This is a genomic window from Micromonospora sp. ZG13, from assembly GCF_059359355.1.
Genome location: NZ_JCADBQ010000011.1, coordinates 1 through 57,510 on the forward strand (window position 1 = coordinate 1; position 57,510 = coordinate 57,510).

Consider the following 57,510-nt stretch of genomic DNA (forward strand, 5'->3'; position numbering starts at 1 on the left):
GCGGCGTAGGCGGTGGTGACGGGGCCGGCGATGGCGCCGCCGGTGAAGGCGAGCCCGGCGGCGGTCAGGGCGGTCTTGCGCAGGATGTCGGTACGCATGATGTCGGCACCTTCCGATCGGGGGTACGCGGACACACGCCAAAGGGGGGACGGGTGCCGCGAAAGAGGAAAGGGGTCGAAACCAGAAAGGGGTGCGCCCTACGACGAGAGGGTGGGCGTGTCCCGGGGGGATGCAACGACGCGGACCCGGCCGGCATTCCGACCTCGGCCCGGCCACCGCAAGGGCTCCCGGGGGTCACGCGCTCACGATGGATACAACGACCGGGGCCCCGGACCCATGCCCACCGACCCGGTGACCCGCCCCACCCCAAACCCCCGCAGACCGGACGAGCGCGCCTGGATTCGCCACCCGCGGACCGTGCAAGACGGACGTCATCCCCCGAACCGCACACCATGCCGAAACCGAACACAGCGCCGGAACCGCACACCATCCCCGAGCCGCACGCCGCGCCGAACCGGACACCGCGCCGGGAGCCGCACAGCACCCCCGAACCGGACAGCGCGCCCGAACCGCGGGATCAGCGGGAAAGGGCCGCCGGACGTCCGGCCCCGTGCCCGCCGATGCCCGCAAACCCGCCGACGGGGAGATGGACGCCGGGCCGTTGGCTCTGGTGATCGCGCCCCCCGTCCCCGGACCGTCGCCCGCGCTGCTCGCCCGCGTCGAGGCCAGCGTGAACCGGCGCCGATCATCCCGGTGGTGGGGTCCAGCCCGCCGGAGAGGGTGGTCAACCGGCACCACGACTGCGTGATCGGCGCAGAGAGGGTGGAGGGTGCAGAGAGGGCGGCGGCCCGGTGGGAGTGCCACCGGGCCGCCGCCCTCTGCCGCTGTTTCTGCCCTACTCGTCCGCGCCGGCGGCGGCGGTGCCGCCGAGGTCGGCCGGGACGGCGTCCGGCACGGTGGCCGGCCGGTCCGCGCCCTTGAAGACGAGCTTGGACTTGTCGATGTCTTCCGGATCGCCCTCGCAGTCCACCACCACGATCTGACCCGGGGTCAGCTCATTGAAGAGGATCCGCTCGGACAGGTTGTCCTCGATGTCGCGCTGGATCGTGCGACGCAGCGGACGCGCACCGAGCACCGGGTCGAAGCCCTTCTTCGCCAGGTACTTCTTGGCGTTGTCGGTCAGCTCCAGGCCCATGTCCTTGTTCCGGAGCTGGCCCTCGATCCGCTGGATCATGATGTCGACGATCGACAGGATCTCGGTCTGACGCAGCTGGTGGAAGACGATGGTGTCGTCGATCCGGTTGAGGAACTCAGGCCGGAAGTGCTGCTTGAGCTCGTCGTTGACCTTCTGCTTCATCCGGTCGTAGTTGGACTCGGAGTCCTCCGACGCCTGGAAACCGAGCGAGACCGCCTTGGCGACGTCGCGGGTGCCCAGGTTGGTGGTCAGGATGATGACCGTGTTCTTGAAGTCCACGATCCGGCCCTGACCGTCGGTGAGCCGACCGTCCTCCAGGATCTGGAGCAGCGTGTTGAACACGTCCGGGTGGGCCTTCTCGATCTCGTCGAAGAGGACCACCGAGAACGGCCGACGCCGCACCTTCTCGGTCAGCTGGCCGCCCTCGTCGTAGCCGACGTAGCCGGGAGGGGCACCCACCAGCCGGGAGACCGTGTAGCGGTCGTGGAACTCGGACATGTCCAGCTGGATGAGGGCGTCCTCGCTGCCGAAGAGGAACTCGGCCAGCGCCTTGGAGAGCTCGGTCTTACCGACACCGGACGGGCCGGCGAAGATGAACGAGCCCGAGGGGCGCTTCGGGTCCTTCAGGCCGGCCCGGGTACGCCGGATCGCCTTCGAGACCGCCTTGACCGCGTCCTCCTGGCCGATGACGCGCTTGTGCAGCTCGTCCTCCATGCGCAGCAGGCGCGAGGTCTCCTCCTCGGTCAGCTTGTAGACCGGGATGCCGGTCCAGTTGCCGAGCACCTCGGCGATCTGCTCGTCGTCGACCTCGCTGACGACGTCCAGGTCACCGGCCTTCCACTCCTTCTCCCGCTGGGCCTTCTGCCCGAGGAGCTGCTTCTCCTTGTCGCGCAGCTGGGCGGCACGCTCGAAGTCCTGCGCGTCGATCGCGGACTCCTTGTCGCGACGCACCTGGGCGATGCGCTCGTCGAAGTCGCGCAGGTCCGGCGGCGCGGTCATCCGGCGGATCCGCATCCGGGCACCGGCCTCGTCGATGAGGTCGATCGCCTTGTCCGGCAGGAAGCGGTCGGAGATGTAACGGTCGGCCAGCGTCGCGGCGGCCACGAGAGCGGCGTCGGTGATGCTCACCCGGTGGTGCGCCTCGTAGCGGTCGCGCAGGCCCTTGAGGATCTCGATGGTGTGCGCCAGCGACGGCTCACCCACCTGGATCGGCTGGAAGCGGCGCTCGAGGGCCGCGTCCTTCTCCAGGTGCTTGCGGTATTCGTCGAGCGTGGTCGCACCGATGGTCTGCAGCTCGCCGCGGGCCAGCATCGGCTTGAGGATGCTCGCCGCGTCGATCGCGCCCTCGGCGGCACCGGCGCCGACCAGGGTGTGGATCTCGTCGATGAAGAGGATGATGTCGCCGCGGGTGCGGATCTCCTTGAGCACCTTCTTGAGGCGCTCCTCGAAGTCACCGCGGTAGCGGGAACCGGCGACCAGGGCACCGAGGTCGAGCGTGTAGAGCTGCTTGTCCTTCAGCGTCTCGGGCACCTCGCCCTTGATGATCTTCTGGGACAGCCCCTCCACCACGGCGGTCTTGCCGACACCGGGCTCACCGATCAGGACCGGGTTGTTCTTGGTACGGCGGGAGAGCACCTGCATGACCCGCTCGATTTCCTTCTCGCGCCCGATGACCGGGTCGAGCTTGCCCTCGCGGGCGGCCTGGGTCAGGTTGCGGCCGAACTGGTCCAGCACGAGGCTGGTGGACGGCGCGGCCTCGCCCGGCGCGGCGCCCGCCGCGGCCGGCTCCTTGCCCTGGTAGCCCGAGAGCAGCTGGATCACCTGCTGGCGGACCCGGTTGAGGTCGGCGCCGAGCTTGACCAGCACCTGGGCGGCGACGCCCTCACCCTCACGGATCAGCCCGAGCAGGATGTGCTCCGTGCCGATGTAGTTGTGGCCGAGCTGAAGCGCCTCGCGCAGCGACAGCTCCAGCACCTTCTTGGCCCGCGGCGTGAACGGGATGTGCCCGCTCGGCGCCTGCTGGCCCTGGCCGATGATCTCCTCGACCTGCTGTCGCACACCCTCCAGGGAGATGCCGAGGCTCTCCAGAGCCTTGGCGGCGACGCCCTCACCCTCGTGGATCAGGCCCAGCAGGATGTGTTCCGTACCGATGTAGTTGTGGTTGAGCATCCGGGCCTCTTCTTGGGCCAGGACGACAACCCGTCGCGCTCGGTCGGTGAACCGCTCGAACATGCCCTCGTGCTCCTCACGTGCCGTGCGCACTCGATCTTGATGGTCAAGAAGTCGTGGCGGGGCCGGTGCGCGGACGACCGGGACGGGCGTCCGTGCCTCCTTACTCTATCGCCGCGAACCGACTCCGCTGAGGTCGTGTGTCCCCGCCGGAGGCCGTGTACGCGCCGTTTTGCACAACCGTCCGCGCTCAGGGGGTGTTCCGGTACCCCTACCTGTACGCGCAGAGCGAAATTCGGCGCGGTCGCGGAACCCGTCATGCGGGTCGCGCCGGTGCCTGCGCGGCCCGGATCCGGACCGCGTGGGAGTCGTCCACAGGCTGTGGACAGACTCTCCACCGGCTGTGGACAACGACCGTCGGGACGGAATTCTTCCCGCTCGGCTGCCGTCGCGGACGGATACGGCGAGCCCGGCGCGGAGCCAGCCTGGCGGGCACCGCGACGCCGGCCCGGAGCCAGCCGGGCGGATACGGCGACGCCGGCCCGGAGTCGTGCTCCGGCCCGGCGTCGTGGTCGCCCGTCGAGGGTTCCGGTCAGTGACCGGCCTTCGCGTGGTACTCGTCGACGATCTCCTGGGGGATCCGACCCCGGTCGGAGATGTCCTTGCCGGCCTTCTTGGCCCAGGCGCGGATCGCCTTGTTCTGCTCCCGGTCGGCGGTGGCACCACCCCGGCCGCGCGCGGCCCGACCGCCGACGACGACGCCGCCCCTGCCCACCTTGCTGCCGTGGGCGATGTACGGGGCGAATACGTCGCGCAATTTCTCGGCGTTCGAGCTCGACAGGTCGATCTCGTACTGAACGCCGTCGAGCGCGAACTTGACCGTCTCGTCAGCGTCCCCGCCGTCCAGGTCATCGACCAGCTTATGAATGATCTGCTTGGCCACGTCCCACATTCCTTTCGAGCAGGGTGCTCCTGCAAACTGTAAGCACGATAACCCGCGCGACGCTTGCCGCGTCAATAGGATGCGGTAACGACCCGGTGGAGATGCGCGACTACTCCGGGCGAACCAGGGGGAAGAGGATGGTTTCCCGAATTCCCAGGCCCGTGAGGGCCATCAACAGCCGGTCGATTCCCATTCCCATACCCCCGGCCGGCGGCATTCCGTACTCCATCGCCCGGAGAAAGTCCTCGTCCAGCCGCATGGCCTCGTCGTCGCCGCGGGCGGCGAGCTGCGCCTGGGCCACCAGCCGCTCCCGCTGGACCACCGGGTCCACCAGCTCGGAGTACGCGGTCCCGAGCTCGAAACCGAGCACGTAGAGGTCCCACTTCTCGGCCAGTCCGGGCTCGCTGCGGTGCGCCCGGGTCAGCGGGCTGGTCTCCTCCGGGTAGTCGCGGACGAAGGTGGGCGCCGTCAGGCCCGGCACCACCAGTTCCTCGAACAGTTCCTCCGCCAGCTTGCCCGGCCCCCACTTGGGGTCGACCGCCAAACCCACCTTGTCGGCGTACTCCACGAGACGGGCGCGCTCGGTGCGTACGGTGACCTCCTCGCCGAGCGCCTCGGAAAGCACCCCGAAGAGGGTCACCGAGCGCCACTCGCCGCCCAGATCGAACTCCCGACCGTCGGCGTGCGTCACCACGGTCGACCCGCCGACGGCGATCGCCGCCTGCTGCACGAGATTTCGGGTCAGCTCGGCCATGGTGTCGTAGTCGCCGTAGGCCTCGTATGCCTCGAGCATCGCGAACTCGGGCGAGTGCGAAGAGTCGACACCTTCATTACGGAAGTTGCGGTTGATCTCGAAGACCCGGTCGACGCCGCCGACGACGGCCCGCTTGAGAAACAGTTCCGGCGCGATTCGCAGATACAGATCGGTGTTCAGTGCATTGCTGTGGGTCACGAATGGCCGGGCCGCCGCGCCACCGTGCAGCAGCTGGAGCATCGGGGTCTCGACCTCGATGAAGTCCCGGCCGTGCAGCGAGTCGCGCAGGCTGCGTACGGCCGCGGCCCGGGTGCGCACCATCTGGCGGGCCTGCGGCCGGACGATCAGGTCCACGTAGCGCTGCCGGACCCGCGCCTCCTCACTCAGCGGCTTGTGCGCCACCGGCAGCGGGCGCAGCGCCTTCGCCGTGACCGCCCACTGCTCGGCCAGCACGGACAACTCGCCGCGCCGGCTGGTGATCACCTCGCCGGTCACCCCCACGAGGTCACCGAGGTCGACCAGGCGCTTCCAGTCGTTCAGCCGGTCGGCGCCGACCCGGTCGAGGGAGAGCATGGCCTGCAACTCCGTGCCGTCGCCGTCGCGCAGCGTGGCGAAGCAGAGCTTGCCGGTGTTGCGTACGAAGATCACCCGACCGGTGACCGAGACCCGGTCGCCCGTGGCGGTGTCGGTCGGCAGCTCGGCGTACTTCTGCCGGAGGTCGGCCAGCGTGCTGGTCCGGGGAAAACCGATCGGGTACGGCTCGACGCCCTCGGCGAGCATCCGGTCCCGCTTCTCCCGGCGGACCTTCATCTGCTCGGGAAGGTCGTCGGCGGGATCGACTGGCACGGGGTTCTGCTCGGTCACGGCACGCTTCCTCAGAAGGAGATTTCGGGCGGGGTCAGGCCCCGAGCGTACTCAAGGCGCCCGGAGGGCGTTACGGGATAACCCGCCCGCATGACCGGCCCCACTCACGCCCTCCCCGGCGGCCGGGGTTCAGACGTTGCGCTCGTAGACCATCCGCAGGCCGATCAGGGTGATCATCGGCTCGTGGTGGGTGATCGTGCGGCACTCGTTGATCACGAGCGAGGCCAGCCCGCCCGTGGCGATCACGGCGCTCACCTCGCCGATCTCCTCGATCATCCGCTCGACGATCCGGTCCACCTGCCCGGCGAAACCGAAGTAGAGGCCGGACTGGAGGCACTCGACGGTGTTCTTGCCGATCACCGAGCGGGGCTTCGTCGCCTCGACCTTGCGCAGCTGGGCGGCCCGGGCGGCGAGCGCGTCGAAGCTGATCTCGATGCCCGGGGCGAAGGCGCCGCCGAGGAACTCGCCCCGGCCGCTGATCACGTCGAAGTTGGTGGTGGTGCCGAAGTCCACCACGATCGACGGCCCGCCGTAGAGGGTGTAGGCGGCCAGGGTGTTCACCACCCGGTCGGCGCCCACCTCCTTCGGGTTGTCGATGGCGAGCTGCACCCCGGTGCGCACCCCGGGCTCCACGATCACGCTCGGCAGGTCCGCGTAGTAGCGGGACAGCATGGTGCGCAGCGAGCGCAGCGCGGCCGGTACGGTGGAGCAGGCCGCGACCCCGGTGATCTCGACCGCGTCCCCGGCGAGCAGCCCGCGGAACTTCAGGCCCAGCTCGTCGGCCGTCGAGCGCGCATCGGTCTTGATCCGCCAGGAGTGCACCAGCTTGTCGCCGTCGAAGGTCGCCAGCACGGTGTTGGTGTTTCCGATGTCGATGCAGAGCAGCACGCACGCAGCCTAGACAACGGCCGGCCGCCGGTTCACCCGGTGCGCAGGTCCATGGCGATGTCGAGGATCGGCGAGGAGTGCGTCAGGGCCCCGACCGACAGGAAGTCGACGCCGGTCGCCGCGTACCGCGCCGCCACGTCGAGGGTCAGCCCGCCGGTCGCCTCCAGCTCCGCCCGGTCCCCCACCGACGCGACCACCTCGGTCAGCATCTCCGGGGTCATGTTGTCCAGCAGGAGGAAGTCCGCCCCGGCCTCGACCGCCTCCAGGGCCTCGGCGACCGTGTCGACCTCGACCTGCACCGGCACCTCCGGGAAGGTCTCCCGGACCCGGCGGAAGGCGGCCGTGATGCCGCCCGCCGCGAACTTGTGGTTGTCCTTGATCATCGCGACGTCGTGCAGGCCCATCCGCTTGTTCGTGCCGCCGCCGGCGCGTACCGCGTACTTCTCCAGGGCGCGCAGGCCCGGCGTGGTCTTGCGGGTGTCGAGCACCATCGCCTTGGTGCCGGCCAGGGCGTCCGCCCAGGCCCTGGTGTGGGTGGCCACGCCGGACATCCGGCAGAGCAGGTTGAGCGCGGTCCGCTCGGCGGTCAGCAGCAGCCGGGTCGGGCCGGCCACCGTTGCCAGCACGTCGCCGCGCGCCACCCGCGCGCCGTCGTGGGCCACCACCGACACCTCGACCGTACGGCCGGCGCCGGTCGCCTCGCCCACCAGCTCGAACACGGCCGCCGCCACGGCCAGCCCGGCCACCACGCCGTCGGCGCGGGCCACCAGGTCGGCCGTGTCGGTCTGCTCCGCCGGAATGGTGGCGACGCTGGTGACGTCGAGCAGGTCCGGCCCCAGGTCCTCGGCGAGCGCGCCCTCGATCACCCGCCGCACCTGCGCCGGGTCCAGGCCCGCGTCCCGCAGTGCCCGTTCCGTCGACTCCGTCATCGGGTCCCCTCCCACGCTTGCGTCAGCCGGCCCTGCGCCCCGACGGCGCCGACCAGGTGGCCGTGCCACCGCTCGTCGGCCGTCGGGAAGTCCTCCCGCCAGTGGCAGCCCCGGGTCTCCCGCCGGGCGTACGCGGCGGCGACCAGCGTCGACGCCACGGTGATCAGGTTCGTCGCCTCCCAGTCGGCCGTCCGGGGCCGCCCCCGGCCCTCGCCGAGCCGGCCCAGTACGGCGGCGGTCCTGGCGAGGGTGTCGGCCGAGCGGAGCACACCCGCGCCCCGGGTCATCGCCCGCTGCAGCTCCGGCGTCGCCTCGGCCGGCACCACCCAGCCCTCGCCGCCGACCCAGGCGCCCGTCGGCGCCGGTTGGGCCTGCCCGGGCAGCCCGGCCGCGATGTCCTCGGCGATCCGTCGGGAGAACACGAGCCCCTCCAGCAGCGAGTTGCTGGCCAGCCGGTTCGCGCCGTGCACACCGGTGCAGGCGACCTCGCCGCACGCGTACAGCCCGGGGATGGACGTGCGGCCGCGCAGGTCGGTGCGGACGCCGCCGGAGGCGTAGTGCGCGGCCGGGGCCACCGGGATCAGGTCGGTCGCCGGGTCGACGCCGATGGCCAGGCAGGACGCCACGATGGTCGGGAACCGCCGGGCCAGGAAGTCGCCGCCCAGGTGCCGGGCGTCGAGGAAGACGTGGTCCGCGCCGGTGGCCAGCAGGACCCGGTGGATGCCCTTGGCCACCACGTCCCGGGGCGCCAGCTCGGCCAGCTCGTGCTGCCCGAGCATGAAGCGCTTGCCGTCGCCGTCGACCAGGTGGGCGCCCTCGCCGCGCAACGCCTCGGAGACCAGCGGCTGCTGGGCGTGCCCGGCGCCCGGAAGGCCGGCACCGGCCGGGGTGATCAGCGCTGTCGGGTGGAACTGGACGAACTCCACGTCGGTCACCGCCGCGCCGGCCCGCATCGCGAGGGCCACCCCGTCGCCGGTCGACACGGCCGGGTTGGTGGTGGCCGCGTAGATCTGGCCCATCCCGCCGGTGGCCAGGACGACCGCGCGGGCCAGGATGGCGCCCACGCCGTCCTCGCTGCCCTCGCCGAGCACGTGCAGGGTGATGCCGCACGCCGCGCCGAGCCCTTCCGGGGAGTCGCCCGGGGCGCGCAGCAGGTCCAGCACCAGGGCGTGCTCGACCAGCCGGATCCAGGGGTCGCGGCGTACGGCGGCGTGCAGGGCGCGCTGCACCTCCGCCCCGGTCGCGTCGCCGCCGGCGTGCACGATCCGGTCGGCCCGGTGCCCGCCCTCCCGGGTGAGCATCAGCGAGCCGTCGGCGTTGCGGTCGAACTCCGCCCCGATCCGCATCAGCTCGCGCAGCCGGGTCGGGCCCTCCTCGACCAGCACCCGTACCGCCGCCGGGTCGCAGAGCCCGACGCCGGCGATCTCGGTGTCCGAGGCGTGCGCGGCCGGGGTGTCGTGCGGGTCGAGCACGGCGGCGATGCCGCCCTGCGCCCAACGCGTCGAGCCCTCGTCGATGTTGACCTTGGTGACCACCGTGACGTGCAGCCCCGCCTCGCGCAGGTGCAGCGCGGCGGTCAGCCCCGCCACCCCGGAACCGACCACGATCACGTCGGTGGTCTCCACCCAGCCGGGCGCGGGGGCGGCCAGCAGTCTGGGCAGCGCCGGCAGGTCGACGGTCGGAAGCTCCATGCCCACAGTCAACCCGAAGGACCCTCGCGAGGGGCGGCCGGGGCGGGACGAGTGGTACGCGCCATCGCGTCCGGACGCGCCGGCCGACGCCACGCACGGCGGCAGGCCGGCGCGGCTCGGTCTGGCGCGGCCCGGACCGGCGGGTGCTACCGCGTCCGGACCGGGAGGGCCGCCGGGCCCGCGCCCCGCAGCGAGCCGGTGACCGTACGGTCGTCGAGCCAGAGGTAGCAGCGGACGCCCCGGTCGCCGACGCGCCACCGGCCGGCCCCCGGCGGGCGGACCACGACGCCGCTGCGGAAGCGCAGGTCGGCGTCGTCGGGCACCCCCACGTAGCGGCCGAGCACGGAGCGGCAGCCGGCGTACAGCGGGGCCCAGTCGGCGGGGCGGGTCGGGTACGGGCGGTCGGGCGCCCGCCACACGCCGACGAACTCTGCGTCGTGCCGGGCGGCGCAGTCGACGGGGAGCAGCGTACGCACCGACCCGCCGTCGGCGCGGGCCCGCTGGCAGCCCAGGCGCAGCGGGGACGGCCCCCGCAGGGCGTCCCGGAGGCTGCCGGTGCGCAGCACCACGGTGGCGGCGGCCTCGACGGTGCTCACCTCGGTCAGGTCGCACCGGTACCAGCGGGCGCCGGCCGCCCAGCCCGCCCCGGACGGCACCGCCACCGCCAGTCGCAGCCGCCCCGCCCGCCAGTCGGCGCCGACGTGACCGGTCGCCCGGGTGTCGCAGTCGGCGAAGGCGCCCCGCAGCTCGGCCGAGCCGCCCGGCGGTGGGGCGGGCCGCTCGGCGGGGAAGGCGCCGACGTGCACCGTCTCGACCCGGTGCGGCGCGGCGCAGTCCACCGGCGCGTACGCGGCCAGCGTCACCACGTCGGCGAAGTCGGCGACCTGGCACACCCCGGCGGTGGGGGTGAAGGGCCCGGGGGCGGACGGGGCCGCCCAGTCGTCGACCAGGTCACCGTCCAGCCCGCCCGAGTCGGCGCACCCGGCCAGCAGCGATGCCGTGACGACGGCAGCGAGCAGGGCAATCGCACGGCGCATCGCGGCCTCCCCCAGCCACCCGCGTCTGTCGACGGGCAACCAGACTACCCAGGGATGACCTTCCGATGACAGACCGCACAGGCGACCACTTCGACGCCCCGGACGACCCTAGGGATCACGAAGGGAACGACCGGGCGCGGCGCGGACGACAGGGAGGAAGCGGTCCGCTCAGACGGCGGCGGCGAAGGGGTTGGGCACCGGGGCGCCGGCGGTGCCGGGGGCGGCGGTGGTCGGGTCGGTGTTCAGCTCGACGACCCGGTTGTCGGCGTCCACGTGCACGACCCGCGGCCGGTACGACCGGGCCTCGGCGTCGTCCATCTGCCCGTACGAGATGAGGATCACCAGGTCCCCCGGGTGCACCAGGTGGGCGGCGGCACCGTTGATGCCGATCACGCCGCTGCCCCGCTCGCCCGGGATCACGTACGTCTCCAGCCGCGCCCCGTTGGTGATGTCCACGATCGCCACCTGCTCGCCGGGGATCAGGTCGGCGGCGTCGAGCAGGTCCTCGTCGACCGTCACCGAGCCGACGTAGTGCAGGTCGGCCTGGGTCACCGTGGCGCGGTGGATCTTCGACTTGAGCATGGTGCGCAGCATCGGGGTGCCTTTCGCGGGATGGTGGCGGGGTCGGGTTCAGGAACGCGGGGCGAGCCGGATCGCCGCGTTGTCGATCAGCCGGGTGGCACCCACCCAGGCGGCGACGAGCAGTCGCGCCGGCCCGGAGACCGGCCCCGGCTCCAGGTCCGGGTCGGTGAGCACCAGGTAGTCGAGGCGCGCGCCGGGCGTACCGGTGCCGAAGGCCGCGTGCGCGGCGGCGAGCACCGCCCCCGCGTCGGCGCCCTCGTCGGCCGCCGCGGCCCCGGCGCGCAGCGCCGCCGACAGGCTCAGCGCGGCCTCCCGCTCGGCCGGGGAGAGGTAGCGGTTGCGGCTGGACAGGGCCAGCCCGTCCGGCTCCCGCACGGTGGGTACGCCGACCACCTCGACCGGCACGTCGAGGTCCCGGGCCATCCGCCGCACCAGGGTCAGCTGCTGGTAGTCCTTCTCGCCGAAGAACGTCAGGTCGGGGCGGGTGAGCTGGAGCAGCTTCAGCACCACGGTGAGCACCCCGTGGAAGAACCCGGGGCGGCTCTGCCCCTCCAGGTCCTCGCCGAGCGGGCCGGGGTTGACCCGCACCCGGGGCTGCCCGTCCGGGTACATGTCGGCCACCGAGGGGGCGAAGACCACGTCCGCGCCCGCCCGCCGGCAGATCTCCAGATCGGCGTCGAGGGTGCGCGGGTAGCGGTCGAAGTCCTCGTTCGGGCCGAACTGCAACGGGTTGACGAAGATCGTGACGATCACGTGGTCGGCCCGCTCCCGGGCCGCCCGCAGCAGCGTCTCGTGCCCGGAGTGCAGCGCGCCCATGGTCATCACGACGCCGACGGTGCCCTTCAGCCCGTCCCGCGCCGCCGCCAGCTCGGCGCGGCCGTGCACCAGTTCCGTCACGTGATCCCCTCCGTCCACCGTCGGCCCGGTCACGCCGCCACCTGCCGTCGGTCGCCGGCGAGCACGCCGAGCAGCGACTCCGCGTCGACCGGCCGCAGCCGGCCCGCCGCGATGGCCCGGTCGGCCGTACGCCGGGCCAGCGCCAGGTAGGGCGCGACCGACTCGGGGGCGGTCGCGGCGAGCCGGGCCAGGTGCCGCTCGACCGTGCCGGCGTCGCCCCGGGACACCGGCCCGGTCAGCGCGTCGTCGCCGAGGCGCAGCGCGTTCTCCAGGGCGGCCCGCAGCAGCGGGGCGAGCACCTTCTCCGGCTGGGTCACCCCGGCGTCGCGCAGCCGGTCGGCGGCCTCGTTGACCAGGGTCACCAGGTGGTTGGCACCGTGCGCCAGCGCCGCGTGGTAGAGCGGCCGGTCCGCCTCGCCGACCCACTCCGGCACCCCGCCGAGGTCGGCGACCAGCCGGGCGGCCAGGGGGCGCAGCTCCGCCGGGGCGGTCACCCCGTACGAGATGCCGGCCAGCCGGGCGAGGTCGTCCGGCGTACCGGTGAAGGTCATCGCGGGGTGCAGGGCCAGCGGGCGGGCCCCCGCCTCGGCGGCGGGGGCGAGCACGGCAAGCCCGTGCGCGCCGGAGGTGTGCGCGACCACCTGGCCGGGGCGCAGCGCGCCGGAGCCGGCAAGCGCGGCGACCACCCCGGCGAGCGCGTCGTCGGGCACGGCGAGCAGCAGCAGGTCGGTGGCCGCCCGCGCCACGGCGTCGGCGGACCGGCGGGGCACGCCGGGAAGCAGCAGCGCCGCCCGGGCCCGGGAGGCGCCGGAGCCGGCCGTGGCGGCGACGACCCGGTGGCCGGCGGCGGCGAGGGCGGCGCCCAGCACGGCACCGACGCGGCCGGAGCCGACGACGCCGACGGTGAGGAAACGGGGGATGGCGGCCGGCGGAACGGCGGCCCCGTGGGGGGCGGCCGGGCGCGGGCGCAGGGGTGCGCTCATGGCGACGATCCAGTCCTCGAGAAGGGGTACCGGTCGATCGCAAGTATGCGCCGGGGCCACGGAACCGGGACAAGGATGTGTGAAAACGTTCACCGACGGCACCGGCGGCCCGAGGGACGACGGACCGGCCCCGACCGGCTGCGTAGGGTCGGCCCGGTACCGCACGCCGCGTGGGAAGGAACCGATGTCGATCCGCTGGCGGGACGCGATGCAACGGGCGCTCTACGGGCCGGGCGGCTTCTTCGTCTCCGGGTCGGGGCCCGCCGATCACTTCCGCACCAGCGCGCACGCGTCGCCGGCGTTCGCCGCCGCCCTGCTGCGACTCGTCGAGCAGGTCGACGCCGCCCTCGGCCACCCCCGCGTCCTGCACGTCGTCGACGTGGGGGCCGGCCGGGGCGAGCTGCTGCGCGCGCTCTCCGCCGCGCTGGGGGTTGCCGGGGAGCCCGCCCGCTCCGGGCGGTCAGGCTTGATCCCTCCGCGGACGGGCTCCCCGGCAACCCCGACTCCTCCGGCCGCCGCCCGGCCCTCGGCCTCGTCCGGCCCGTCGTCCGCCGGTCCCGCGCCCTCCGCGTCGGTTCCGCTCGCCTTCCGGGTACGCCTCACCGCGGTCGAGAAGGCTCCCCGACCGGTCGACCTGCCCGACGGGATCGACTGGCTTGACGAGATCCCCGCCGGGATAACCGGGCTGCTGGTGGCCACCGAGTGGCTGGACAACGTGCCGCTCGACGTCGCGGTGCACACCGCCGAAGGTTGGCGCTACCTGCTGGTCGACCCGGCCACCGGCGAGGAGACCGTCGGTGACCCGGTCGACCCCGCCGACGCGGACTGGCTGGCCCGATGGTGGCCGGTGCCAGCGGCCGGAATCGACGGGACCGGCTCGACCGGGTCGGAACCCCCTACGGCAGTGCGGGCCGAGATCGGCCGGACCCGCGACGACGCCTGGGCCGAGGCGGTACGGAGGGTCGACCGGGGGCTGGCGTTGGCCGTGGACTACGGGCACCTGCGCGACGGCCGGCCCGTGGACGGGACGCTGACCGGGTACCGGGGCGGGCGGCAGGTGCCGCCGGTGCCGGACGGATCCTGCGACGTCACCGCGCACGTCGCCATGGACTCGGTCGCCTCCGCCGGCGCCCGGGTCGCGCGGTGCGCGTACGACCTGGGGTCGCAGCGGGAGGCGCTGCGGGCGCTCGGGGCCGACGGCGGGCGACCGCCGCTGAGCCTGGCCGTCGGCGACCCGGCCGGGTACGTGCGGGCGCTCGCCGCCGCGTCGGCGGTGACCGAACTGACCGACCCGGCCGGGTTGGGCGGGCACTGGTGGCTGCGGCAACCGGTCGGCGTCGACCCCGCGCGGTTCATGGCACGATGACGGACATGACCACGGACGCCGGCGACCTCCGCGAACTGACCGTCGGCACCGGGGCCGGCGGGGAGCAGCTCGGCACCGACATGGTGCTCAACATCGGGCCGCAGCACCCCTCCACGCACGGCGTGCTCCGGCTCAAGCTGGTGCTCGACGGCGAGCGGGTGGTGGCCTGCGAGCCGATCGTCGGCTACATGCACCGGGGCGCGGAGAAGCTGTTCGAGGTCCGCGACTACCGGCAGATCATTGTGCTGGCCAACCGGCACGACTGGCTCTCGGCGTTCTCCAACGAGCTGGGCGTCGTGCTCGCCGTCGAGCGGCTGATGGGCATGGAGGTGCCGGAGCGGGCCACCTGGCTGCGGATGGCGCTGGCCGAGCTGAACCGGGTGCTCAACCACCTGATGTTCCTCGGCTCCTACCCGCTGGAGATCGGCGCGATCACGCCGATGTTCTACGCGTTCCGCGAGCGGGAGACCATCCAGGCGGTCATGGAGGAGGTCTCCGGCGGCCGGATCCACTACATGTTCAACCGGGTGGGCGGGCTCAAGGAGGAGGTGCCGTCCGGCTGGACGGGCCGGGCCCGGGCCGCCATCGCCGAGGTCCGCCGGCGGATGCCCGACCTGGACAACCTCATCCGACGCAACGACATCTTCCTGGCCCGCACCGTCGGCGTCGGGGTGCTCTCGGCGGCCGACGCCGCCGCGTTCGGCGCGTCCGGGCCCGTCGCCCGGGCCTCCGGCCTCGATTTCGACCTGCGCCGCGACGAGCCCTACCTGGCCTACGACCAGCTCGACGTGCCGGTGGTGACGAAGACCGCCGGGGACTGCCACGCCCGCTTCGAGGTGCTGCTCGACCAGGTGTACGCCTCGCTCGACCTCGCCGAGCAGTGCCTGGACCGGGTGGACCGGCTCACCGGGCCGGTCAACACCCGGCTGCCGAAGGTGCTCAAGGCCCCCGAGGGGCACACCTACGCCTGGACGGAGAACCCGCTCGGCATCAACGGCTACTACCTGGTCTCCCGGGGCGAGAAGACGCCGTGGCGACTCAAGCTGCGCACCGCGTCGTACGCGAACGTGCAGGCGCTGGCCACCCTGCTCCCCGGCTGCCTGGTGCCGGACCTGATCGCCATCCTCGGCTCGATGTTCTTCGTGGTCGGCGACATCGACAAGTGACCCGCCCGGCACCGCCCCGGGGACGCGGGCGGGCCGGCCGGGCATGCCTTCCCCGCCCGATGTCGAGGACGAGTCAGCGCCAGCGGTCGGTGGGGCGGGCACCGCCCCCACGGGGCTCGTCGTCCTGCGGCGGATAGCCGTAGTGCTCCTCCAGCCGCCGGCCGTACCGCTCCGGCTCGGGCTCCGCCCGGCGGGGGCGGTACGCCTCGGGCTGGCGGGCGTCGTGCCGCGCCTCGGGCTGGTGTGCCCGCTGGCGGGGCGGGCGCCACTCGTCGGGCACCGGCACCCCGCCGGCCGGCAGGGCGGGGGCGTCGTCCGTCTCCGACCAGCCGCCGCGCCATCCGTCGTCGCCCCGCTCCGGCCCCCGGCGCGGCTCGTCCCGGCGGACCGCCGCCCAGCGGTCCGCGACCCGGTACTCGGTGCCGCTGGCGTCGGCGTGCACCTCGGCGCGCCGCTCCCCGACCCGCAGTTCCCGACCCCGCTCGTCGTCCCGCACGGCGGCCCACCGGTCCCCGGCGCTCAGTTGCGACCACTGCTCCCCGCCCGCCTCGTCGGGCGGGTACGCCCGGCCGCGCCCGGGCGGTCCGGCCGGCGCTCCCCAGCCCGGTCCGGCGGATGCCGGCGCGTCCCACTGCTGCCCGCGCCCGTCGTGCCGACCCGGCCGCTCCCGGTCGGCACGGCCGGCGGACCGCTCCCGTGCACCGGGTGCGGCGGACCAGTCCCGGTCGTCGCCCTGGGCCGACCACTCCCCGCCGCCGGGCTGATCCGGCCGGCTCCGGTCGTCCGGGACGGATCCGGGGCCCGGCCGCAGGCCGTCGTCGTCCCGGCGCGGCCGGTCGCCGCGGCGGGACCGGTCGTCGCCCTCGGCGTGCCCGTGACCGGCCCAGGAACGATCGTCCTGCTCGCCCGGCCACGGCCGCTCCTCCGGCCCCGGCGACCAGCGCCCCGCGTACCCGGCGCCCCGGTCGGGGGGCACGGACGCGGAGCCGTCGACGATGGTGTGCCGGGTGGTGACGTGCACGGTCTCGGTGTGCCGCACCACGCCGAGCGGGCGGGCCCCTGGCTGGCTGCCCGGCTCCGCCGGCCGGGTCGCCCCGTACACCCCGGCCGTGCCGCCGGCCGCCGGCCGGTCCGCGTACCCGCCGGTGGGCGTCGGGGTCTCCTGGCCGTACCCGCCAGCCGGGGCGGCGGCCGCCCGCTCGGTGCCGTAGCCGCCGGCCGGCGCGGAACGCTCGGCGCGCGGAGCGGGCTGCGGCCTGCGGGCGGGTTCCTCGTCGTCCCGGTCGGCGCGTCCCCGACGGGGCGCCACGTCGTCCTGGTCCGGCACCCGCCCCCGGCCGAAGCCCGCGTCGTCGACAGTTGCCCGCGCCCGGCCGGCGCCCGCGTCGTCGGCCGCCCGGGCGCGGCCTGCGCCGGTCGGGGCGGCGACGCCGGCCAGCGCGGCGCTGCTGGCGTCCAGCCGCCGGCGCAGCGCGGCGACCTCCTCCTGGGCCCGCTGGGCGTCGTCGAGCGCCTGGTTGCCGCGCTGGGCGGCGGCCACGATCTCCCCGCGCAGCTCACGGCGGAGCTGCTCGATCTCGTCGAGCAACTCCTCGGTCCGGGCCGGGCCCGCGCCGTCGGCGCGCAGCGCGATCGCCAGGCCGATCAGGACGACGGACATGATGGCGAGCACGGCGGCGAACCGCAGCGGACCGTTGCCGTCGGCGACGAGCAGGATCAACGCCGCCACCGGCGCAAGGGCGACACCGACCCAGAAGAGGATGGTGAGCAGCGACGGGCTGCGCTTGTCGGCGGGGGCGACCGGGGCTGGCATGGGTCCGCAGCCTACCGAGGGTCGTGCCGCCCCGGAAAGGGTGAACGGGGCATCCGGCATCTTCACCGCCGAACGCCACGCCGGCCACCGGCGGCGTGGCGCCGCCGGTGGCCGGGCCGGAATCAGCCGACGGCCAGTGCGCCGTCCGAGGAGAACACCAGGCCCACGCTCGCGGCCCCCGTCTTCAGCGCGTTCTTGGTCTGCGGGCCGCCCTGGTCCAGCGAGCTGAACGAGCCGGCCTTGAAGTCGTAGACCTGGACGAGCCCCGCCTGGCACTTCGGCCGCTGCGGGCACTCCGGCGGGCCGGCCAGCACCGTGGCCTGGCCCGAGCACTTGGCGGCCAGCTCGGAGAGGGTGCGGACGCCGTACTTGTCGGCGAACGACTTGGTCACGGCGAAGGCGTTCTGGTCCTGGGCCGCGGCCGGCGTGCCGAAGACGAGGCCGGCCTTGTCGCCGGCCGCCTTGAGCGCCGCGACGGTCTTCTCCAGCTCCGGCGAGGACACCGGCGGGGCGTCCTTGCCGTTGGCCTTGGTGTTGAGGAACTCGGCCATGGTCGCCGCGTACTCGGGGACGACCTGGATCTCGCCCTTCTCCAGGGCCGGCTCGTAGAGCTCGCGGTTGCCGATCTGCTGCACCTTGGCGTCGTAGCCGGCGGCGGTCAGGGCGATCTTGTAGAGCTCGGCCAGGATCTGGTTCTCGGTGAAGTTGGCCGCGCCGATCACGATCTGACCGCCGGGCCCCTTGGCGATGCCCGTGGTGACGCCGTTGGCCGCCGCGAACTCCTCGGCCGCCTTCTGCGCCGTCTTGCGGTCGACGTCGACGGCCTTGTTGAGCTGGATCAGCTTCGGCGTGTCGAGCGCGGCCGAGACCTTGTCCAGCGCCGCGAGCAACTGCGGGTTGGCCGCGTCGGCGTTGACCGCCGGGATGACGTTGTCGGTGTTCTGGAGCTTCTTGTCGTCGTCGAGCACGACAAGCTGGTCACCGGCCACGGGCGCGCAGCCGGCGCCGGAGGCCGCCTGCTCAGGGGCGTCCGTGCCGGAGGAGCCGGCGTCGCCGCAGCCGGTCAGCATCCCCGCCGCGGCGAGGGCTCCCACCGCACCGACGGCCAGGCGTGTACGTGCGCGCATCCAGTGCCCGCCTTCCGTGTCCCGGCGCGGCCCTGCCGGGCCGGCCGCGTGTCCGACGGGCGATCTCGTCCGGCCGCCCGCTGTCTGCCACGGGCGGCCGCTGTGCGACCGCCCGGTTTCCCACCCCAACATCTTCCACGCGGGACCGACAACCCGAGGCGTAGTTCGTCACCGGATCGTCACCGGAGGTGAACCGGATTCGCCGTCGCGCGCCCACTCGGGCTCGGCGTCGGGGTGGGCGGAGAAGCTCAGCCGCCGGCCACCGCCTGCGCCGCCCGGCGGCGCGCCCGACGGCGGTCCGCCCGCAGCGGGCGCGGCGTGACCAGCCGCTCGACCAGGGCCAGTACCAGTTCCAGCAGCATGGCGAGCCCGGCCACCAGCACGCCGCCGGCGATGATCTGTCCGCCGCCGGCCGCGATGTCCAGCCCGAAGCCCGCCCGGATGATCTGGCCCAGGCCGCCGCCGTTGACGAAGGACGCCAGCGCAGCGGTCGCCACCACCTGCACCGCCGCCGTGCGCAACCCGGCCGCCAGGTAGGGCACCGCCAGCGGCAGCTCGACCCGGCGCAGCAACTGCCAGCCGGAGAAGCCCATCCCGCGCGCCGCGTCCCGGGCCTCCGGATCGGCCTGCCGCACGCCCGTGTACGCGTTGGCCAGCAGCGGCGGCACCGCGAACACGGCCAGCGCGACCACCACCGACGGCCGGCCGAAGCCGAGGAAGGTCAGCGGCAGGATGGTGAGCAGGGCGAGCGTGGGCACGGCCAGCGACACGTTGGACACCAGCACCACCAGGCCGCCGCCCCGGCCGGTGTGCCCGAGCCAGAGCCCGATCGGCCAGGCGACCAGGCAGCCGAGGGCCACCGCCGCCGCCGACATCGACAGGTGCTCGCCGAGCCGGTCCAGGATGCCGCCCGGGTTCGTCCAGTTGAGCGGATCGTTCAGCCAGACCAACGCCGCCTCGACCGGGTTCACCGGACCCGCCTTCCGTCATTCGCGACTGCGGGACTCCGCTGCGCTGCGTTCCTCGCGCTCACCGGGCCCGCCTTTCGACTGCGGAACTCCGCTTCGCTGCGTTCCTCGCGCTCACCGGGCCCGCTTCAGCCAGGGGGTCAGCAGCCGGCCCGCACCCGCCAGGATCAGGTCGAGCACCAGGGCGAGCAGGACGCAGAGCAGCGTCCCCGTCATGATCTGCGCCTTGTAGAAGTTGTTCTGGAAGCCGGCGAAGATGAGCTGCCCGAGACCGCCGCGCCCGATCACCACGCCCACGGTCACCAGGGCCACCGTGGAGACGGTGGCCAGCCGCAGCCCGGTGAGGATGCCCGGCAGGGCCAGCGGCAGCTCGACCCGAAACAGCCGGCCCCAGCGGCCGTACCCCATCCCCTCGGCGGCCTCGCGGACCTCGGGGGGCACCTGGTTGAGCCCGGCGACGGCGTTGCGGACGATCACCAGCAGCGCGTAGAGGACCACCACGCTGAGCGCGGTCGCCGCGCCGATGCCCAGGTAGGGGGCGATGAACGCGAAGAGCGCCAGCGACGGCACCGTGTAGAGCACCCCGGTGAGTGCCAGGACCGGCCCGGCCAGCGAGCGGTACCAGTACGCGGCCACCGCCAGCGGCAGCGCGATCAGGGCGGCGATCAGCACCGCGCGAGCGGTCAGCGAGGCGTGCTCACGCACGGCGGCGAGGATCGTGTCAGAGTTGTCCCGCACGTACTGCCAGGAGAACCACGGGTTACCCGGGTCGGCCCGGTAGCTCAGGCGGAAGGACATGTGTGGACGTTACCCCGGAGGGCACCGCCCCCGCCGAACCGCGCGCGGCGTCGATCGTGCTGGAGGGCATCCGCAAGCGTTACCCCGGCGGCACCGAGGCCGTACGCGAGCTGAGCCTGGACATCAGAGCCGGCGAGCTGGCGGTGCTGATCGGACCGTCGGGCTGCGGCAAGTCCACGGTGCTCCGGATGGTCAACCGCCTCATCGAGCCGACCGGCGGCCGGATCCTGCTCGGCGGCGAGGACGTCACCCGGGTCGACCCGGTCCGGCTGCGCCGCCGGATCGGCTACGTGATCCAGAACGTCGGGCTCTTTCCGCACCAGACGGTCAGCGCCAACGTCGCCACCGTGCCCCGGCTGCTCGGCTGGCCCCGCGAGCGCAGCCGCCGCCGCGTCGACGAGCTGCTGGAACTCGTCGGGCTCGACCCGGCCACGTTCGGCCGCCGCTACCCGCACGAGCTCTCCGGCGGGCAGCGGCAGCGGGTCGGGGTGGCCCGGGCGCTGGCCGCCGACCCGGTGGTGCTGCTGATGGACGAGCCGTTCTCGGCCGTCGACCCGATCGCGCGGACCCGGTTGCAGGAGGAGTTCCTCCGGTTGCAGGCCGAGGTGCGCAAGACCATCGTGCTGGTCACCCACGACCTGGACGAAGCGGTCCGGTTGGGCGACCGGATCGCGGTGCTCTCCGAGGGCGGGCGGCTGGAGCAGTACGACACCCCCGCCGCCGTGCTCGGCGCCCCCGCCACACCCTTCGTACGGGAGTTCGTGGGCGCCGACCGGGGCATCCGCCGGCTGGCCGTCACCCCGGTCACCGGCGACACCGTCGAGCCGCTGCCCCAGACCGGGGTGGCCGGGCTGCCGACGATGCCGCTCGGCGGCTCGGCGTACGACGCGCTGGGAACGCTGCTGAGCTCGGCCGCGGAACGCATCGTGGTGACCGACGGGGGGCGGCCGGTCGGCGTACTCAGCCGGGCGCGGCTGCTCGAACTGGGCGACCGCGAGGGGTGAGGGCAGCCGGGCCAGGCGCTTGAGGAGTGCGGGCCCGTGCGGGTGGGCGGCGGCCGGTCAGGCGCGGCCGCCGAGGCTGGCCGTACCGATGATCCAGCCCGAGAGGAAGCCGTAAGTCGCGCCGGCGCCGCCCGCCTGGATCGCCGTGAGCAGGGCCGGTTCCGGGCCGAGGAAGGCGGCGATCAGCGAGGCGAAGCCGCTGGCCAGGACGTACGCGGCCCAGCCGGAGAAGAACTGCGTCCCCGACCCCTGCACCCGGGCCACCTGCGAGGTGGGCAGCAGGTAGAGGAAGAGCGCCGCGAGGATGACCAGCAGGACGGCCCGCAGGTTCGCCACGAGCAGGCCGCCGGTCGCCCCGTCGCCGTCGAAGCGCCACGCCGGCCAGGAGAGCAGTTGCAGGTACCAGCCGCCGGCGGAGTTCGGGTCGGTGCCGGCGGCCCAGCCGACGTACGCCGGGCTGCCGCAGACCGCGACCAGCAGGAGTGCCGCGAGCGCGCCCGTGCCCGCCGCCGTCCCGTAGCGACCGCCGGTCCGGGGCGGGTTGGTGAGCGCCATGATCGGGTCAGTTCCCGGCGGACCGTGGGAGGCAAACCTGCCCGGGGCCGTCGGTCGCCGTCACCGTCGCGGGTGCTTCATCAGGTAGTCGATGAACGCGGCCCGCAGCAGCGGCGCCGACTCCTCGTAGCCGTGCCCGGTCAGCTCCCGCCACAGCGCCGCGGCCTCGTCGATCGTCGGCCCCACGGAGTTGGGTGCGCCGTCGAGGGCGGCGGCCTCGTCCGCGTTCGGCAGGTGCCGCAGCACGGACCAGAAGAAGCGCACGTCGCGGCGCTCCCGGGCGACCGCGAACGCCCGCTCGCGCAGCTCCTCAGTGGACAACGCGTCGAGTTCCTCGAACGACGGGCCGGCGGAGGTCGATGGTGTGTCGGTCATGCCGCCGAGCCTAACCGGCGAGATCACTTCCGGCCCGGTGGACGCGGTGCCGGCTCACCGCTCGCCGGCGTCCCACCGGCGTGGGCCGTTCTCCCAGCCCGGGTCGCTCCAGGGGTCCACGGGGCTCTCGGAGGGCCGCCTCGGCACGGCGGGCGGCCAGTCGCCGACCGGGTCGGCCGGGGACGCCGTCCAGCCCGAGCCGATCCGGGCGTCACCGGCGGGGACCGGTTCCGCCGCGGCGCCGACCGCCGGCCGCCCGTACGCCTCCACCAGCCGGGTGACCAGCAGCCCGACGCCGAGCGCCGCGGCGCCGACCGCCCACCGGCTGACCGTCCAGCCGCGGGCCCGCGCGTACGCCAGGAGGACCGTGACCAGGCAGACCGCCAGCAGCGTGCCGAATACGCCGCCGCGCCGGCCGAAGGCGCTGGTGCCGGCGAGCAGCGCCAGGCCGACCGCGAGCACCGTCCAGTCGAGCCCGGGGTTCGGCGCGACCGGGGCGATGTCCCGGCTGGCGACGAGCATGCCGGCCAGCGCGGCCAGCACCGTGGAGCCGACGAACGCGCCGGTGGTGACGACCGCCGCCACCGCGCCCCGGCGGCGGGCCGGGTCCACGACCGGGCGGAACCGGCCGACCATCCGGCGGACGGCCCGCACCGACCCGAACAGGCCGCCGAGCACCGCGACGGCCGCGAACCCGACGAAGAGGTGCAGGGCACCGCGCTCCGGGTCGTAGTCGCCCTGCGGCAGCACCGACGCGGAGCGCTGCTGGATGTAGACGATCACCCCGCCCGCCCCGGCGAGGGACGCGGCCCAGCCGGGAACGTGCAGCACCACCACGACCAGCCCCAGGGCGAGGCCGCCCAGCGCGGCGACCAGCAGGGCCGGGCCGACGGCGGCATTGACGCCCCGGTCGCCCTGCTCGGCCACGTGCAGCGCGGCGGCGACCGCCACGGGCCCGACGGCCAGGTTCACCGCCGCCGTACGCAGGGTCAGCCCGGCGGCCAGCGCCAGCAACCCGAGCACGACCGCGTCGAGGAGCAGGGAACGCAGCCCGTCGCCGCGCAGCGCGGCCGGTTCCTCCGCCCAGAGCAGGTACGCGAGGACGCCCAGCCCGGCCAGGAGCAGCAGTTCCCAGACGACGTGCACGGCGAACCGGTCGCGCCCGGGCTCGCCGTGCGCGGGGTCGTCGAAGACGTTCTCCAGGACCGAGGCGGGGATGCCGGACGAGGGCTCGGGGGACGGCTCCCGCCCCGGTTCGTCGTACCGCATGACGCCGCCTCCCACATGGCCGCCCGTCCAGCCAGGTCCGACGCACGGGCGGACCGGGGCGGCGTTGCTCTCCGGTCGCAGGCACCGTACCCGCGTGGAAGGCCGGGCGTAACCCCCCGCGATCAGCGCGGACCGGGGCGGCCCTCCCGGTTGCCGGGCTCGCGGTCCTCGTCGTCCTCCTGCTCCGGAACCCGGCAGGAGCGCTCCAACCAGAGCGCCGCCGCCACCAGCGCCAGGGCGGCGAGCAGGCCGGCGCCGGCCACCGGCCGGTCGCCCACCGCGGCGTCGGTGCGCTCCACGAAGAGCCAGCCGGTCAGCCCGGCGTAGAAGCCGGCGAAGATCGCGCCGGCCAACGCCGACGCCTTGGCCAGCACCACGAACCGGGCCACCAGCAGCGGATTGACCGGGTCGCGGCCCGGCCGGCGCTCGATGCGCGCCCGGGTGTTGGCCGCGGCGTACGCCTCCAGCACGGCCAGTGCGGCGAGCGTGACCACGGGCAGCCAGGGCAGCTCCGGCAGGTAGTCGTAGTAGAGGGTGCTGATCAGCAGCCAGGCCAGCGCGGCGGCGCCGAGGCCGGCCACGAGCAGGGTGGAGGCCCGGGTGGGGCCCATCCGGGACCGCTCGGGCCCCGTCCCGCCGGGTCCTGGGGACTGCGCCTGCGTCATGCCGGCCGGCTCCACTGGGTCATGCCGTCGACTCTATCGCCAGATCCGGCCGGGGGCGCAGATCCAGCGCGTCGTCGGCGGCGGGACCGTTGTTGAGCAGGTCGGTCAGCCAACCGTGCCCGGGCAGCCGCCCGTAGGGCTGGAGGTCGATCCACGGCCGCAGCACGAAGGCCCGCAGGTGGGCCCGGGGGTGCGGCAGGGTCAGCTCGGGGTCGTCGCTGAGCACGGGCTCGTCGCCGTCGCGCCACACCGCGACGACGTCGACGTCCAGGGTGCGCGGCCCGAAGCGCCGCTGCGGGTCGCGGGTCCGCCCGGCGGCGCGCTCCGCCGCCCGGGCCCGCTCCAGCCAGTCGTACGGGCCCGCGGCCGGGTCCTCGGCGAGCAGCACCGCGTTGAGGTACGCGGGCTGGTCCGCGTCCCCCCACGGTGGAGTCTCGTAGACGCCGGAGACCAGCAGCACGCTGTCGCCGAACGTCGCGACGGCGGAGCGCAGGTGGGCCAGCCGGTCGCCGAGGTTGCTGCCCAGGGAGAGGACGGCGCGGGTCACCGGTCCCGCCGCCGCGTCATCGTGACGGCCACGTCGGTGAAGGCGTGCGGCACGGGCGCCTCCGGCTTGTGTACGGTGACCGTGGCGACCTCGACGCGGGGGTCGGCCAGGCACACGGTCAGCAGCCGGTCGGCGAGCGTCTCGATCAGGTTGACCGGCTCGCCGGTCACCACCGCGACCAGCCGTTCGGCCAGTTCGCCGTAGTGGACGGTGTCGCCCACCTCGTCGGAGCGGGCCGCCGGGGCGAGGTCCATCTCCAGCACGGCGTCGACGACGAAGTCCTGCCCCTGCTCGCGTTCGAAGTCGTACACCCCGTGCCGGCCGTGCGCCCGCAGGCCGGTCAGCTGGATCCGGTCGGTCATCGGTCTCCTCCGTGGTCGGCGGTACGGTCCCGTCCGGCGCCGGCGTGGGCCGCCGGGACCCCGCCGGTGGACGCGGACGCCAGGCGGGGCGCGCCCGTGGCCTGCCAGACGGCGAGGGCGTCCACGGTGGCCCGGACGTCGTGCACGCGTACGCCCCAGGCGCCCGCGGCAACCGCGAGCAGGCTGGTGGCGACGGTGGCCACGTCGCGGTCGTCCGTGGGGCGCGGGGTGCCGTCGGGGCCGGCCAGCAGCCGCCCCAGGTACGACTTGCGGCTGGACGCGAAAAGCAGCGGGAAGCCCAGGTCCAGCAGGTCGGACAGGTGCCTGCTCAGCTCCCAGTTGTGCGCGGCCGTCTTGGCGAAGCCGAGGCCCGGGTCGATGACGATGCGGTCGGCGCCGACCCCCGCGCGCAACGCCTCGTCGACGCGGTGGCGCAGCTCGGCGCGCACGTCGGCGACGACGTCGCCGTAGCGGGCCAGCTCCCCCATCTGGCGGGAGTGGCCCCGCCAGTGCATCAGCACCCAGGGGCAGCCGGCGTCGCGCACCACGCGGGCCATGTCGGGGTCGGCGAGGCCGCCGGAGACGTCGTTGACCACGGCCGCACCGGCGGCGAGGGCCGCCTCGGCGACCCGCGCGCGGGTGGTGTCGATGCTGACCGGCACGCCGGCGGCGGTCAGCTCCCGGATCACGGGGACGACCCGGGCCGTCTCGGTCGCCGCGTCGACGCGGTCGGAACCGGGCCGGGTGGACTCGCCGCCGACGTCCACCAGGTGGGCGCCCTCGGCCCGCAACCGCACGCCGTGTCCGACGGCGGCATCGAGGTCGGCGTACCGTCCGCCGTCGGAGAAGGAGTCGGGCGTGACGTTGAGGACGCCCATCACCACCGGGGCCGAGGCCCGTACCAGATCGGTCACGGCTAGACGGTACCGGTCGCGCGGACCTCCCCGGATCGGCCGGGTCGAGGGCGGTGACATGCGCATTCGAACAGGTGTACGATCGGTCCGTCCGGGCTGGATCGGGCAGACTCTTCGCGGCTTGTCGCAAACAGTGGGTGCCCGTACGCTTTGGAATTGCCCGGCATCGAGATGGCGAAGCCTGGAGGGAGGGCCGAAGCGGGAAAATCCGCCCAAAGCTCACCACCCTCCGTGGTGGGTAACGAACGCAGGGTCGCCGACGCTGCGCACAGGGAGCACCGTTCCCGCCAGGCATGCCTACTGCACCACCGCGGCGCCGCCGGCCGCGACTTGGGGAGGTTCCAGTGATCGCCATCGAGCTGATGGAGACGGCGACGTCCGCCGCCGCCCACACGCTCTCCACCCTGGCGTCGACTCCACTCGCCGAGCCCGCGCCCAAGGGCATCGACACCGAGGGTGTCGTCACATTCTTCGCCAGCAAGATCGCACCGATCCTGCTGGCCGTGCTGGGCGTCATCTTCATCGGGCGGGCCAGCCGGGGTGAGATCTCCAAGGTCCTCACCAGTTCGGCGATCGCGATCGTCGGGCTCGCCTTCATCGCCGGAGCCGCCACACTCTTCTTCATCGGCGACTACCTGATCGACCTGATCTTCGAATAGGCGCGGGCACGAGATGCGGCTGCGCACCGACGACGACATCTACCGGGCTCGCCTGGTCTACCTCGGGCCGCCCGGCTACACCCTTCCCGTCCACCTGCCGTACGCCCAGTACGGGCTGTTCATGCTGCTCGTTCCCCTCTACATGTTCATCCACTGGCTGTTCACGTTGCAGGTGGAGCTCTTCCCCGCCTGGGAGATCGCGCTCGCCATCGTGAGCACCTCGTTCATCTTCCGGTACGTCGACCCGGACCGGCCCGCGCGCATGGTGATCCGCACCGCGCTGACCGACTGGCGGCGGACCCGGGAGCCGGCCGCGGAGCAGCGGGACCCCCGCCTGGTCGGCAGTCGGATCAGGATCCGGGAGGAACTGGCATGACCGGTCGCACCCCGACCAGGCAGTCGAACGACGCGGATGAGGCGGTCGCATGAATCGCAGTTCCACGCCGGGTTCCCCGGCAGGGCGTCCGGCCGTCCCGCACGGTAACCGTGCGCGGTCGTTCGACTACCCGGACGAGCCCGAGGTCGACGAGGTCGTCCTCGACCCGGCCCTGGTGACGACACCCGGGCACGGCGGAGTGGGCGTGTTCCAGGCACCCCGTCCGGCGCCGCGCCGGACGCCGCCGGCCGAGCCGCAACCCGTCGGCGACGGCGCCGACATCGACTCGCCCTTCCTCGACCTGTTCGGCGGGGCGCGCCCCGGCGCGCCCCGCCCGGCGGCGCCCCCGCAGCGGGCCAGCGGACGCGAGCACGCCGCGGCCCCGCCGCAGCCGGCGGCGCTCCCGGCGGCCCCGACTCCCCCGCCGGCGCGCGCGGGTCGACAGAGCGACGTGGCCCACCCGCGCGAAGCCGCCGACCCGGTGCCCTCCCCGGTGGCACCACCAGTCGACCGGCCGGCTGCCGCCTACGAGCAGCCCGTCCGGCCGGCCAGGTCCCGGGTGCCGCACCAGCCCGGGGACCGGCTGCCCACGCTCCGCCCACCGGCGCAGGACACCACCGCCGCCGTGCCGGCACCGCCGCCCGGTCGACCCGCGCCTCTCGAGGCGGCTCCGGTCGAGCCGCCCGCGCCGGAACCCGTGGCCGGGCCAGCGTCCCGCCGTGACGGGGAACGCCCGACGGAGCGGACCGGCCGGGAGGTAGCGCCGCCCCGGCAGCGCTCCGCCGGCCGGCGCAGCCAGCCCACCAAGCCCGCCCGGGTCAAGGCACCGAAGATCAAGTTCGGCGACCGGGACCCGGCGGTCGAGCTGGCCATCACCGAGATCGCCGGCCACCTCACCTTCACCCCCAACACCGTCACCGCCTGGTACTGGCTGCCGGAGGTGCGTTGGGCGTTCCGCCCGGACGCGGAGCGGGAGGCGCTGCTGTCGGCGATCTCCGAGCAGTACGCCGGGCTCGCCGGCTTCCGGCTGCACCTGCGACGCACCACCCGGCCCTTCCCGGCCGACGAGTGGGCCCGCACCATCGACGCGCACACCCCCGCGCCGCTGCCCGACGTGCCCGGCACCGCCGGCTGGGGCGACCACCTCGTGGCCGCGCAGCGGCACCTGCTCTCGGTCAACCACGCCGAGGGGCAGACCTACCTCGGCGTCACCTTCGCCCGACGCTCCCTCGGCGACTCGCTCACCGAACGGCTGCTGCGCACCTTCGGCCGGGGCGTCGCCGAGGGCGAGCGCCGCAAGCTCGGCCGCACCGTCGAGCAGTTCGACGAGGTGCTCGGCGCGTTCGGCATGCGCGGCCGGCGCGTCACCGCCCAGGAGTTGGAGTGGCTGCTCTACCGCTCGGTGGCGCTGTGCATGGCGCCGCCCGGGGAACTCTCCCCGCTCACCGACGGCCGGTGGGAACGTGGCGACCTGCTCGCCCTCACCGAGCAGGTCGAGCGCTACCGCACCCCGTACGGCTCGACCGTCAAGCTGGTCAACCGGATGACCGGCGAGGAACGGCACGTCGCCGTGCTGGCGGTCGGCCGGATGGAGCCGCTGGAGATCCCCGAGCGACACGAACCCTGGCTGCACTTCCACGAGCGGCTGCCGTGGCCGATGGAGCTCTCCACCCGCGTCGACATCCTCGGCTCCGGCGACTCCTTCCGTAACCTCGAACACCGGCTGCGGATGATCCGCTCCCAGCAGCTCGACTACGCCGAGCACGGCATCGACGCCCCGCCCGAGCTGGAGCGGCTGGCCAAGCGGGCCCTGGTGATCGGCGACGAGATGACCACCGGCCTGCCGGTCGACTCCGCCCGCGCGCACGGCTGGCACCGGATCGCCGTCGGCGGCCGCAACCGCGAGGAGTGCCTGGAGCGGGCCCGCCGGCTCATCCAGCTCTACTCGCGCGAGCTGCGGATCTCGCTGCAACATCCGAAGAACCAGGACTGGCTGGCCCGCGAGTTCATCCCCGGCGAGCCGATCGCCAACACCGGCTACGTCCGGCGGATGCCGGTCAACCTGCTCGCCGCCGCGCTCCCCCAGGCCGCCAGCACCGTGGGCGACCGGCGCGGCGACCTCATCGGACGCACCGCCGGCACCTGCCGCCGGCCGGTCTTCCTCGACCTGCACTTCCCGATGGAAGTACGCGAACGCTCCGGGCTCGCCGTCTTCGTCGCCGAACCGGGCGGCGGCAAGTCGACCCTGCTCGGCGCACTCGGCTACCTCGCGGCCCGACGCGGGGTGCAGGTGACGCTGCTCGACCCGTCCGGCCCGCTCGCCCGCCTCTGCGCCATGCCGGAGCTGCGGCCGTACGCGCGGGTGCTGAACCTGACCGGCTCCGAGCACGGCACCCTGGCCCCGTACTCGCTCATCCCGACGCCGCTGCGCAGCGAGTTCGGCACCGGGGCCGCCGGCGACCGGGAGTTCGAGATCGCGGTCTCCAACGCCCGCGCCGAACGGCGGATGCTGGTGCAGGACATCTGCATGATGCTGGTGCCCCCGCAGGTCGCCCGGGAGGCATCCACCGCCACCCTCTTCCGGCACGCCGTACGCCAGGTGCCGGCGGAGGAGACCTCCACCCTGGACGACGTGGTCGCCTGCCTCAGTCAGCTCGACGACGACGCCGGCAAGGAACTGGCCAACCTGCTGCTGGACACCGCCGAGATGCCGCTGGCCATGCTCTTCTTCGGCCGGCCGCCGGAGGGACTGCTCGGCGCGGACGCCGCCCTCACCGTGATCACCATGGCCGGGCTGCGACTGCCCGACCTCAAGATCGAGCGGGAATACTGGTCCGCCGAGGAGTCGCTGGCCCTGCCCATGCTGCACACCGCGCACCGGCTGGCCGTGCGCCGCTGCTACGGCGGCTCGATGTCGTCGCGGAAGCTGGTCGGCCTGGACGAGGCGCACTTCATGGAGGGATGGCGTTCCGGGCGGTCGTTCCTGGTCCGGCTCGCACGCGACTCCCGCAAGTGGAACCTCGCCGCGCTGGTCGCCTCGCAGAACCCACGCGACATCCTCGGCCTCGACGTGCAGAACCTGGTCTCGACCGTCTTCGTCGGCCGGATCGCCGAGGACGCGGAGATCGCCTCCGAAGCGCTCCGCCTGCTGCGGGTGCCCGTCAACGACGGCTACGAGGCCACCCTGGCCTCCCTCTCCACCGCCGACGCCACCAGCGCGACCCGGCTCGGCTTCCGGGAATTCGTCATGCGGGACGTCGACGGCCGCGTGCAGAAGGTCCGCGTCGACGTCTCGTACGTCGACGGGCTGCTGGATCACCTCGACACCACCCCCGCCGCGATCGCCGCGGCGGCCGGAGTGCTGCCGGCCATCCTGCCGAACATGGAGGCGTGACATGGCGCGGGCCCGGGCACGGTTGGCGGCGTTCCTGCTCGCGCTCGGCGTACTCGCCGGGGCGACCATCGGCTGGCCGGCCGTCGGTGCCGCTGCGGCCGCCCCCGCACCGCTGACGGCCCAGGCGAACGCCGACCTCTGCACCACCCCGGAGTGGCAGGCCGACTTCCGCGCCTGCGTCGACAAGCTCAAGGACGTATCAGCAGCCCGAGCAGAGTGTCTCGAGCCACCAACGCCTGGCGCTCCCGATGCAGGTCTGGCTGGCTGGTTTGCCAGCTCGCCACCCGAAGCAACTGCCGGCGTCACCGGCAGATACAGCCTCTATGGATACGCCGGGTACAGCTACACGACGTACGACATCGGTTGCGCCTCCACAGTCCTCCACCCGGATTACAAGTTCACGACCACTGTCGCAAACGGCGAATTCATGATTGCCACTGCGGTGATCGGCGCTTCCAATGCTCTGCGGGAACGTGCCTGGGATCCGCGCTCGATGTGGGGCTGGGCCGACCCGCTGGTAGACCAGGCGACCAAGGCCGTCTACCAGAAGGTGTTCAGCGTCTTCGGCATCGTCACCCTCTGCGTGGTCGGCCTGTATCTGCTCTGGCGCTCCCGCCAGTCGGACATGAGCAACGCGATGACCACGGCGGGCTGGGCACTGCTGGTGATGGTGGCGGTGACCGCCCTGGCCGCCTGGCCGGTCAAGTCGGCCAACATCGCCGACGGCACCCTCGTCACCACCTTGGGTGTGGTACACGACGCCGTGGGGCCACAGATGAAGGAGCCTGGTCCCGGCCGGTGCATCGATCCCAACCCGGAACGGTGCAAGGACAACCGTAAGCCCGCCGTCCGAGCCAGCGACACCGCTACCGAATCCATGCTGTACCGGAACTGGCTACGGGGAGTCCTTGGGTCGGCGGACAGCGAGACCGCCAAGAAGTACGGCCAAGCTCTGTACGACGCCCGGTCGTTGACCTGGGGTGAGGCGCAGTCGATCCGCGCCAATCCGGCGACACGTCAAGCCACCATCGAGGCGAAGCAGCAGCAGTGGATGAAGGTTGCTGAGCAGATCAAGGAGGAAGACCCGGAGGCGTACGAGTACCTCCAGGGCGTTCGGGACATGGACCGGGTGGGCGCCGGATTCATCGCCGTACTGGCCGCAGTTCTCTTCGCGATGTTCGACCTGACCGCCTCGCTGCTGGTGCTGCTGGGCTTCCTGATCTTCCGGTGGGCGGTGATCGCCGCGCCGATCCTCGGGACGGTGGGCCTGATGCGCCCGGCCAGCGCCGGGTTGCGACGGTTGGCGAACGCGGTGGTCGCCGCCGTCTTCAACATCGCCATCTTCGGCACCGGCGCCGCCATCTATCTCTTCGCGGTCGACCTCATCATGAGCACGCCGACCCTGCCCGGCTGGCTCCAGGTGGTGCTGGTCTGGCTATGCGGCGTGGTGGGCTGGCTCCTGCTGCGCCCCTACCGCCGGATCACCCAACTCGGGGGCAAGGACAGCAGCGAGGCGGTCAGCTCGGCCGGCTCGTGGCACCGGCGCTTCTTCCGGGACATGCGCACCGCCGCCCGGCTCGACGTCGCGGAGCCCGGCGGGACGGCCGAGCCGACGACGGGCCGGCGTCGGACCGTGGTGGCGGAGCAGCGCACCCTCCGGCCCGAGGCACGGCTGGAGGATCCGGCGCACGCCGCCACCCGTGGTGGCCCCGCCACCCGTGGCGCAGAGGAGCGGCAGCGGCCCGATGGCCGCGAGCAGGCCACCGAGGAGACGACGCCGACCGAGGACCGGGGGACCTCGCGCCCGGTCACACCCCGGCCCCGGCGGCGGCAGCCAGCCACCTGGACCGAGCCGGACGTGCCGGACGAGAACCCCTCGTTCGCCATCTACCGTCCCGGATCCGCTGAACGCGCGCCTGACCGACCCACCCCGCGGATCCGCTCCGAGGCGCGGTGAGTGCGATGCGGCGGGCGGTCGAATTCCTGGTCACCCGGGTACTCCGGTCCCGGCTCGGCATCGCGGTCGGCATCGCCGTACTCGTATTCGGGATCATCGGAGCGGCGCGACTCGTGTCCGGGCCGGGCGATCCCGCCTCCGGACTCACCAACCGCCCCGACCGGCCGATCACCACGGTCGATCCGACCGCCGGAGACGACGGGGCGTTCTCGACCGGCGCTCCGCCGTCTCCGGTCACCCGCCCCGGCGAACTCACGCCAGAGCAGACCGCCGAACGCTTCGTCGCCGCCTGGCTCGGCAAGCCGGGCACCACGGCGGAGCAGTGGCAGGAGGGCCTACGTCCCCTGTCCACCCCGGTGCTGACCGACAAGCTGGCCGGCGTCGACCCGTCCGGGGTGCCGAACGGTCAGGTCGACGGTGACGTCACGCTCCGGCCCCGTGCCGAGAACTTCGTCGAGGTACTGGTTCCGCTCGACACGGGGCGGCTCCGCCTCGAACTGGTGGCGCCCGATGGGCGCTGGCTGGTGGACGCTGTGGACTGGGAGCAGAAATGAGCGACGGGACGCGACCGCGCGGTCGGCAGCTTCGACTCGGCGCACTGGCCGCCGCGTTGACGGCGACGCTCGCCCTGCTCTGCTGCACCGGCGGTGCCGGGGCCTTCTTCCTCACGGAACTGGGCGGCGAGGCGGGCAGCGGTATGACGTTCGCCAGTCAGGACTGTAAGGAGGAATCCCAGGTAAACGTAGTGGGCGACATGCCTCGGATATCCCAGTACGGCGAACGCCAGCTCCGCAACGCCGCAAGGATCATCAAGGTGGGGCAGGAGATGAAGGTGCCGCCCCGCGGGTGGGTAATCGCTGTGGCGACCGCCATGCAGGAATCCAGACTTCTCAACCTGGCTAACCGGACCGTCGCCGAGTCCGGGAATCTGCCGAACGAAGGTATTGGCGCCGACCACGACTCGGTCGGTCTCTTCCAGCAGCGAGCCGGCTGGGGCACTGTGGCGCAGCGGATGACGCCCGAGTACGCCTCCCGGAAGTTCTACGAGAAGCTGGTCAAGGTGCCCGGTTGGGAGACGATGCCGCTGACCCGGGCCGCGCAGGCCGTACAGATCAGTGCCTTCCCGGACGCGTACGCCAAACACGAGGACGTGGCCGCCCAAATCGTTAACGCGCTGGCCGGCGGAGCTGCCCGGATCGCGTTGATCGACGGCAGGAAGGCGTGCGACCGCGCCGCCGGAGGAGAGATCGCCGCCTCCGGCTGGACGGCTCCCATCCCCGGCGGCGTCGGGTCGGGCTTTCGCACCGCGAGCCGGCCCCGGCACAACGGGGTCGACATCGCCGCGCCGAAGGGCACCGATATCCGGGTAGCGGCCACCGGACGCGTCCTGATCTCCCAGTGCGACCCGGACAAGAGCGGCCGGCGCACCTGCAACGTCGACGGCTGGCCGAACAAGGGCGGCTGCGGCTGGTTCGTCGACGTCCTGCACGCCGGTGGGTTCATCACCCGCTACTGCCACATGGTCAGCAAGCCCCGGGTCAAGGTCGGCCAACTCGTCGAGGCCGGTACGGTCATCGGTGAGGTCGGCAGCAGCGGCAACTCCTCCGGCCCACACCTGCACTTCGAGGTGCACGAGGACGAGGACCGGAGCAGCCGCGGCGCCATCGACCCGGTGCCGTTCATGCGCTCGCGTGGCGCGCCGCTCAAGGGCGCGGGATGAGACGCTCGTCGTCATGAACGACCCGCTTCCCGACCCGTTCGCCGACCATCCGGACTGGGCGCCCCGACCGCCCAGACCGATCGAGATCGTGCCGGCCACCGGTCGCGTCGAGCTGCGCGGTCAGCGCGTGCTGGTCGGCCTGCCCGGGCTGGGCTGGCGCGCTGACCTTCGGGCCGACGACCGGGTGGTGCAGGGCAGTCGAACCTACGTACCGGTCATCCCCGAACACGAGTGGTACCGGGCGGAGTCCGACCAGGTGGAGGTCTTCGCGCCCCTGGTCCCGGTCGAGCGGGTCTGGGTGGAGACGGTGGGGACACGGCGGCCGGACGCGTCGATGGACCGCGAGACGGGCGTCCGCCTGGTCTCCCTGGACGCCCCGGCGCACCGCGCTCCGACCCCCGTCTTCGAGTCGGACGCCGTCACGGGTCGCCGGGTGGTGCACGTCGTCGACTCCGTGGAGCACCGGGACCTGCGAGCCGTCACCGAGACCTACTCCGGCGCGGAAGGCGACATCTGCGTCCGGGTGACGCCGGAGGTGGACTGGTATCGCTGGGCCTGGCGGGGCCAGTCGCCGACCACCTTGGAGGTTCCGGTGCATCTGCTCTGGATTGAGTGAGGACTCAGCTCTCCGGCGCTCCGGCGCAGACCCGCCAACCGTCTCTGTCCTGCGCCTCGAAGCGCCAAGGGTCGGTCAGGCTCTGTTGCACCCCGTCTACGGTGGCGCTACGACGAATGACGGCCGTTACCGTGGCCGCTGATGAGCCGTTCATGACCACTACGATGTTCTCGATATTGATCGAGAAGCTTGTACCGAGTTCCCGTTCACGTCGCTCGACCTGGGTCCGCAGATCCTCGATCGACTGTAGTGGGCCGGCGCAGGTGAAGAGTAGAGCCCGGTTCTGGTCACGCGATACAAGCGCGGCCTGCAAGTAGCTGACGACAGCTACGTCCGGCGAGCCACGGTCGGGTGCCGCGGCCCGGTTGTAGAGCACAAATCCGGCGGCCACCCCGCCCAGGCAGAGTGCCACCACGACGCTCGTGACCACCGTGAGCACGGTGCGCAGCCGCCGCCGTGGCCGCTCCGGTGCCGGGGCCGGCGAGGGCGGCGCCAGGTGGTCGGAGGGGGGCCGTTGCGCCGGTACGCGGGAGACCTGGGAACCGGCGGGGGGCTGCACTGATTCCACCCTCTGAGGCTAGCGGCTGGACGCGGTAGACCCAATGCCCCAGATCCAGCGGATCGTGACGGACCACTCCCCATCGGTGAGATCCACGACATCCCCGGCGCAGTGCCGCCGCGCATCCCGGACGAGTCGGCCCGGCTGGGTTACGGTCTCTGCGCGGGGAGGGGTTGCCGACCTCGGGCGGAGGGGGTGGACGCGGTGGTCGGTCCGAAGGCACGCACCAACCGCGCCGCCGCACTGCACCGGCGGGCCGCCGCCACCGCGACCGCTGCCGCGAGCGTCCTCGACGACACCCGGCCCGTCCCTGCCGACCAGCGCCGCCAGTACGAGCTGGCGGACCGCCTCCGGTCCGCGGCAGCGCTGCTGGCTCCCGGCTGGGCGGGCGCTCCCCTGGAGACGACGGCACCGACCACACCGGCCGGTGAGGGGCCGCCTCCCTTCGTCCGGGTCGGTACGGCGGCACCGCTGGACGACGCCCGGTTCCCGGCGCTGGTGCCGCTGCTCGGCACGGGTCACCTCGCGGTGGACGTCGACGCCCGTGATCCCCGGGTGGCGGGGCTGCTGCGGGGCGTACTACTGCGGTTATTGGCGGCGACCCCGGCCGGGGCGCTGCTGGTCCGCGCGGTCGACGCGACCGGCACGACCCTCGCGCCCTTCGCGCCGCTCGCGGACGCGGGCCTGCTGCCGCCGCCGGCCGTGGACGTGGCGGGTCTGCGGGCCGTACTCACCGAGGCCGAGCAGTGGGTGGCCCCCGGGACGAGCGGGCGTCGCCGGCACGACCGGACGCTGCTGCTGGTGATCGCCGCACTGCCCGAGTCGACCGGGCCCACCGACCTGGCCCGCATCGTGGCCCTGGCCGGGTCGGGTCGGTCCGCCGGCCTGCACCTCGTCGTGGCGGGCTGGCCCCCGGCGGGCGGCCGGGAGCCGCTGCCGAGGGCGACGACGCTGGCGGTCCGCACCGCGTACGCGCTGCTGGGTGATCCGCCGGGCAGCCCGTTCACCGGGCCGGGCGCCGAGCCGCCGGGCGGGCTGAACTCGCCGGTCTTCATCGAGACCGATCCGCCGGGCGAACTCGTCGACGCGGTCTGCCGCCGGCTGGCCGCGCAGGTGGAGGCGGGTTCCCGGCTGGCGCTGACCGATCTGCTGCCGGCAGCCGACGAGGAGCTGTGGACGGCGAGCGGGGTGGGCGGGCTGACCACGACCGTCGGCGACGCCGGTGGCCGGCCGGTGTCCCTCGGTTTCACGGAGCTGACGCCGCACTGGCTGGTCAGCGGCCGATCGGGCGCGGGTCGGTCCACCTTCCTCACCACCGCGCTGCTCGGTCTGACCGCCCGCTACGGTCCCGAAGAGCTGGTCCTCTACCTGGCGGATCTCGCCGACGCCGAGTCCTTCGTGGAGTTTCTCCAGACCGAGCGGGACCGGTCGTGGATCCCGCAGGTGCGGGCCGCCGCGATGGCGGCCGACCGGGAGTACGTGCTGAGTCTGCTGGACGAGCTCGTTACGGAGGTGCGCCGGCGCGAGGAGGCTGGCGCCCGGGCTGGCGGGCAACGCTTCGCCGAGCTGCGCCAGCACCGGGCGATGCCCCGGGTCGTCTGCGTGCTCGACAACCTGCCGCTGCTCTTCGTCGAACGGGACCGGCTGTCCGCCGACGCCGCCGCCCGGCTGGACGCGCTGGCCCGCACCGGACGGGCGTACGGGGTGCACCTGGTGTTGTCCGGCGAGGGCGACCTGGGGTTGGGCTCGCGTACCGACCGGGACTCGGTGCTGGGGCAGTTCCCGGTGCGGGTGGCGCTGCCCGGCGGAGGTGCCGTGCTGGAGCCGACGAACGACTCGGCCGCCGGGCTGCCGGTGGGCAGCGCGGTGGTGAACACCGCCGGCGGGCTCGGCGGGCCCCGGGGCGCGATCCGGGGGCACGAGCGGATGGTCCGGTTCCCGGACCCGCAGGACCATCCCGACACCGTCGAGGCGCTGCGGCACCGGCTCTGGTCGGCCCGCCCGGAGGGGGCGTCCCCGCCGGTGGTCTTCGCCGGCTACGCCCGCCCGCTGCTGCGCAACGATCCCCGGTACCGGGCGGCGCTCGCCGGGCAGGCACCCGGGCCCGCCGCCCTGCTGGGCCGGGCGGTGGACGTGCCCCGGACGACCGTCGCGGTGTCGCTCGGGCCGGCTCCGGGGCGGAACCTGGCCGTGCTCGGCCCCGGGCCGGAGGCGGCCCGGCTGCTGGTCACCGCCGTACGCAGCACGGCCGTGCACCACGCCCCCGGGGGCGCCCGCTTCGTGCTGGCCGCGCCGGACGAGGAGTGCCGCCCGACGGTCGAGGCGTTGGCGGCCGAGCTGGCGGGGCGCCATCCGGTGGAGACGGTGGACCTTCCGGGCCTGCTCGCCGCCGTGGACGACCCCGCGCCGGCCTTCCTGGTCGTCTTCGGACTGGACGTGCCGACGCCGGAGCAACTGCCCCCGGAGCGGCTGCGCGCGCTGCTGCGGGAGGGTCCGCCCATCGGCCGGCACCTGCTGGGCCGCTGGCGGACGGTGCCGTCGTTCGCCGCGCTGCTGGAACCCGAGGGCGAGGTGGACAAGCTCGCCGCCGTGGCCGTGGTGGACCTGCCGGGCGCGCAGCTCGCATCGGTCTTCGGCCGGCAGGTGCAGTGGCGGCCCCGCCCCGGCCGGGCGGTGCTCTGGGACGGCCCCGGCGAGCAGGGCACCGTGCTGGTCCCCTTCGGCGAGGAGGAGGCGGCATGACCCGCGGCGGGGCACGGACCACGGCGGGACAGTCCGCGCCGGGGCAGCGTTCCGGGGCCGACCCGACACCGGAACGCACCGACCCGGCCGGACAGGCGGACCCGGCCGGACAGGCGGACACCGGCGGGCAGGCGGACGCCGGCGGGGACGCCGACGCGGTGGCCGCCGCGTGGACCGAGTACCTCGCCGCCGCCCGTCAGCTCGACGGGGTGCGCCGCGACGCGGCCACCGCAGCCGGCGAGCAGGCCCGGTCGGTGCAGGCCGCCCGCGAGGAGCTGACCGCCGTACGCACCCGGTTGGCCTCGCAGGAGGCCCGGCTGCGCGAGCGGGGCGTACCGCCGATCTCGCTGGTCCCGACGCCGCCGGAGCTGACCGAGGCGGCCCGGGCGATGGCGGGCGGGCCGGCGGCGGTGCTGGCCGCGTTGCGCGCAGCCCGGGGCCGGGCGGACGCCGCGGACGCGACGCTCTCCGCGCGCGGACTGCCCCGTCTGGCCGCCTGGCCGCCGCACCTGCGGAACCTGCTCGTGTACGGGCCGCTGGCGCTGCTGGTGCCGGCGATCCAGGTGGCGTTGTTCGTGGCGACCGGCACCGGGGCGGCCAGCGTGGCCGCGTTGGTCTGCGGTCTGCCGATGCCGGCGGTGGCGTTCGCGGCGGGCTGGATCGGCGTGGGGCGGCTCTTCCCGCCGCCGGACGGCGGCCGGGTGGCGCGCACGGCCCGGCTGGGCGCCCTGGTGTGCCTGGTCCCGGCGGTGCTGGTCAGCGCGGGCCTGTTGCTCGCGATGCTGGCCGGCTGAGCACCACCGCCCAGAGCGACGGCCGGCCGACCCGGGTTGCGGGCGGCCGGCCGGTCGTGCGGTGTCAGCGGGGGATGATCAGCGCCATCGCCTCGGCGCGGGACTTGGCGTCGCGCTGAAGGGTGCCGCGTACGGCGGACGTGATGGTCTTGGCGCCCGACTTCTGGATGCCGCGCATCGCCATGCACATGTGCTCGCACTCGAGCACCACCACCACGCCGCGCGGCGCGAGCCGCTCCATGAGCAGGTCGGCGATCTGGGAGGTGAGGCGCTCCTGCACCTGCGGCCGGCGGGCGAAGACCTCGACCAGCCGGGCCAGCTTGGACAGGCCGGTGATCCGGCCGTCCGGCCCCGGGATGTAGCCGATGTGGGCGCTGCCCCGGAACGGCAGCAGGTGGTGCTCGCAGAGGCTCATCACGTCGATGTCCCGGACGAGCACCAACTCCTCGTGGTTGGCCTCGAAGGTGGTGCTGAGCACCTGGGCCGGGTCGACCCGGAGGCCGGCGAAGAGTTCCGCGTACGCGCGGGCGACCCGGGCCGGCGTCTGCTGGAGCCCGTCGCGGTCCGGGTCCTCCCCGACGGCGATGAGGATCTCGCGGACCGCCTTCTCGATCCGCCCGAGGTCCATGGTCTCCTCGATGGGCCTGCCGGTGAGCTTGCCGCTGATCAGGCGCGCGGCGACGTAGTCGAGGGTGTCGTCGCCGTCCGGCTCGGTCGCGGAGACGGCCAGTTCCCGGTGCTCCCGGGAACTGGCCGTCGGGTCGGTGCTCAGTGCGTACCGTCCGAGTTGTTGGAGTTGCTCGCGGTGCCGCCGCCCACCGTGGCCTGGGCGCCGTCGGCCTGGGCCTGCACCTTCAGCGCGTCCTTCTCGGCCGGCGTGAGCACCGGCGGCTCGGTGGAGGGCTGGCGCTTGCCGAAGCCGTTGTACGGCGCCATCGGCGGCCGCTTGGCCACCCGGGCGCAGATCCGGGCCATGTCGGCGGTGGAGAGGGTCTCCTTCTCCATCAGCTCCAGCACGATGTTGTCCAGGACGTCCCGGTATTCCACCAGGATCTCCCAGGCCTCGTCGTGGGCCAGCTCGATGAGCGCCCGCATCTCGCCGTCGATCTCGGCGGCGACGGCGTCGGAGTAGTCCCGCTCGTGGCCCATGTTGCGGCCGAGGAACGGCTCGTCGCCGCTGGTGCCGTACTTGATCGCGCCGAGCTTGGAGCTCATGCCGTACTGCGTGATCATCGCGCGGGCCAGCTGGGTGGCCTTCTCGATGTCGTTGCCGGCGCCCGTGGTCGGCTCGTGGAAGACCAGTTCCTCGGCGGCCCGGCCACCCAGCGCGTACGCCAGGGTGTCGACCATCTCGGCGCGGGTCTGGGTGTACTTGTCCTCGGTGGGCAGGACCAGGGTGTGGCCCAGCGACCGACCGCGGGACAGGATCGTCACCTTGTGCACCGGCGCGGCGTGCGGCAACGCCCAGGCGACCAGCGCGTGCCCACCCTCGTGGTACGCGGTGATCTTCTTCTCCTGGTCGCTCATCACCCGGGTGCGGCGCTGCGGACCGGCGATCACCCGGTCGATCGACTCCTCCAGGGAGTCGTTGGTGATCGCCCGCTGGTCCTTGCGGGCGGTGAGCAGCGCGGACTCGTTGATCACGTTGGCCAGGTCGGCACCGCTGAAGCCGGGGGTACGCCGGGCCACCGCGTCGAGGTCGACGTCGGGGGTGAACGGCTTGCCCTTGGCGTGCACCCGCAGGATCGCCTTGCGGCCCTCCATGTCGGGGGCGTCCACCGGGATCTGCCGGTCGAAGCGGCCCGGGCGCAGCAGCGCCGGGTCGAGGATGTCCGGCCGGTTGGTGGCGGCGATCAGGATGACCCCGCCCTTGGTGTCGAAGCCGTCCATCTCGACGAGCAGCTGGTTGAGGGTCTGCTCGCGCTCGTCGTGACCGCCGCCCATGCCGGCGCCACGGTGGCGGCCGACCGCGTCGATCTCGTCGACGAAGACGATGGCCGGCGCGTTCGCCTTGGCCTGCTCGAAGAGGTCGCGGACCCGGCTGGCGCCGACACCGACGAACATCTCCACGAAGTCCGAGCCGGAGATCGAGTAGAAGGGCACCCCGGCCTCGCCGGCGACGGCGCGGGCCAGCAGCGTCTTACCGGTGCCGGGCGGGCCGAAGAGCAGTACGCCCTTCGGAATCTTGGCGCCCAGGGCCTGGTACTTCGCCGGGTTCTGCAGGAAGTCCTTGATCTCGTGCAGCTCCTCGACGGCCTCCTCGGCCCCGGCCACGTCCGCGAACGTGGTCTTCGGCGTGTCCTTGGTGATCATCTTCGCCTTGGACTTGCCGAAGTTGAGCACCCGGGAGCCGCCGCCCTGCATCTGCGACATGAAGAAGAGCAGCAGGAGCACCAGCAGGGCGATCGGGAGCAGGTTGACCAGCAGGCTCACCCAGATGCTGTCGGACGACACCTCGACGTTGGCCGGGCCGGTGACCCGGTTGTTCGCCTTGGCCTCGAGGACCTCGTTCCAGACCTCGTCGCCGACCTCGTAGGGGAACTGCGCCTCGATCCGGTCGGTGTTGGTGTCACCGAACTTGGCCTTGTCCTTCAGGTCGAGCCGGAGCGTCTGCTCCTTGTCCTGGAAGACGACCTTGTCGATGCCGCCCTTGTTGAGCTGGTCGAGCGCAATGGAAGTGTCCACCCGGTGGTAGCTGGGACCAGCGGTGAACAGTTGACTGAGCACAACGGCGCCGAGGATGACCAGGATGATCCAGACCACCGGTCGGCGGAAGAAACGCGTACGTTCCATGCTGTTGTCGAGCGCCGAGGCGCCCGCATCCTCCTGATCGACGTCCTGACCGTCTGATGGTGTCGCCGCCTGCGGCGGCGGCCGGAGCCGCCGTGCGGGCCGGCTCGACCCCGAGGCGCGAAACTGCCGCGCCGCGGTCATTCGACGGTACACCGTGCACGCGAGGAGTGAGCTTGCGAGCCCCGCAGTGACGCACAAAGGGAACAGCTGTGCGCGCACCGAGCGAGCTTGCGAGCCCCGCGTACGCGCACGATCCGATCATCGTGCGCGCGCGGAGCGGGCCTGCGAGCCCAATAATTACGCGTAGGGCGAACCGGGTCTAGCCGGCGTGACGCGAGCTCCGCGCCCGGCCTCCCGTCCGCCCGGTCCCGCGGTTCGGGGGTCGGGCGTGGAGGGAGCCTCCACGCCACCGGCCTCCACCGTAGTCCGGCTCGCTGAGAGCCCGCTGAACGTCCGCTCGACCGGCGCCGATGTCGCGGGCCGACGCGGGCGGGCTCAGGTCCGGGCGTACACCTCGGGCTTGAGCACGCCGACGTAGGGCAGTTCGCGGTAGCGCTCGCCGAAGTCGAGGCCGTAGCCGACGACGAACTCGGTCGGGATGTCGAAGCCGACGTACTTCACCGGCACCGGCACCTTGACCGCGTCGGGCTTGCGGAACAGCGCCACCACCTCGACGCTCGCGGCCGAGCGGGACTCCAGGTAACGCAGCAGCCACGACAGGGTGAGACCCGAGTCGACGATGTCCTCGACCACGACCACGTGCCGGCCGGCAATGTCCCGGTCCAGGTCCTTGAGGATGCGGACCACCCCGGAGGAGGTGGTGCCCTGGCCGTAGGAGGAGACGGCCATGAACTCCAGCTCGGCGGGCGGCCCGCTGCGGCCCAGCGCCCGGGCGAAGTCGGCCATGAACATCACCGCGCCCTTGAGGACGCAGACCAACAGGAGCCCGTCATCGACGTCGGCGTAGTCCGCCGAGACCTGCTTGGCGAGTTCCGCGGTCTTCTCGCGGATCTGCGCCTCGGAGATGATCACGTGGTCGATGTCGGCGTCGTACCAGGAGCCGTCAGCCATGGCTCCTAGCCTGCCGTACGCCGGATGGCCTCCGTCGGCGGGGCCGCCCCTTTTGGGCGCGGTCCCACCCCGGACGAACCCCGCGAAGGCCGCGTTCCACCTCAGCAGGGACGGGACCGCCAGCGCCGACCGTCGTCGGACGGCTTCCAGTCGGCCGAGTCCCGGCTGTCGGCGGTGAGGCCGACGGCCGAGGCCAGGGCGAGGAGGACGAGGAAGAAGAGGAAGAGCAGGATCTCCATGGCGGCGCTCGCTTTCGCATGGTTGCTGTCGGTTTCGCCGCCGGTGCGCACCGGACTGGAACCAGTTTCCGTCGGTTGCCGCCGCCCGGACAGTGGCAGGATTGCCACCTCCCCTCGATTTCCTGCCAACCGGGCGGTTACCCTCGTCACATGCTCAGATCGGTCGCCGTTCTCGCCCTGGACCGGGTCGCCACGTTCGAGCTCGGCGTCCTCGCGGAGGTCTTCGGGACCGACCGCACCGCCGACGGGTTCCCCGGCTACCGCTTCCACGTGTGCAGCCCCGACGCGGCTCCGGTCCGCACCTCGTCGGGCTTCCACCTGACCCCGCACGCCGACCTCGGCCCGCTGGAGGAGGCGGACCTGGTCGCCGTCCCGGCACACCAGGACGGCACCGTCGTGCCGGCCACCGCGCTCGCCGCGCTGCGCCGGGCCGCCGACCGGGGGGCGTACGTGTTCAGCGTCTGCTCCGGCGCGTTCGTGCTGGGCGAGGCCGGCCTGCTCGACGGCCGGGAATGCACCACCCACTGGCGCTACGTCGACGAGCTGCAACGCCGCCACCCGAGCGCCAGGGTCCGGTGCAACGCGCTCTACGTGCAGGACGACCGGCTGCTCACCAGCGCCGGCACGGCCGCCGGCATCGACGCCTGCCTGCACCTGGTCCGCCAGGAGCACGGCTCCGCCACGGCCACCCGGCTGGCCCGCCGGATGGTGGTGCCCCCGCACCGCGACGGCGGCCAGGCGCAGTACATCGAGGCACCCATCCCCGTGACCCCCGAGGCGCCGACCCTGGAACCGGTGCTGGAGTGGCTCATGCGGCACCTGGACCGCCCGGTCACCGTCGACGAGCTGGCCGCCCGGGCGGAGATGTCCCCGCGCACGTTCGCCCGGCGGTTCCGCGCCGAGACCGGCACCACGCCGCACGACTGGCTGACCAACCAGCGGGTGCTGCTGGCCCGACGGCTGCTGGAGGAGACCGGGCTCAGCGTCGAGGCCGTCGCCGACCGGGCCGGCTTCGGCGACTCGGCGGCGCTGCGGCACCATTTCGCCCGCCGGGTCGGCGCCACCCCGCACACCTACCGGACCACCTTCCGCGAACGCGTGGAGGCCTGAGCCCCGGAGCCGCAGCGACGGACCGCGGCACCGGGAGCGGGGCCGCCGGCCCGCCGGTCACCAGCCGAGCATTCCCCCGCCCACCCGGGGCTCCGAGCCGACCGCGTATCCGCCGTCCGGCAGCCGCCAGATCGCCTGCCCGTGCCCGAAGACCGCCGGCTCCTCCGCGACGGCGATCTCGTGACCCCGGGCCCGCAGCTCGGTGACGGCGGCGCGCCCCTCGGCGGTGGCGACCAGCTCCGGTTCGACCAACACCGAGCGGCCGGCGTGCCAGTACCAGCGCGGCGCGTCCAGCGCGGCCTGCGGGTCGAGCCCGCCGTCCAGGGTCGCCGAGACCAGCTGCACGTGCCCCTGCGGCTGCATGTGCCCGCCCATCACCCCGAACGGGCCCACGGGCCGCCCGTCGCGGGTGAGGAAGCCCGGGATGATGGTGTGGTAGGGCCGCTTCGCCGGCCCCACCACGTTGGGGTGGGCGGGATCGAGGCGGAACCCCAGCCCCCGGTTCTGCAACGCGAAGCCGTGCCCGGGCAGCACCACGCGGGAGCCGAAGGCCAGGTAGGTCGACTGGATCAGGCTGACCATCATGCCGTCGGCGTCGGCGGTGCAGAGATAGACCGTGCCGCCGCGCTCCGGGTCGCCGGCCGTCGGCTCCCCGGCCCGCTCGGTGATCAGCGCGCGGCGGGCCGCCGCGTAGGCCGGCGAGAGCAGCGCCTCCGTCGGCACCGGCACCCGCTCCGGGTCGGCGACGTGGGCGTGCGCGTCGGCGAAGCCGAGTTTCGTCGCCTCGATCTGCCGGTGCAGCCGCTCGGCGAGCGGCAGCCCGGCCAGCTCCGCACCGTCCAGGATGTGCAGCGCCAGCAGCGCCGCCAGGCCCTGCCCGTTGGGCGGCAGCTCCCAGACCTCGTGGCCCCGGTAGCGGGCGGACACGGGGGTCACCCAGGTCGAGGCGTGCCGGGCCAGGTCGTCGCCGGTGAGCAGGCCGCCGGTGCGGGCCGCGTGCGCGGCCAGCGCCGCCGCGATCCCGCCCCGGTAGAAGTCCTCCGCCCCGGTCTCGGCGATCAGCCGCAGGGTCCGCGCCGCGTCCGGGTTGCGCCACCGCTCCCCCGCCCGGGGCGCCCGGCCGCCGGGGGCGAACACCCGGTCGAACTCCGCGAACTCCGGGCCGCTCTGGTCGACCTGCGCGGCGAGCGCACGGGACCAGATCGCCGACACCCCCGGGGAGATCGGGTGGCCGTGCTCGGCGTAGCCGATCGCGTCGGCGAAGAGGTCGGCGAAGGGCAGCGAGCCGAACCGGTCGTGCAGGTCGCGCCAGCCGGCCGGCGCGCCGGGCACGGTCACCGGCAGCCAGCCCCGGGCCGGCATCGCCAGGCCCGCCCGCTGCGCGCCGCCCAACGCGTCGACCGCGGCCGCACCGCGCCCCCCGGTCGCGGCGAGCACCCGCTCGCGGGTCAGGGCCGCCGGGGACCGGCCGGAGGCGTTGAGGCCGTGCAGCCGCTCGCCGTCCCAGACGATCGCGAACAGGTCGCCGCCGATGTCGTTGGACGGGGGCTGCACCACGGTCAGGGTGATCGCCGTGGCCAGGGCCGCGTCGACGGCGTTGCCGCCGCGTCGCAGCACGGCCAGGCCGGCCGCCGCGGCCAGCGGCTGGCTCGTCGCCACCGCGCCGTGCGGCGCGAAGAGCGGCTGTCGGGGGTACGCCATGCGCCATGTCTACCGCCTCCCGGCGGATCCCGCGGCCCCGGAACCGGGCCCCGTGCCGACGGACCCGGCTCCAGGGCGCCACTGGGTCACCGTCCGGCGGAACGGATCAGCGGGGAACGATGGCGGCGAGCCGGCCGTCGCGGCGCAGCACCCGCAGCCCGCCCGGCAGGTGCGCCGCCCCCTGCCCGCGCCAGCCGGTCACCAGCGCGTCCAGGGCGGTCACGTGCCGGTGCGACAGGGCGGCGGGCGGGGCGCCCAACTCCCGGGCCCAGGCGTGCAGCACCCGGCCGCGTACCGCCGCCGGTAGGTCGGCCAGCCCGCGTACGGCGAGGCCGCCGTCCGGGTGGCGGACGTCGGCCAGCGCGGCGGCGGCCAGCCCGTCGAGGACGGCGTTGTCCGCCGCCACCAGCCGGGCGGTCCGGGCCAGGTTGTCCAGCACCCCCGGCCCGAGCGCGCGGACCAGGGCGGGCAGCAGGTCGGCCCGGACCCGGGCCCGGGCGTACGAGGGGTCGGCGTTGTGCGGGTCCTCCCAGGGGCTCAGCCCGAGCACCGCGCACGCCGTACGGGTCTGTTCCCGGCCGACCTCGAGCAGCGGGCGCAGCAGCGGCACCCCGTCGAGGTCCCGTCGGGCGGGCATCCCGGCGAGGCCGCGCGGGCCGGCCCCCCGGGCGAGCGCGAGCAGCACCGTCTCCGCCTGGTCGTCGCGGGTGTGTCCGGTGAGCAGCGCCGCCGCCCCGAGCCGGTGGGCGACCTCGGCGAGCGCACGGTAGCGGGCCTCGCGGGCCGCCGCCTCGGGACCGCCCGGCCGGCCGGCCACCTCGACCCGCACCGACTCGACCGGCGCCAGGCCGACCTCGCGGGCCCACGTCACCACCGCCGCGGCCCGCTGCGCCGACCCCTCCTGGAGCCCGTGGTCGATCGTCACCAGGCCGGCGACGCGACCCGTCCGGGGCGCCACGAACGCGGTGGCGGCGGCCAGCGCGAGCGAGTCCGCACCGCCCGAGCAGGCGACCAGCACCGGCCCGCCGGGCGGCAGGTCGGCCAGGGCGCGGCGGACCGCGACCCGGATCGCGGCCACCGGCGGGGCGAGCGCGGCCACGGGCGTACGGTCAGCCGACGGTCGGCGCCGGGCCGACCGGGCCGTGCACCCGCGCCACCCAGGCGTCCGGGTCTCCCAGCTCCTCCAGCCGGGGCAGGGTGAGCGGCGAGCCGAAGATCTTGTTGAAGCCCTCCATGCCGACCCGGTCGACGACGCCGTGCACGAACTTGCGGCCCTCGGCGTACTGGCGCATCTTGACCTCGATGCCGAGCAGCCGACGGATGGCCTTCTCCAGCGGGTTGCCGGCCTCCCGGCGCCGGTTGAACGCCGCCCGGATCCGATCCACGCTCGGGACCACCTGCGGGCCGACGCCGTCCATGACGAACTCGGCGTGCCCCTCCAGCAGGGTCATCAGCGCGGTGAGCCGGTCCAGCACGGCCCGCTGCCCCGGGGTCTGGACGATGTCCAGCACGCTGGTGCGGCTCTCCGGGTCCTTCACCGCGTCCGAGAGCGTGGCGACGCCCCGGCGCAGTCGCTCCAGCAGGTGCTCGCCGCCGCTGGACGACGCGTCCACGAAGGCCTGCACCTCGCTGAGGAAGTACGCCCGCATCCACGGCACGGCCGTGAACTGGGTGCGGTGGGTCACCTCGTGCAGGCAGACCCAGAGCCGGAAGTCGCGCGGGTCGGCCCCCAGCTTGCGCTCCACCTCGACGATGTTCGGCGCGACCAGCAGCAACTGCCCAGGGTCGGCGGAGAAGACCTCGTACTGGCCGAGGACGCGGCCCGAGAGGTAGGCGAGCACGGTGCCGGCCTGCACGCCGGTGACCCGGGAGCCGATCGCCTCGGTCAGCGCGCCCGGCTGCTTGTCCTTGGTGAGCCGGCCGACCAACGGGGTGATCACCTCGCGCAGCCCGGCGATGTTGGTGGCCGCCCAGTCCCGCCGGTCGACCACCCGCACGGGCGGGTGGGAGACCTGCGAACGCAGCCCCGTGTAGTCGGCGACGTGCCCGGCCGCCTCGTCGGTCAGCCGCCGCAGCTCAGCGACCACGTCGGTGGCCTCGGCGTACGACACCCGGGGGCCCGACTTGCTCAGCGCCCCCGCGGTAGCGGCGGCCAGATCCCAGTCCACGAACTGCGCCATGCACCCCACCGTACCCGCGCCGCGACACCCCGGCCCGGGCTCGCGCCCGGGGATCGACGCCGACGCCCGCGCCCGCGGTCAGCGGCAGCCGCAGCCGGCCAGTGCCGCGCCGATCCGGTCCAGCGCTCCCCGGGCGGCCGTCAGCCCGTCCGGGGGCACCGCGTCGGTGAGCACCGCGAAGGTGAGCAGCCGCCCGTCGCTCGTACTCACCAGGCCGGCGATGGCGTGCACCTTGGTCAACGTCCCGGTCTTGGCCCGGATCACCCCGGCGCCGGCCTTCGTCGCCGCCGTCTCGTACCGGTCGGCGAGGGTGCCGGACCAGTCGGCGACGGGCAGGCCGCCGAAGATCGCGGCCAGCTCGGGGCGGCTGCCGTCACCGGCGAGCGCGATCAGGTCGGTGAGCAGCGAGGGGCTGATCCGGTTGCTGCGCGACAGGCCGCTGCCGTCGGCGAGGGTCAGCTCGTCGGCCGGCAGGCCCAGTTCCGCGGCCACCGCGTCCATCGCCGCGCCCGCGCCGACGAAGGAGGCGGGCTGGTCGCGGGCCAGCGCGACCTGGCGGGCCAGCGCCTCGGCGACGATGTTGTCGCTGTCGCTGATCATGATGTCGACCAGCCGGACCATCGGCAGCGACTCCACCTTGCCCAACTCGGCCCCGGGCCCCGGGGTGGCGCCGGCGGCGGGGGCGGGGGCGGTGCCGCGCGCGACGGCGCCGGGCGGCACGCCGAGCAGCCGCGCGAAGGCCCGACCGGCGGCGAGGTCGGGCTGGGACACCCGCTCGGCCCAGTGGTTGCCGGCCGCCTCGTCCTTCTTCGCGCGCGTCACGTCGCTGCGGGCCCCGTCGGTCATCAGCGCCGTGATCGCGCCGCCGTAACCGCCGGTGGGGATGTCGTCGTCCCAGCCCGGCTCGAAGACCGGGCCCGAGTAGAGCGACGAGTCGACCGTGACCTTCGTCGGCTTCGCGCCGCCGAGGGCGTCGCGCACCTGGGCGGCCAGGTCGTCCAGGCGGGCCGCGCCCGGGTAGAAGCCCTTCTTGTCGACCGCCAGCGTGGGGTCCCCGCCGCCGACGATCACCACCTCACCGGGGGCCGCGCCGGCCACCGCCCGGGTCGGGATGCGGTACGCCGGACCACGCGCCGCGAGCACCGTGACCCCGGTGACGAGCTTGGTCACCGAGGCGGGCACCGTGCCGTCGTCCTCGCCCCGGCCGAAGAGCGGCTGACCGGTCGCCACGTCGGCCACCGACACGTGCACCCGGTCGCCGAGGGCGGGCACGCCCACGAGCGGGGCGAGCGCGGCGCGTACGCCCTCGGGGGTGGGCATCGGGGCGTTCGCGTCCGCGGCGGCCAGCACCGCCACGGGCGCCGGCTCCGCCGCCGGTGTGGCAACTCCCGGGCCGGCGGGCTCGTCGCCCAGCCACTCCGCCACCGGTCCCGGGCGGAGCACGGCGATCCCGACGGCGGCCAGGACCAGCACGAGCACCGCGGCCAGCAGTACGGGCATCCGCCGGCGACGGCGGGGGGTCGGCGCGGGCGGCTCCGGGGCGCCCGGGCCGGGCGGCCCGCCGGCCGGCCGGGTCGCGGCGGCGGCCCAGAGGTCCGCCGTCCCCGACGAGGGTTCCTGGCCCGCGGGACCGGTCGCCGGTCCGCCGGGACCGCCCGGAAGGCCGGGACCGCCCGAGGTTCCGGGACCAGCCGGAACGCCGGGACCGCTCGGTGCGCCGGAGCCAGCCGGGACGCCGGAACCTGCGAGGACTCCGCTGTCCGGGGGCGGACCGGGCGTCAGGTCGGCGGGGCCCGGGGACGCGGGTGGGCGGGGAAGATGGGCGTCGGGGACCGGGAACCGCCCGGTCGCGCCGCCGGAAGCAGATCGGCCGGTACCCCGTCCAGCATCGGCATCCGGACGGTAGTGTGAATCTTCCCTCCCCACGGCCCCCTCCTCGCCCCGCGAAAATCTGCTTGGGTGACACTACTTCGGTCCGAACACTATGCGGCGGCCGGAGCCCGCGGGTGGGCATTCATCCGTGGAGCGGCGTGCCGCTGGTTTCCGTTGGCCAGCGTGGGCAAACGAGGGAGCGTGCAGATGGATTTCGACGTGACGGTTGAGATCCCCAAGGGTCACCGCAACAAGTACGAGGTCGACCACGCGACCGGCCGGATCCGGCTGGACCGCACCCTCTTCACCTCCACGCAGTACCCGGCCGACTACGGCTTCATCGAGGGGACGCTGGGCGAGGACGGCGACCCGCTGGACGCGCTCGTGCTGGTCCCCGAGCCCACCTTCCCGGGCTGCCTGATCCGGTGCCGCACCATCGGCATGTTCCGGATGACGGACGAGAAGGGCGGCGACGACAAGGTCCTCTGCGTGCCCTACGAGGACCCGCGCCAGGAGCATCTGCGCGACATCCACCACCTCGGCGAGTTCGACCGGCTGGAGATCCAGCACTTCTTCGAGGTCTACAAGGACCTGGAGCCCGGCAAGTCGGTCGAGGGCGCCACGTGGGTGGGGCGCATCGAGGCCGAGGCGGAGATCGCGGCGTCGTACCGGCGCGCCCGGGAGGCCGAGGCGCGCGGCGAGTCCACGCACTGACCCGGCACAGACCACCGACGGGCCCGGGGGCCGCTCAGCCGAGCAGCCCCCGGGCCCGCTCGTACAGGTCGAGGACCGCGCAGGCCACGGGCACCACCGACACCACCAGGGCGGTGTCGGTCAGGTCCGCGAGCCGGCCGACGTACGGGGAGACCGGCCGGCGGGCGTACGTGGTGCCGGCGGCCACCGCCACGAGGGCCAGCGTCAGCCCGCCGACGACCAGCGCCAGCCGGCCCGTCGGACCGGACCCGTCGACGAGGACGGCGCCCAGCACCGCGTACCCGGCGAGGCCGGCGGCGACGGTCGGCACCCGGTGGCGCAGCGACACGAACAGCCGGGAGCGCAGCAGCAGCACCGCCGCGGCGACCGCCACCAGCAGCCGGCCGGCCGTCCCGCCGGAGAGGCCCAGCACCACCGCGGCGGCGACCGCCAGCACCGCGTGCCCGAGCAGCATGCCGGTGAGCATCTCCTCGGTGCGGGCCACCGCCGCGTAGACCCGGTCCCGGTCGGGCAGGTCGCGGGCCCGGTCGGCGCCACCCGGCTCGCCGGTGGGCAGGGTGATCGGGGGCAGCGGCACCTTGCCGAGCCGGATGGCCAGCAGCGGCACCGCCCCCACGGCGAAGACCAGCACGCAGAGCAGCACCGCCGCCGTGCCGGCCGGGCTGAGCAGCAGCCCGCCGAGGGCCGCCAGCGCGCCGGCAACCCCGACGGTGGCGCCCGCCACGAAGACCCGCAGCCGGGTGGCGACGCCGACCAGCCCGAGCACCGACACCAGCAGCAGCGCCACCGAGCCGGCCAGCAGCTCGGGCGCGCCGATCCAGCGCAGCCCCGGCACCGGCCCGACCGGGTCGCCGGAGCTGACCGCGAGGGCCCCCGCCGCCGCCGCGTACGGCAGGGCGTAGCCGCCCAGGGTCGCGCCCGCCGGCCCGTCGTCGTGGGCCCGGGACGCCACCACCCCGGCGAGGGTGAGCAGGAGCGCCACCACGGCGGCGGCCGGCCAGGCCGCCTCGTGCGCCGGCCCGCCGGCCGTCACGGCGAGCAGCCCGACGGCGAGCGGCACGGCGGCCCCGGCCAGGGCGGCGGCCCGGGTGGCGGCCGGTGACCACGCCCCGCCGCGCCGCCGGGCACCGTCGGCGATCGCCTCGACCACGTCGTCGTACTCCAGCTCGGGCCACTCGGCGCGGGCCGGCACGAGGTGCAGCACCTCGCCGTCGCGGACCCCCTGCGGCAGCAGCGCCTGCGCGGTGGCCAGTACCGCGCCGTCGGTGCGCCGCAGCACCCAGCCGCCGTGCCGTTCGCCGTCGTCGGCGAGCCCCTCGCCGGCGTGCCGCAGCACCTCGGGCAGCAGCTCGGCCAGGGGCACCTGCTCGGGCAGGGCGACGTCCACCCGCCGCTGAGGGGCGCTGATGGTGACCCGGGCCAGCCCGATCGTCATCGACTGATCTCCATCTCCGGCGGGGTTGGTGGCTGCGCGGACGACAGGACTTTACCTACCATGAGCCAGGCTCGGGTTACCGAGCGCTGTCAGGAGGTCGAGTGTCCACTGTCGTCATCAAGCGGCCACCCCGCCGACCGGCGCCGGAGATCCCGGTGGGTGAGCTGCCGGTGGACGCGCCGCCGGAGATCCCCGCCGTCGCCGGCGGGCGCTGGCAGCAACTGCTCATGGTGCTGCCCATGCTCGGCGGCACCGTGGCGATGGCGATGATGTTCGGCCGTGGCGGGGGCGCCTACTCGTACGTGGTCGGTGGGATGTTCGGGCTCTCCTCGCTGGCCATGCTGGTGACCTCGTGGGGCAGCGCCTCCGGCACCCCGAAGAAGTCGGAGATGATGGCCGCCCGGCGGGACTACCTGCGGCACCTGACCGTGCTGCGGCGCCGGGTCCGGCAGACCGCCGGGCAGCAACGCGCCGGGCTCTACTACCGGCACCCCGACCCCGGCCGGCTCTGGTCGACCGTCGACAGCCACCGGGTCTGGGAACGCCGCCCCACCGACCCGGACTTCGCGGTCGTCCGGGTCGCCGTCGGCCCGCAGACCCTCGCCACGCCGCTGGTCCCCCCGGTCACCCGCCCGCTGGAGGAGCTGGAACCGATGACCGCCGGCGCGCTGCGCCGGTTCCTGGACGCGTACGCCGTGGTGCCCGACCTGCCGGTGGCGCTGTCGCTGCGCAGCTTCGCCCGGGTCTTCGTACGCGACGCCGGCCCGACCGGCGGCGACGGGCCCGCCGCCCAGGCGCTGGCCCGGGCGATACTCGCCCAGCTCGCGGTCTTCCACGCCCCGGACGAGCTGCTCGTCGCCGTCTGCGCCGGGCCGGAGCGGCGGGCCGCCTGGGAGTGGGTCAAGTGGCTGCCGCACGCCCACCACCCCACCCGCACCGACGCGCTCGGCCCGGTCCGGCTGGTCACCAGCGCGGGGGCGGAGCTGGAGGGGCTGCTCGACGAGGTGCTGGCCAGCCGGTCCCGGTTCAGCCCCGCCGGCCCGGCCACCGACGGCCCGCACGTGGTGGTGGTGCTCGACGGGGGCGACCTGACGGGGGCCACCGACCTGACCGGCGACGGCGGCATCGACGCCGTCACGATCATCGACCTGGACACCCCGCCGCCGCGCCTGCTGGACCGGTTCGCGCTGCTGCTGGAGCTGCGCCGGGGCCGGCTGCACTCCCACTCGGCGGAGGGGCACGCCGAGGTGGGTACGGCGGACCGGCTGGACCTCGTCGACGCGGAGGCCGTCGCCCGCCGGCTCGCCCCGCTGCGGCTGGCCAGCGCGGCCCGCGGCCCGGACGCCCCGCCGGGCGCCGAGCTGGGCCTGCCCGAGCTGCTCGGTCTCGGCGACCCGGAGAGCTTCACGGCCGAGCAGGGGTGGGCGCCCCGGTCCGCCCGGGAGCGGCTGCGGGTGCCCATCGGGGTGGGCACCGACGGCGGCGCCATCGAGCTGGACCTGAAGGAGTCGGCGCAGGACGGGATGGGGCCGCACGGCCTGCTGATCGGGGCGACCGGCTCCGGCAAGTCGGAACTGCTGCGCACCCTGGTGCTCGGGCTGGCCGCCACGCACAGCTCGGAGCAGCTCAACTTCGTACTGATCGACTTCAAGGGCGGCGCGACCTTCGCCTCCTTCGACCGACTGCCGCACACCGCCGCGGTGATCACCAACCTGGCCGACGCGCTGCCGCTGGTCGACCGGATGGTCGACGCCATCAACGGGGAGCTGGTCCGCCGCCAGGAACTGCTGCGCCGGGCCGGCAACTTCGCGAGCCTGCGCGACTACGAGCGGGCCCGCGCCGCCGGCACCCCGCTCGCCCCGCTGCCGTCGCTGCTGCTGATCTGCGACGAGTTCTCCGAGCTGCTGTCGGCCAAGCCCGACTTCATCGACCTGTTCGTGCAGATCGGCCGGCTGGGCAGGTCGCTCGGCGTGCACCTGCTGCTGGCCTCGCAGCGGCTGGAGGAGGGCCGGCTGCGGGGGCTGGACACCCACCTGTCGTACCGGATCGGGCTGCGGACCTTCTCGGCGCTGGAGTCCCGCACGGTGCTCGGGGTGCCGGACGCGCACGAGCTGCCCCGCTCCCCCGGCCACGGCTACCTGCGCTTCGGCACCGAACCGCTGGTGCGGTTCAAGGCCGCGTACGTCTCGGGGGCGCTGCGCCGACGCGGCGCCGCACCGGGCGCGGGCGGCACCGGGGCCCCGCGCCTGCTCGCCTTCTCCACCCACCTCGTGCCCAAGCCGGAGCCGGTCGGGCCGCCCGCCCTGCCCGCCACGGCCGACGAGGGCGGCACCGAGAGCCTGCTGGAGCTGATGGTCGACCGGCTGGCCGGGCAGGGGCCGCCCGCCCACCAGGTCTGGCTCCCCCCGCTCGGCCGGGCGCCGGCGCTGGACGAGCTGCTCGGCCCGGTCGGCGCCGACCCGGCGCGCGGTCTCACCTTCGGCAACCCGGAGCTGCACGGCGCCCTCCAGGTGCCCGTGGCGGTCGTCGACAAGCCCTTCGAGCAGCGCCGCGACCTGCTCTGGCTGGCGCTGGACGGCGCCGCCGGCCACGTCGCCGTGATCGGCGGCCCGCAGAGCGGCAAGTCGACCGCGCTGCGCACGCTGATCTGCGCCATGGCGCTCACCCACACCCCGGCCGAGGTGCAGGTCTACTGCCTCGACTTCGGCGGCGGCGGGCTGGCCGCGCTGCGCGACCTGCCGCACGTCGGCGGGGTCGCCGGCCGCGCCGACCCCACGGCCGTCCGGCGTACGGTCGGCGAGATCGCGACGCTCCTGGTCGACCGGGAACGACGCTTCGCCGAGCTGGGCGTGGAGTCGATGGCGACCTGGCGGCAGCGGCGGGCCGCGCTGGCGGGCACCGACCAGCCCGCGGCCGACCCGTTCGGCGACGTGTTCCTGGTGGTGGACGGCTGGGCCACGCTGCGCGGCGAGTACGACGACCTGGAGCCGCTCATCACCGACCTCGCCACCCGGGGGCTGTCGTACGGGGTGCACGTGGTGGCGACGGCAGTGCGCTGGCTGGACTTCCGGCCGGCGATCCGGGACCTCTTCGGCTCCCGGCTGGAGCTGCGCCTCGGCGACCCCGCCGACTCGCTGGTGGCCCGCCGGGCGGCGGCGAACGTGCCGGAGAAGACCCCCGGCCGGGGCATCACGGCGGAGAGCCTGCACTTCCTCACCGCGCTGCCACAGCTCGCCGCGTCCGGCGGGGACACGACGGACCTGGTCAAGCAGGCCGCCGGGAGCTGGACCGGCCCCGTCGCGCCCCCGGTGCGGCTGCTGCCGCCGGTGCTCCCGTACGCCGAGCTGGACCTGGCCGCGACCACCGGCCTGCGCATCCCGGTGGGGATCGCCGAGGCGGACCTGCGCCCGGTGGTGCTGGACTTCGCCACCGAGCCGCACTTCGTGGTCTTCGGCGACGCCGAGTGCGGCAAGTCGTCGTTCCTGCGCGCGCTGGCCACCTCGATCATGACCCGGTTCACCCCCGAGCAGGCCCGGGTCATCCTGGTCGACTACCGCCGCAGCCTGGTGGACATGACGGAGTCGGCGTCGCCGCACCTGATCGGGTACGGCTCGGCCGCGGCGCACACCACCGACCTGATCGAGTCGGCCGCCGGCTACATGGCGGGGCGGGTGCCGGGGCCCGACGTCACGCCCGCGCAGCTGCGACAGCGGTCGTGGTGGTCCGGGCCGGAGCTGTTCGTGCTGGTCGACGACTACGACCTGGTCGCCAGCGGGCCGTCCAACCCGTTGCGTGCCCTGGAGGAGCACCTGCCGCACGCCCGGGACGTCGGGCTGCACCTGGTGCTCGCCCGCCGCTCGGGCGGTGCCGGCCGGGCCCAGTACGAGCCGCTCGTGCAACGCCTGCGCGAGCTGTCCACCTCGGGGCTGGTGATGGCGGGCAGCCCGGAGGAGGGGGCGCTGGTCGGCCCGGTCCGGCCCGGCCCGTTGCCCCCGGGGCGCGGCCGGCTGGTCACCCGGCGCGAGGGCGTACGCCTGGTCCAGTTGGCCCATCTGCCGCCGCCGTGACCGGTGTCCCGGGACGGCCCCGTGGGGCGGTCGTGACCAGTGTCCCGGGAACACCCCGCGAGGGAGCGGAGAACCGGTAATCTCCGATCGTCATGTTTGCGTCGCGATGAATGCCTGAGGATGTGACGACCGTGCGGCACAGCTGTCCGCCAGCGGCTCGGCGGATCGCCGGACGTACGTTGCTCGGCCTGGCGGCCGCCGTCGTGTCGGTCGCGGCTCCGGTGACGGCGGCCGGCGCCGCCCCTCGGCAGCCCGCCCCCCTTCCCGTCCTCGACCAGCCGGCCGCCGTCGTTCCGGTGGCGTTCGCGGCGCCCGACGGCAGGAAGCGCCCCGACCAGGTCCGCGACGAGCAGTGGCAGCTCGACGTGTTGCGGGCGAAGACCGCGTGGCGCAGCTCGACCGGCAAGGGCGTCACCGTCGCGGTGGTCGACTCCGGCGTGGACGCCACCCATCCCGACCTGGCCGGCCAGGTGCTGCCCGGCCTCGACCTGGTCGCGCCCCGGGGCGCGACCGGCAGTCCCGATCCGGTCGGCCACGGCACCACCGTGGCCGCGCTGATAGCCGGCCGCAACGACGACGAGCGGGGGGCCGTCGGCCTGGCGCCGGACGCCCGGATCCTCCCGGTGCGCGTCCTCGACGCCGAGAACCGCTACGACGACGCGCTGATCGTCGCCAAGGGCGTGCGCTGGGCCGTCGACAACGGCGCCCGCGTGATCAACCTGTCCCTCGGCGGCAGCGGCGACAGCCCCGCCCTGGCGGCCGCGCTCGACTACGCCTTCGTCCGGGACGTCGTCGTGGTCGCCTGCACCGGCAACCTGGGCGACGCGGCCAACGCGAAGGTCTGGTACCCGGCCCGCGAGCCGGGCGTCATCGCGGTCGCCGGCACGGAGCGCGACAGCGACAACCTCTGGTCCGGTTCGATCACCGGGCGGGCCACCGTGCTGACCGCCCCCGCCACCGGCCTCGTCGGGGCCCGGCCGGGCGGCTACTGGCGGGTGCAGGGCACCAGCTTCGCGGCGCCGCTGGTCGCCGCCACCGCCGCGCTGGTGCGGGCCCGCTACCCCGAGATGCCCGCCGGCGACGTGGTCAACCGGCTGCTCACCACCGCCCGCGACATCGGCCCGACCGGCCGGGACGACCGCTTCGGGTACGGCATGGTCGACCCGGTCGCCGCGCTCGACGCCGAGGTGGGCCCGGTGGGCCGCAACCCGCTGGACGACCAGTCCTCCCCTGGCGTGGTCGGGTTCGGGCCGGCACCGGGGGCGGCGCGGCCCGACGTCGCGGGGGTCGGCGGCGACCCGCGTGGCTTCACCGTGCCGCGCCAGCAGTCCCGGTGGGCGGCGCAGCCCGCGGGTACGCAGGAGGAGACCACGCCGGAGCAGCTCTGGACCGGGGCCGCGTTCTTCGTCGCCCTGCTGGCCGGGGCGGCGCTGATGGTGCGCCGGTTCCGCCAGTGGACTCCGCTGGCCTCGCACCGGCGCGCCGCCGCGACCTGGCGCCGTCCGCCGCCGCCGGGCTGAGCCGCAACGGGTCTGACCGGGCCGCGTCGCGGGTAGGACGGATGTCATGAGCCCGTCCGGCCCGCCGCGTACCCTCGTCGCCCCACCGCGTTCCTCGTGGCGTGACCGCCGCCTGCACCCGGACCACGCG

At 74.3% G+C, this 57,510-nt stretch carries 47 protein-coding genes and 1 pseudogene (1 of these 48 only partly in view); 17 read left to right on the forward strand and 31 right to left on the reverse strand.

Features of this window, described 5'->3' with window-relative positions:
• Window positions 1-895 precede the first annotated feature (895 nt).
• The 10 genes from AC5L34_RS21195 to AC5L34_RS21240 form a co-directional block, all read right to left on the reverse strand.
• Entirely contained in the window at window positions 896-3,427 is a 2,532-nt protein-coding gene (locus AC5L34_RS21195; protein ID WP_089003112.1) for an ATP-dependent Clp protease ATP-binding subunit, read from the reverse strand.
• A gap of 529 nt (window positions 3,428-3,956) precedes the next feature.
• Window positions 3,957-4,307, reverse strand: coding sequence for a histone-like nucleoid-structuring protein Lsr2 (locus tag AC5L34_RS21200; protein ID WP_308220812.1), 351 nt, complete (start codon window positions 4,305-4,307; stop codon window positions 3,957-3,959).
• A gap of 109 nt (window positions 4,308-4,416) precedes the next feature.
• Window positions 4,417-5,925, reverse strand: coding sequence for a lysine--tRNA ligase (lysS, locus tag AC5L34_RS21205; RefSeq protein WP_089003110.1), 1,509 nt, complete (start codon window positions 5,923-5,925; stop codon window positions 4,417-4,419).
• 129 nt (window positions 5,926-6,054) lie between these two features.
• Window positions 6,055-6,813, reverse strand: coding sequence for a type III pantothenate kinase (locus tag AC5L34_RS21210; RefSeq protein ID WP_357722674.1), 759 nt, complete (start codon window positions 6,811-6,813; stop codon window positions 6,055-6,057).
• 32 nt (window positions 6,814-6,845) lie between these two features.
• Window positions 6,846-7,742: a carboxylating nicotinate-nucleotide diphosphorylase gene (nadC, locus tag AC5L34_RS21215; protein WP_089003108.1), complete on the reverse strand. Its 897-nt coding sequence runs from the start codon at window positions 7,740-7,742 to the stop codon at window positions 6,846-6,848.
• On the reverse strand, window positions 7,739-9,433 hold the full coding sequence (locus AC5L34_RS21220) for an L-aspartate oxidase (protein ID WP_494826617.1): 1,695 nt from the start codon (window positions 9,431-9,433) through the stop codon (window positions 7,739-7,741). Before AC5L34_RS21220 ends, nadC begins: the two co-directional genes overlap by 4 nt.
• A gap of 146 nt (window positions 9,434-9,579) precedes the next feature.
• Window positions 9,580-10,470 (reverse strand): septum formation family protein, encoded by an 891-nt coding sequence (locus AC5L34_RS21225; RefSeq protein ID WP_494826619.1) that lies wholly within the window; start codon window positions 10,468-10,470, stop codon window positions 9,580-9,582.
• A 168-nt stretch (window positions 10,471-10,638) separates the two neighbouring features.
• A complete protein-coding gene (gene panD / locus AC5L34_RS21230) occupies window positions 10,639-11,064 on the reverse strand; it encodes an aspartate 1-decarboxylase (RefSeq protein WP_089003105.1) in 426 nt (141 codons plus the stop codon).
• A 36-nt stretch (window positions 11,065-11,100) separates the two neighbouring features.
• Window positions 11,101-11,949: a pantoate--beta-alanine ligase gene (panC, locus tag AC5L34_RS21235; protein WP_441176929.1), complete on the reverse strand. Its 849-nt coding sequence runs from the start codon at window positions 11,947-11,949 to the stop codon at window positions 11,101-11,103.
• A 29-nt stretch (window positions 11,950-11,978) separates the two neighbouring features.
• Window positions 11,979-12,932: a Rossmann-like and DUF2520 domain-containing protein gene (locus AC5L34_RS21240; protein WP_250102175.1), complete on the reverse strand. Its 954-nt coding sequence runs from the start codon at window positions 12,930-12,932 to the stop codon at window positions 11,979-11,981.
• 184 nt (window positions 12,933-13,116) lie between these two features.
• On the opposite strand from AC5L34_RS21240, the gene AC5L34_RS21245 reads away from it, so the two are divergent.
• Both AC5L34_RS21245 and AC5L34_RS21250 read left to right on the forward strand, forming a co-directional pair.
• A complete protein-coding gene (locus AC5L34_RS21245; protein ID WP_494826622.1) occupies window positions 13,117-14,298 on the forward strand; it encodes an SAM-dependent methyltransferase in 1,182 nt (393 codons plus the stop codon).
• Window positions 14,295-15,464 carry an NADH-quinone oxidoreductase subunit D gene (locus AC5L34_RS21250; protein WP_441176927.1) on the forward strand — a complete coding sequence of 390 codons (1,170 nt, stop codon included), beginning with the start codon at window positions 14,295-14,297 and terminating at the stop codon, window positions 15,462-15,464. The genes AC5L34_RS21245 and AC5L34_RS21250 overlap by 4 nt, the downstream gene beginning before the upstream one ends.
• A gap of 73 nt (window positions 15,465-15,537) precedes the next feature.
• On the opposite strand, the gene AC5L34_RS21255 is transcribed toward AC5L34_RS21250, so the two are convergent.
• From AC5L34_RS21255 to AC5L34_RS21270, 4 genes are all read right to left on the reverse strand, one after another.
• On the reverse strand, window positions 15,538-17,277 hold the full coding sequence (locus tag AC5L34_RS21255; protein ID WP_494826624.1) for a hypothetical protein: 1,740 nt from the start codon (window positions 17,275-17,277) through the stop codon (window positions 15,538-15,540).
• Window positions 17,278-17,399: 122 nt separating this feature from the next.
• Complete coding sequence (locus tag AC5L34_RS21260; protein ID WP_441176925.1) at window positions 17,400-18,404, reverse strand: glycine betaine ABC transporter substrate-binding protein; 1,005 nt, start codon at window positions 18,402-18,404, stop codon at window positions 17,400-17,402.
• Window positions 18,405-18,652: 248 nt separating this feature from the next.
• A complete protein-coding gene (locus tag AC5L34_RS21265) occupies window positions 18,653-19,375 on the reverse strand; it encodes an ABC transporter permease (protein ID WP_494826626.1) in 723 nt (240 codons plus the stop codon).
• A 111-nt stretch (window positions 19,376-19,486) separates the two neighbouring features.
• Entirely contained in the window at window positions 19,487-20,170 is a 684-nt protein-coding gene (locus AC5L34_RS21270) for an ABC transporter permease (protein WP_441176923.1), read from the reverse strand.
• Window positions 20,171-20,172: 2 nt separating this feature from the next.
• Here AC5L34_RS21270 and AC5L34_RS21275 point away from each other — a divergent pair, with 2 nt between their 5' ends.
• Entirely contained in the window at window positions 20,173-21,174 is a 1,002-nt protein-coding gene (locus AC5L34_RS21275; RefSeq protein WP_441176922.1) for an ABC transporter ATP-binding protein, read from the forward strand.
• Between the two features lie 57 nt (window positions 21,175-21,231).
• Here the strand turns inward: AC5L34_RS21275 and AC5L34_RS21280 are convergent, their stop codons facing one another.
• From AC5L34_RS21280 to folP, 7 genes are all read right to left on the reverse strand, one after another.
• The gene (locus AC5L34_RS21280; protein WP_089003096.1) at window positions 21,232-21,729 is read right to left on the reverse strand and encodes a hypothetical protein; all 498 of its coding nucleotides are present in this window, start codon (window positions 21,727-21,729) and stop codon (window positions 21,232-21,234) included.
• A 60-nt stretch (window positions 21,730-21,789) separates the two neighbouring features.
• On the reverse strand, window positions 21,790-22,104 hold the full coding sequence (locus AC5L34_RS21285; protein ID WP_089003095.1) for a hypothetical protein: 315 nt from the start codon (window positions 22,102-22,104) through the stop codon (window positions 21,790-21,792).
• A gap of 54 nt (window positions 22,105-22,158) precedes the next feature.
• Window positions 22,159-23,373, reverse strand: a complete 1,215-nt coding sequence (locus tag AC5L34_RS21290; protein ID WP_441176921.1) for an ABC transporter permease — start codon at window positions 23,371-23,373, stop codon at window positions 22,159-22,161.
• 122 nt (window positions 23,374-23,495) lie between these two features.
• A complete protein-coding gene (locus AC5L34_RS21295) occupies window positions 23,496-24,038 on the reverse strand; it encodes a DUF3180 domain-containing protein (RefSeq protein ID WP_089003821.1) in 543 nt (180 codons plus the stop codon).
• Window positions 24,039-24,057: 19 nt separating this feature from the next.
• The gene (folK, locus tag AC5L34_RS21300; RefSeq protein WP_441176920.1) at window positions 24,058-24,585 is read right to left on the reverse strand and encodes a 2-amino-4-hydroxy-6-hydroxymethyldihydropteridine diphosphokinase; all 528 of its coding nucleotides are present in this window, start codon (window positions 24,583-24,585) and stop codon (window positions 24,058-24,060) included.
• Complete coding sequence (gene folB, locus AC5L34_RS21305; protein WP_441176919.1) at window positions 24,582-24,947, reverse strand: dihydroneopterin aldolase; 366 nt, start codon at window positions 24,945-24,947, stop codon at window positions 24,582-24,584. Before folB ends, folK begins: the two co-directional genes overlap by 4 nt.
• Window positions 24,944-25,861 (reverse strand): dihydropteroate synthase, encoded by a 918-nt coding sequence (folP, locus tag AC5L34_RS21310; protein WP_441176918.1) that lies wholly within the window; start codon window positions 25,859-25,861, stop codon window positions 24,944-24,946. Before folP ends, folB begins: the two co-directional genes overlap by 4 nt.
• 344 nt (window positions 25,862-26,205) lie before the next feature.
• Between folP and AC5L34_RS21315 the strand changes: the two genes are divergently transcribed.
• Genes AC5L34_RS21315 through AC5L34_RS21345 form a run of 7 tightly spaced genes read left to right on the forward strand, consistent with a single transcriptional unit; the run spans window position 26,206 to window position 34,583 of the window.
• Window positions 26,206-26,520, forward strand: coding sequence for a hypothetical protein (locus AC5L34_RS21315; RefSeq protein ID WP_089003090.1), 315 nt, complete (start codon window positions 26,206-26,208; stop codon window positions 26,518-26,520).
• A gap of 13 nt (window positions 26,521-26,533) precedes the next feature.
• A complete protein-coding gene (locus tag AC5L34_RS21320) occupies window positions 26,534-26,896 on the forward strand; it encodes a hypothetical protein (RefSeq protein ID WP_089003089.1) in 363 nt (120 codons plus the stop codon).
• Window positions 26,897-26,945: 49 nt separating this feature from the next.
• Window positions 26,946-30,290, forward strand: coding sequence for an ATP-binding protein (locus AC5L34_RS21325; protein WP_441176917.1), 3,345 nt, complete (start codon window positions 26,946-26,948; stop codon window positions 30,288-30,290).
• Between the two features lies 1 nt (window position 30,291).
• A complete protein-coding gene (locus tag AC5L34_RS21330; protein ID WP_494826632.1) occupies window positions 30,292-32,247 on the forward strand; it encodes an MFS transporter in 1,956 nt (651 codons plus the stop codon).
• Entirely contained in the window at window positions 32,244-32,801 is a 558-nt protein-coding gene (locus tag AC5L34_RS21335; protein WP_494826633.1) for a hypothetical protein, read from the forward strand. Before AC5L34_RS21330 ends, AC5L34_RS21335 begins: the two co-directional genes overlap by 4 nt.
• Entirely contained in the window at window positions 32,798-33,967 is a 1,170-nt protein-coding gene (locus AC5L34_RS21340) for a M23 family metallopeptidase (protein ID WP_494826635.1), read from the forward strand. Before AC5L34_RS21335 ends, AC5L34_RS21340 begins: the two co-directional genes overlap by 4 nt.
• A 13-nt stretch (window positions 33,968-33,980) precedes the next feature.
• Entirely contained in the window at window positions 33,981-34,583 is a 603-nt protein-coding gene (locus tag AC5L34_RS21345) for a hypothetical protein (protein WP_441176913.1), read from the forward strand.
• Window positions 34,584-34,587: 4 nt separating this feature from the next.
• Here the strand turns inward: AC5L34_RS21345 and AC5L34_RS21350 are convergent, their stop codons facing one another.
• Window positions 34,588-35,013 carry a hypothetical protein gene (locus AC5L34_RS21350; RefSeq protein ID WP_494826637.1) on the reverse strand — a complete coding sequence of 142 codons (426 nt, stop codon included), beginning with the start codon at window positions 35,011-35,013 and terminating at the stop codon, window positions 34,588-34,590.
• A gap of 324 nt (window positions 35,014-35,337) precedes the next feature.
• Here AC5L34_RS21350 and AC5L34_RS21355 point away from each other — a divergent pair, with 324 nt between their 5' ends.
• Both AC5L34_RS21355 and AC5L34_RS21360 read left to right on the forward strand, forming a co-directional pair.
• Complete coding sequence (locus AC5L34_RS21355; protein ID WP_494826639.1) at window positions 35,338-37,884, forward strand: FtsK/SpoIIIE domain-containing protein; 2,547 nt, start codon at window positions 35,338-35,340, stop codon at window positions 37,882-37,884.
• Window positions 37,881-38,678, forward strand: a complete 798-nt coding sequence (locus AC5L34_RS21360) for a hypothetical protein (RefSeq protein ID WP_494826641.1) — start codon at window positions 37,881-37,883, stop codon at window positions 38,676-38,678. The genes AC5L34_RS21355 and AC5L34_RS21360 overlap by 4 nt, the downstream gene beginning before the upstream one ends.
• Window positions 38,679-38,742: 64 nt before the next feature.
• Here the strand turns inward: AC5L34_RS21360 and folE are convergent, their stop codons facing one another.
• From folE to AC5L34_RS21380, 4 genes are all read right to left on the reverse strand, one after another.
• The gene (folE, locus tag AC5L34_RS21365) at window positions 38,743-39,408 is read right to left on the reverse strand and encodes a GTP cyclohydrolase I FolE (protein WP_357722686.1); all 666 of its coding nucleotides are present in this window, start codon (window positions 39,406-39,408) and stop codon (window positions 38,743-38,745) included.
• Between the two features lie 38 nt (window positions 39,409-39,446).
• Window positions 39,447-41,471, reverse strand: a complete 2,025-nt coding sequence (ftsH, locus tag AC5L34_RS21370) for an ATP-dependent zinc metalloprotease FtsH (RefSeq protein WP_357722613.1) — start codon at window positions 41,469-41,471, stop codon at window positions 39,447-39,449.
• A gap of 495 nt (window positions 41,472-41,966) precedes the next feature.
• Complete coding sequence (gene hpt, locus AC5L34_RS21375; protein ID WP_089003078.1) at window positions 41,967-42,542, reverse strand: hypoxanthine phosphoribosyltransferase; 576 nt, start codon at window positions 42,540-42,542, stop codon at window positions 41,967-41,969.
• 101 nt (window positions 42,543-42,643) lie between these two features.
• Window positions 42,644-42,781 (reverse strand): hypothetical protein, encoded by a 138-nt coding sequence (locus tag AC5L34_RS21380; RefSeq protein WP_199184607.1) that lies wholly within the window; start codon window positions 42,779-42,781, stop codon window positions 42,644-42,646.
• A 150-nt stretch (window positions 42,782-42,931) separates the two neighbouring features.
• Between AC5L34_RS21380 and AC5L34_RS21385 the strand changes: the two genes are divergently transcribed.
• A complete protein-coding gene (locus AC5L34_RS21385; RefSeq protein WP_441176910.1) occupies window positions 42,932-43,891 on the forward strand; it encodes a GlxA family transcriptional regulator in 960 nt (319 codons plus the stop codon).
• Window positions 43,892-43,948: 57 nt separating this feature from the next.
• On the opposite strand, the gene AC5L34_RS21390 is transcribed toward AC5L34_RS21385, so the two are convergent.
• The 4 genes from AC5L34_RS21390 to dacB all read right to left on the reverse strand — a co-directional run bounded on the left by AC5L34_RS21390 (window position 43,949) and on the right by dacB (window position 49,272).
• Window positions 43,949-45,592 (reverse strand): gamma-glutamyltransferase family protein, encoded by a 1,644-nt coding sequence (locus AC5L34_RS21390; protein ID WP_441176909.1) that lies wholly within the window; start codon window positions 45,590-45,592, stop codon window positions 43,949-43,951.
• 106 nt (window positions 45,593-45,698) lie between these two features.
• Window positions 45,699-46,691 carry a tRNA lysidine(34) synthetase TilS gene (tilS, locus tag AC5L34_RS21395; RefSeq protein ID WP_441176908.1) on the reverse strand — a complete coding sequence of 331 codons (993 nt, stop codon included), beginning with the start codon at window positions 46,689-46,691 and terminating at the stop codon, window positions 45,699-45,701.
• Window positions 46,692-46,701: 10 nt separating this feature from the next.
• The gene (locus AC5L34_RS21400; RefSeq protein ID WP_441176907.1) at window positions 46,702-47,772 is read right to left on the reverse strand and encodes a zinc-dependent metalloprotease; all 1,071 of its coding nucleotides are present in this window, start codon (window positions 47,770-47,772) and stop codon (window positions 46,702-46,704) included.
• A gap of 78 nt (window positions 47,773-47,850) precedes the next feature.
• On the reverse strand, window positions 47,851-49,272 hold the full coding sequence (gene dacB / locus AC5L34_RS21405; protein ID WP_494826646.1) for a D-alanyl-D-alanine carboxypeptidase/D-alanyl-D-alanine endopeptidase: 1,422 nt from the start codon (window positions 49,270-49,272) through the stop codon (window positions 47,851-47,853).
• 579 nt (window positions 49,273-49,851) lie between these two features.
• Between dacB and AC5L34_RS21410 the strand changes: the two genes are divergently transcribed.
• Window positions 49,852-50,358 carry an inorganic diphosphatase gene (locus tag AC5L34_RS21410; RefSeq protein WP_089003820.1) on the forward strand — a complete coding sequence of 169 codons (507 nt, stop codon included), beginning with the start codon at window positions 49,852-49,854 and terminating at the stop codon, window positions 50,356-50,358.
• A 34-nt stretch (window positions 50,359-50,392) separates the two neighbouring features.
• Here the strand turns inward: AC5L34_RS21410 and eccD are convergent, their stop codons facing one another.
• Window positions 50,393-51,793 carry a type VII secretion integral membrane protein EccD gene (gene eccD, locus AC5L34_RS21415; protein WP_441176905.1) on the reverse strand — a complete coding sequence of 467 codons (1,401 nt, stop codon included), beginning with the start codon at window positions 51,791-51,793 and terminating at the stop codon, window positions 50,393-50,395.
• A 101-nt stretch (window positions 51,794-51,894) separates the two neighbouring features.
• Between eccD and eccCa the strand changes: the two genes are divergently transcribed.
• The 3 genes and pseudogenes from eccCa to AC5L34_RS21430 all read left to right on the forward strand — a co-directional run.
• The gene (gene eccCa / locus AC5L34_RS21420) at window positions 51,895-55,860 is read left to right on the forward strand and encodes a type VII secretion protein EccCa (protein WP_494826649.1); all 3,966 of its coding nucleotides are present in this window, start codon (window positions 51,895-51,897) and stop codon (window positions 55,858-55,860) included.
• A gap of 110 nt (window positions 55,861-55,970) precedes the next feature.
• Entirely contained in the window at window positions 55,971-57,380 is a 1,410-nt protein-coding gene (gene mycP, locus AC5L34_RS21425) for a type VII secretion-associated serine protease mycosin (RefSeq protein ID WP_441176903.1), read from the forward strand.
• A gap of 46 nt (window positions 57,381-57,426) precedes the next feature.
• Window positions 57,427-57,510 (forward strand): annotated as a pseudogene (locus tag AC5L34_RS21430) (phosphatase PAP2 family protein) (its annotated part continues 645 nt past the right edge of the window); the annotation flags it as partial.

What these genes read in the sequence shown, in the direction of transcription:
- AC5L34_RS21195 (WP_089003112.1), bottom strand. Translation starts at nt 3,427, where the DNA reads ATGTTCGAGCGGTTCACCGACCGAGCGCGACGGGTTGTCGTCCTGGCC.
- nadC (WP_089003108.1), bottom strand. Translation starts at nt 7,742, where the DNA reads ATGACGGAGTCGACGGAACGGGCACTGCGGGACGCGGGCCTGGACCCG.
- AC5L34_RS21220 (WP_494826617.1), bottom strand. Translation starts at nt 9,433, where the DNA reads ATGGAGCTTCCGACCGTCGACCTGCCGGCGCTGCCCAGACTGCTGGCC.
- AC5L34_RS21225 (WP_494826619.1), bottom strand. Translation starts at nt 10,470, where the DNA reads ATGCGCCGTGCGATTGCCCTGCTCGCTGCCGTCGTCACGGCATCGCTG.
- panD (WP_089003105.1), bottom strand. Translation starts at nt 11,064, where the DNA reads ATGCTGCGCACCATGCTCAAGTCGAAGATCCACCGCGCCACGGTGACC.
- AC5L34_RS21240 (WP_250102175.1), bottom strand. Translation starts at nt 12,932, where the DNA reads ATGAGCGCACCCCTGCGCCCGCGCCCGGCCGCCCCCCACGGGGCCGCC.
- AC5L34_RS21245 (WP_494826622.1), top strand. Translation starts at nt 13,117, where the DNA reads ATGTCGATCCGCTGGCGGGACGCGATGCAACGGGCGCTCTACGGGCCG.
- AC5L34_RS21250 (WP_441176927.1), top strand. Translation starts at nt 14,295, where the DNA reads ATGACGGACATGACCACGGACGCCGGCGACCTCCGCGAACTGACCGTC.
- AC5L34_RS21255 (WP_494826624.1), bottom strand. Translation starts at nt 17,277, where the DNA reads ATGCCAGCCCCGGTCGCCCCCGCCGACAAGCGCAGCCCGTCGCTGCTC.
- AC5L34_RS21260 (WP_441176925.1), bottom strand. Translation starts at nt 18,404, where the DNA reads ATGCGCGCACGTACACGCCTGGCCGTCGGTGCGGTGGGAGCCCTCGCC.
- AC5L34_RS21270 (WP_441176923.1), bottom strand. Translation starts at nt 20,170, where the DNA reads ATGTCCTTCCGCCTGAGCTACCGGGCCGACCCGGGTAACCCGTGGTTC.
- AC5L34_RS21280 (WP_089003096.1), bottom strand. Translation starts at nt 21,729, where the DNA reads ATGGCGCTCACCAACCCGCCCCGGACCGGCGGTCGCTACGGGACGGCG.
- AC5L34_RS21285 (WP_089003095.1), bottom strand. Translation starts at nt 22,104, where the DNA reads ATGACCGACACACCATCGACCTCCGCCGGCCCGTCGTTCGAGGAACTC.
- AC5L34_RS21290 (WP_441176921.1), bottom strand. Translation starts at nt 23,373, where the DNA reads ATGCGGTACGACGAACCGGGGCGGGAGCCGTCCCCCGAGCCCTCGTCC.
- AC5L34_RS21295 (WP_089003821.1), bottom strand. Translation starts at nt 24,038, where the DNA reads ATGACGCAGGCGCAGTCCCCAGGACCCGGCGGGACGGGGCCCGAGCGG.
- folB (WP_441176919.1), bottom strand. Translation starts at nt 24,947, where the DNA reads ATGACCGACCGGATCCAGCTGACCGGCCTGCGGGCGCACGGCCGGCAC.
- AC5L34_RS21320 (WP_089003089.1), top strand. Translation starts at nt 26,534, where the DNA reads ATGCGGCTGCGCACCGACGACGACATCTACCGGGCTCGCCTGGTCTAC.
- AC5L34_RS21325 (WP_441176917.1), top strand. Translation starts at nt 26,946, where the DNA reads ATGAATCGCAGTTCCACGCCGGGTTCCCCGGCAGGGCGTCCGGCCGTC.
- AC5L34_RS21330 (WP_494826632.1), top strand. Translation starts at nt 30,292, where the DNA reads ATGGCGCGGGCCCGGGCACGGTTGGCGGCGTTCCTGCTCGCGCTCGGC.
- AC5L34_RS21340 (WP_494826635.1), top strand. Translation starts at nt 32,798, where the DNA reads ATGAGCGACGGGACGCGACCGCGCGGTCGGCAGCTTCGACTCGGCGCA.
- AC5L34_RS21345 (WP_441176913.1), top strand. Translation starts at nt 33,981, where the DNA reads ATGAACGACCCGCTTCCCGACCCGTTCGCCGACCATCCGGACTGGGCG.
- AC5L34_RS21360 (WP_494826641.1), top strand. Translation starts at nt 37,881, where the DNA reads ATGACCCGCGGCGGGGCACGGACCACGGCGGGACAGTCCGCGCCGGGG.
- ftsH (WP_357722613.1), bottom strand. Translation starts at nt 41,471, where the DNA reads ATGGAACGTACGCGTTTCTTCCGCCGACCGGTGGTCTGGATCATCCTG.
- hpt (WP_089003078.1), bottom strand. Translation starts at nt 42,542, where the DNA reads ATGGCTGACGGCTCCTGGTACGACGCCGACATCGACCACGTGATCATC.
- AC5L34_RS21380 (WP_199184607.1), bottom strand. Translation starts at nt 42,781, where the DNA reads ATGGAGATCCTGCTCTTCCTCTTCTTCCTCGTCCTCCTCGCCCTGGCC.
- AC5L34_RS21385 (WP_441176910.1), top strand. Translation starts at nt 42,932, where the DNA reads ATGCTCAGATCGGTCGCCGTTCTCGCCCTGGACCGGGTCGCCACGTTC.
- AC5L34_RS21390 (WP_441176909.1), bottom strand. Translation starts at nt 45,592, where the DNA reads ATGGCGTACCCCCGACAGCCGCTCTTCGCGCCGCACGGCGCGGTGGCG.
- AC5L34_RS21400 (WP_441176907.1), bottom strand. Translation starts at nt 47,772, where the DNA reads ATGGCGCAGTTCGTGGACTGGGATCTGGCCGCCGCTACCGCGGGGGCG.
- dacB (WP_494826646.1), bottom strand. Translation starts at nt 49,272, where the DNA reads ATGCCCGTACTGCTGGCCGCGGTGCTCGTGCTGGTCCTGGCCGCCGTC.
- AC5L34_RS21410 (WP_089003820.1), top strand. Translation starts at nt 49,852, where the DNA reads ATGGATTTCGACGTGACGGTTGAGATCCCCAAGGGTCACCGCAACAAG.
- eccD (WP_441176905.1), bottom strand. Translation starts at nt 51,793, where the DNA reads ATGACGATCGGGCTGGCCCGGGTCACCATCAGCGCCCCTCAGCGGCGG.
- mycP (WP_441176903.1), top strand. Translation starts at nt 55,971, where the DNA reads ATGCCTGAGGATGTGACGACCGTGCGGCACAGCTGTCCGCCAGCGGCT.